The following is a 57,671-nucleotide window of genomic DNA, read 5'->3' as shown; positions in this document are numbered from 1 at the left end:
AACGGTAAATCTCTTGAAATTCTCGCTCAGATCGCGAATATGCCGACAAAAGCCCTGGCACTAACCAAAAAAGCCTTTGCAATGTCCTACGACAACTCGCTCGAAAAACAGCTGGAACACGAAGGCATTCTTCAGCAGGAAGCCGCCGAAACCTCAGATTTCCGCGAAGGCATCGCCGCATTTATTGAAAAAAGGCAACCGGTTTATAAAGGGAAATAATTTGTTAATTTGAAAATGTGCTAATTTGAAAATAACGGTGCAAAAAGTGAGATGAGAAACGACAGAGAAAATATTATCGTTGCAAAAACCTTTGACTTTGCTTTAGAAATTATTGATTTTTCAGAGGTGTTTTTTAATATGAATCGTTTTTCTTTGGCCAATCAGATTTTCAAAGCTGGAACATCAATAGGTGCAAATGTACGGGAAGCACAAAATGCAGAAAGCAAAAGTGATTTTATCCATAAAATGAAAATTGCTGCGAAAGAGGCAGACGAAACCGAATATTGGCTCTTGTTGTGCCAAAAATCTGAAAGGCTAAATTCGCCTCCCGAAAAATTAATTTCTGATTTAAAAGAAATTATTTTGATTCTCTCTAAAATTATTTCAAGTTCTAAAACCCGTCAGGGTTAACATTTTCAAATTCTCAAATTGACAAATTCTCAAATTATGAACAAAGTAGGAATCATCGGCTCCGGGACTATGGGAATCGGCATCGCACAGGTGGCGTCAGCAGCCGGTTGTGAAGTTTTCTTATACGATGCCAGTGCCACGCAAACGGAGAAATCACTTGCCGGTCTTCAGAAAACCCTGAATAAACTCGTTGAAAAACAGAAAATTTCATCTGAAAAATCGGAAGAAATCTACGGGAACATCACCTCCTGCGCATCGATTTCCGAATTTAAGAAATGTGATCTGGTAATCGAAGCCATCATCGAAAATGCCGAAATTAAAAAGAGCGTTTTCGCTGAGGTTGAAAGTACGGTTTCTGATGATTGCATTATCGCATCGAATACGTCGTCCATTTCCATTACTTCGCTTTCCGCAGATTTGGAAAAACCGGAGAGATTTATTGGAATTCATTTTTTCAATCCTGCACCTTTAATGCCTTTGGTGGAAGTGATTCCCGGGCTCTTGACGCGGGAAAATTTACCGCAGCAAATTTATGATTTAATGAAATCCTGGGGCAAAGTTCCTGTGATTGCGAAAGATATACCCGGCTTTATCGTCAACCGGATAGCACGACCTTTCTACGGCGAAGCCTTGAGAATCGTCGAAGAAAATATCGCCACGCCGGAACAGGTGGATGATGCCATGCGCACTTTGGGCAATTTTAAAATGGGACCGTTTGAACTGATGGATTTAATCGGTGTTGACGTAAATTTTGCCGTAACCACCACGGTTTACAAAGATTATTTCTACGATCCGAAATACAAACCTTCACTCCTCCAGCAAAGGATGAGCGAAGCCAAACTTCACGGCAGAAAAACGGGGAAAGGTTTTTACGGGTATGCAGAAAACGCTCAAAATCCTGTTGCTGAAAAGAATGAGGCGCTGTATCAGCAAATTTTTATGAGAATCATTTCCATGCTTATCAACGAAGCTGTAGAAGCCAAACGTTTGAAAATTGCCTCCGATGAAGACCTGGAACTCGCGGTGCAGAAGGGCGTCAATTATCCAAAAGGACTGCTGGCTTGGGGTGAAGAAATTGGTTATTCAAAAATATCCGAAACTTTAAAAAATCTTCACGATGAATATCAGGAAGAACGCTACCGGCAAAGCCCTTTATTGCTAAAATTACAATTTAAAACTTTTAACCTGTGAAAACCAGTATTTTAACCCGTCAAAATATTATCCGTTCTTTTTTGAGAGCGTTGTTTGCGATAGCTTTGATTGTTGTCTTTAAATGGGTTTTTGCCAAATTTTTCAATATCCATTTTTTTACCTCAAATAACATAACATATTATATAATTTTCTTTCTAATATTTTTCGCAGCCAACCTAATCAGCAATGGAAAAGATATCAGCTGGAAAGATCTTTCTAAGAACCAAAAAAATAAATAAATTTTCAAATTAACTCATTTTCAAATTTTCAAACTGAAAATATGACTCCCCTCGAAACAGCCCAGTACATGCTCAATAAGGACGAATTCTCAAAATGGATGGGAATCAAACTCATTGAAGTACGCGAAAAATATTGCTTGATTGAAATGCCGGTTAAGGAAGAAATGATCAACGGGCTGAAAACCGTTCACGGCGGAATTACCTTTTCTCTGGCGGATTCTGCGCTCGCGTTTTCGTCCAACAATACGAACGATGCTTCTGTGGCGCTCAACTGCATGATCAGTTTCACGAAGGCCGTTCGCCTCGGTGATACGCTGACCGCGGAAAGCATTTTGATAGCCGATACCCGCAAAACCGCAGTTTACGATATTACCGTTACCAATCAGCATAAAGTAATGGTGGCGACGTTCCGTGGAACAGTGTATAAAATTGATAAAAAAGTGACGGATTTGTAAACGTGATGTGTAGAAACGCGATTTATCGCGTTTCAATTATACGACCAAATTGCATTTATCGCGTTTCAATTATACGACCAAATTGCATTTATCGCGTTTCAATTATACGACCAAATTGCATTTATCGCGTTTCAAATAAAATATTAAAACGTATATCTAAAAATTCTATAAAAAATATTAAACGCGATAAATCGCGTTTCTACGATGGACAAATTTCAAAATAAATACCGTATCGGATCGGCACGGCTGAAAAATTGGGATTATGGAAATAATGCGCCTTATTTCGTAACGATCTGCATTCGGAATCATGAAAAATTGTTCGGTGAAATTTCAGACGGTAAAATGATATTGAATGAAAACGGTGAAATTGCCGAAAAAATTTGGATGGAAATTCCAGAACATTTCAATTACGCTGAATTAGGTTGTTTTGTTGTGATGCCGAACCATTTTCACGGAATTATTTGCATTAACAAATTGAAAAAAGAAATTACTGTTGAAAAGCAGTCGGTTTCAATAGTAAATGGAGGTTTTGCCGGAATAAAAAATCCCATGCTGAACGAGAATATTTCCCGTATTGTCCGTTGGTATAAAGGAAGAGTTACATTTGAAATCCGGAAAAATTATCCAAATTTTGAGTGGCAGAGCAGGTTTTGGGACCATGTCATCCGCAATGAAGAATCATTTAACAGAATTGAAAATTATATCCAAAACAATCCTAAAAATTGGGTTGAGGATAAATTTCATTTTTAGTTGAATAAAAATACAAATTCAAAATATAATTTAAATATTAAACGCGATAAATCGCGTCTCTACACAATTATGAAACTAAAAAACTATATCGCCGGACAGTGGATAGAAGGCACAGGAGAAGGTATTCCACTATACAACGCGGTTAACGGTGAACTGGTCGCAGTTTCCGATACCGATGGAATCAATTTCGACGAGGCGCTTCAATACGGAAGAACGGTAGGCTACAGAAATCTGTCGAAAATGACGTTCTACGACCGTGGCGAAATGCTGAAGAAAGTAGCACTTTACCTGCTGGAAAGAAAGAAAAAATACTACGAACTTTCTTATAAAACCGGTGCGACCCACTCCGATTCGTGGGTGGATATCGAAGGAGGTTTCGGGACGTTTTTCACCTATTCCGGCTTGGCGAAAAGAATGCTGCCCAACACTCCGTTTTGGGTAGATGGCGATGTTCAGAAGATTTCAGCAAACGGAACGCACCTCGGGACACATATTTTAACGCCAAGTGAAGGTGTTTCGGTGCAAATTAATGCCTACAATTTCCCGGTTTGGGGAATGCTTGAGAAATTGTCGACCTCACTTTTGGCGGGCGTTCCCGGAATTGTGAAACCTGCCACGCCGGGTTCTTATCTTACGAATGCCGTTTTTCAGGATATGATTGAAAGCGGTTTGCTCCCGGAAGGCGCCATTCAGCTGGTCTGCGGCGAGCCTGGCAATATTTTGGATTATGTACAGGACGGCGATTCTGTGCTGTTTACAGGCTCCGCATACACGGGACGAAAACTCAAGTCTTTACCGTCCATTGCCGGAAATGCCGTGCGTTTCAATATGGAGGCCGACTCTTTGAATGCTTCAATTCTTGGCCTGGATGCAAAACCCGGAACGCCCGAATTTGACCTGTTCATCAGGGAAGTCCGCAACGAAATGACCACCAAAGCCGGACAGAAATGTACCGCCATCCGCAGAATTATCGTTCCCGAAAATTGGGTGGGAGATGTGCAGAATGCTTTGTCTAAGGCTTTAGACCAAACCAAAATCGGAAATCCACTGAACCGCGAAACCCGGATGGGTTCCATCGTCGGCAAAAAAGAACTCGAAGTTTTAAGCCAAAAATTAGAAAAACTGAAAGCCGAAACCGAACTCGTTTACGACGGCCAACACGAACTGGTGGATGCCGATTTCGAAAGCGGTGCCTTTATGTCGCCGAAAGTATTCTTCAACGATAAACCTTTTGAAAAAAATATTTCTCACGAACTTGAAGCGTTCGGTCCGGTTTCCACAATGATGCCGTACAGGGATGCGGAAGAAGCGGCGGCTTTGGCAAAGCGCGGAAAGGGAAGTTTGGTCGGCTCCATCATCTCACACGACGAAAAATTTGTTGCCGAAACTTCCTGGAAAATGGCTTCATCACACGGCAGGATTTTCGTTCTGAACCGTGATAATGCCAAAGAATCAACTGGTCACGGTTCACCTTTGCCAACGCTGATGCACGGCGGCCCCGGAAGAGCGGGCGGCGGCGAGGAAATGGGCGGACTTAACGGGCTCCATTTCTTCTTACAGAAAACCGCAATTCAGGGTTCGCCCGATATTCTCACGGCGATTACAAAAGTTTATACGCAGGGCGCTGATAAAAAATATTCTGACAAACATCCGTTCCAGCAATATTTTGAAGAAGTGGAAGTGGGCGACTCCCTCGAAACCGCGGGAAGAACCGTCACAGAAGCCGATATCGTGAATTTTTCCAATGTTTCGTGGGATCATTTCTATGCACATACCGATGCAACCAGTCTTTCAGGTACAATTTTCGACCAGCCTGTGGCGCACGGATATTTTATTTTATCCGCAGCAGCCGGCCTGTTTGTTTCAGGCAAAAAAGGACCGGTGATTGCGAATTACGGCCTCGAAAATGCGAGTTTCTTCAAACCGGTTTATGCAGGAGACACGATTACGGTTTACCTCACAGCAAAAGAAAAAATCAACCGCGGCGTCAAAGGCAGGAATATTCCGTCCGGTGTGGTGAAATGGCTCGTGGAAGTGGTAAACCAGCGCGAGGAAGTGGTTTGCGTGGCTACAATTCTAACTTTAGTAGCGAAAAAATCACCGTTCATCAGTTTAAACAAAAAGGAAATTCAGAAAATTTTAAACGGGCTCACTCCTGAAACCCAACCAAAGTTTGGACTGATGACGGCGCAAAATATGCTTGAACATCTGGAAGATTTCCTGCATTTCTCCGTCGGAAAAACGCAGCCACCACTCCTCGAACAGAACGAAGAACAGCTGGAGAAACTCCGCGACTGGCTCTACAAACATAAACCGATTTCCCAGGGCTTGAAATACGAAGGGCTTCCTGAGAACGAAAACGCACCGCTCCGCTACAGAAACCTGGACGAAGCCAAAGCGAAATTCCTGGAAAGTTTGACCGAATTTTTAATTTATTATAAAGAAAATCCGCTCGCAGAGCACAATCATCCGCTGTTTCACCAACTCAACAAAGAAATGTGGGAGCTGTTCCACCGGAAGCATTTCACGTATCATTTCGAGCAGTTTAATTTAATCTAACAATACATCAATGTAACAGTGTGCCAATCCCGTTTATCAAAAATGATTACATTGTCAAATTGTCAAATTGTTACATTGTTACATTGTTACATTGTTCCATTGTTCCATTGTTCCATTTTTACATTGTTCCATTGCTGAATTGATTCATTGTTTAAAATAAAGATGATGACTGAAAATGAAATTACATATTTAATTCGGAAGGCGATTTTTTTTAGTAATCTTTGAATTTTTAATCCGTACCAATCCGCGCAATCCGTGTCAAAAACATGTGTTGAACACTAAATCTTCAATTTAATAAATCTGTGTAAATCTGTGCCATCCGTGCGAAAAAACACTTTGAAGTAAATTTTTAATTTTGTAATCAGTGCAAATCCGTGCCATCCGTTCGAAAAAACACGTTGAAAATTTGAGTAGTAATTTTTCACTTTATTAAATCTGTGTAAATCTGTGTAATCCGTGGGAAAAAAATGTGTTCAACAGTAATATTTTAATTTTGTAATCAGTGCAAACCCGTGCCATCCGTTCGAAAAAACACGTTGAACATTTGAATAGTAAATTTTCACTTTATTAAATCTGTGTAAATCTGTGTAATCCGTGCGAAAAAACACTTTGAAGTAAATTTTTAATTTTGTAATCAATGCAAATCCGTGCGAAAAAAAAATAACCAAAAACCTGAAAAACACCAGCGCCCTACCGCTGGATTTCCCCTTCTTTTAAAATGGTGATGATGACTGAAAATGAAATTACATATTTGATTCGGAAGGCGATCTTTGAAGTGTACAATATTCTAGGTCCAGGTTTGCTTGAAAATGTTTATGAAAAAGCGTTGGCTATAGAACTTGAAAATCAGGGATTGGAAGTGCAGTGCCAACTTCCGCTGTGTGTTGAATATAAGGACACTGATTTAGGATTAGGTTTTAGAATCGACATTTTGGTGGAGCAAAAAATAATAATCGAAGTGAAATCAGTTGAAGAATTAAGTCCTTTCCACCATAAACAACTATTGAATTATCTTAAACTTACAAACAGCCATCTAGGAATTTTAGTTAATTTTAATACCAATAGAATTGACAAGAATATCGTAAGAATCGTTAACGGTTATCTTTAGCCACATGTGCATAATTACACCAATGATCTTAAATAGTAGTTTATCAATTTATAAACAGCGCCACGCCGTGCCATCCGTGCGAAAAAACTGTCCTGAATAGTAAATTTCCAATTTATTGAATCTGTGTAAATCCGTGAAATCCGTGCAAAAAAACCTGTGTTGAACAGTAAATCTTCAATTTATTAAATCTGTGTAAATCCGTGCAATCCGTGCGAAAAAACACGTTGAACATTTGAATAGTAAATTTTCACTTTATTAAATCTGTGAAAATCTGTGAGATCTGTGCGAAAAAAAAACTGTGATGAACAGTAATTTTTCAATTTTTAATCAGTGCAAATCCATCACATCAGTGCAAAAAAAAATCCTGTGTGAAACAATGAAAACCTTCGGCCAAAAAGTAGTCCATTTCAACAAAAACCTGAAATACACCGGCGCCCTTCCCCCGGATTTCCAGGTAATGAACCCGTTTCTGGACAATCCCGAGACTCTCACCGTGATGCAACAGTTCTACGACAAATTTTACAGCGATACCCGCACTCGGAAATTCCTCATCGGCATCAATCCCAGCCGTCATGGGGCCGGCGTTACCGGCGTGCCGTTCACCGATACCAAGAATCTCGAAAAACACTGCGGCATCACAATGAAATCCGCGCGAACCCACGAAGTTTCTTCGGTCTTTCTTTACAATATGATTGAAGCCTTTGGCGGAGCGGAAAAATTTTATTCACAGTTTTATATCAATTCGCCGTTTCCGCTGGCAATTACAAGAAAAGGAAAAAACGGCGTTTACCTCAATGCCAATTATTACGACGACAAAGCACTGTTCAGTTGCGTAGAAGATTTCATGGGGGAATCTTTGAAGAAGCACATCAGTTTGGGACTTGAGACCTCAGAAGTTTTTGTACTGGGAGTAAAAAATGCGGCTTTCCTGAAGAAAATCAATGACCGTGAAAAACTGTTTGGGACAATGACCGTTTTGGAACATCCGAGGTACATCCAGCAGTACAGGTCGAAGGACAGGGAGATGTTTATTGACAAATATTTATTGGCCTTCAGCCGGGAGCTGTGAGATACAGGGTGCTGCTCTTTTTGGCGGTGGAAGGTCTCACAGGGGATACAATGGGCTTTATGAAAGAAACATGTCAAAAGCATTAGGGCGGTCGGCGTAGCACGGCGCCTTTGTCAGGCTGAAAATTTGTAGAAAAGCAGGGAATTGGTTAAAATCAAATGTTAAATAAATTGTTTTTTTCCGGGAACTGATTATTTTTGCATGAAGAATGGTTCTGAGCACTCACGGCCGTTTTTTTAGTAAATTTGTCGGTAATATGCGGTGCTGCTGTTTTTTTACGTATAATTAATACACAGATGATGAACGTTAGCGACCTTAGGAAAAGGGTGTACGCCGGTGATAATATGATCAGCCTTACGGATATCCGTTATCTGCCCCGGTGGGTCATTCTTATGCTGGATATCCTTATTCTTGTCATTTCATTTGCACTGTCTTATGTTATACTCGATAATCTGGGCGTAGCGCCGTTGCAGACCATTCCCCAGTCCTGGAAGTGTGTCCTCGTCGTAGGGGTCAATGTAGGCTTTATGTTTGCGTTCAGAACGTTTGCCGGCATCATCCGGCACTCCACGTTTGTGGATATCTTCAAGCTTCTGCTTGCGGGGGTGTGCACACTTATGGTGCTTGTGGCCGTTAATGTGGTGTCCTCTTTAACTTACGGCACAAGGCTCATCCGTATGCCGGTTCTCTTTATCTACTTCACGGTATCGTTTCTGTCCCTCTTCCTGTTTCGTTTGGTGGTAAAGGAATTCTTTCAGATTGCGGGCGAGCTGCGCCGGAGCACCAGGCGAAAGAGGATTTTGGTGCTGGGGATCACCCAGCAGTCCATCGCCATTGCACGAGCCGTTCTCGATAATCCGCAGTTGCCGTACCAGGTCGTGGGATTCCTCACCCAGCGGTCAGATTCGCGGAACGCCAAACTACTGGGCAAACCCATCATTTCGCGCCGCCGGCTTGAAAATACTGGCAAAGACAGGTTGGGCATCCAGGGCGTTTTGCTCATCCGGGAAGCACTGGATAAGGAAGAGATGAACAGCTGGGTGAATCTGTTTCTGGAAAAAGACCTTCAGATATTTAAAGCACCTTCAGTTCAGAAATTGAGAAGCGGCGATATGAATGCGCAGATCAAAAACCTGCAGATCGAAGACCTCCTCAACCGTAAACCGATTAAGATAGAAAACGATGAGGTCAAAAGAAGGCATTTTGAAAAGAATATCCTGGTCACCGGAGGGGCCGGCTCTATCGGCAGCGAGATCGTGAGGCAGGTGGCGCAGTTCAGCCCCTCGCTCGTGGTGGTCTTGGATCAGGCGGAAACACCCCTGTATGAGATTGAGTTGGAGGTACGCGAGAAGTTTCCCCATATCAATTTCAGGTTCGCAATGGTCGACGTGGCAAATTACAGCCGCCTGGAGCCGCTTTTTGATAAATACAGGTTCTCCATGGTCTATCATGCTGCGGCTTATAAGCACGTGCCGCTGGTGGAGGACAACCCTCAGGAAGCCATTTTTACAAACATTTTGGGCAGCAAGAACGTGGCCTGTCTGTCCAGCAAATATAACGTCAACCGCTTTGTGATGATCTCTACCGATAAGGCGGTCAATCCTACCAATGTGATGGGGGCTACCAAACGGGCCGCGGAGCTCTTCGTCCAGTCTTTGCAGAACCTGGAAGGCAACACAACAAAATTCATCACCACCCGTTTTGGAAATGTGCTGGGATCCAACGGTTCAGTCATTCCTCTGTTTAAAAGGCAGATCGAAGCCGGTGGGCCGCTCACCATTACGCATCCGGATATCGTCAGATATTTTATGACCATTCCTGAAGCGTGTGAACTTGTCCTTCAGGCTGGTACGATGGGCGCCGGCGGCGAAGTCTTTGTCTTCGATATGGGCCAGCCGGTCAAAATTGTGGACCTGGCGCGCAGGATGATCAAGCTGTCAGGTTTTGAGCCCGGCGTGGATATGAAGATCGTGTACACCGGCCTGCGACCGGGAGAAAAGCTGTATGAGGAACTGCTCAGCGATAACACCAAAACCCTGCCGACACATAACGAGAAAATCATGATTTCTAAGGATCCGACCATGAGCTATGCGGAAATTGATGAGCTGGTCACCAGGATTGTAGAGGCCGCCTCCGGCGCCGCCAAAGTAGAAGTGGTGAAGATTTTGAAAAAGATCGTGCCCGAATTTAAAAGCAACAATTCCGTCTACGAAATGCTGGATTAGGGTATAGTGATTTGGAATAATATTTGCACACTGCGACAGGATTTTTTTCACTGTCAGCGATAATTAATATATTTGCGTTTTGAAGCACATAATGAATTTTAGATTTCTCTCTTTTCTGTTTTTAGCGGTATCATTCAGTTCCTGCTCGGTTTTTCAGAAGAAGCCCGATGCTGAAAGCGAACTCAATTATCTCAAGAATATTGAGCAGATTGCCGAGGAGACCTCGGTCCGCACCGCACACAGCACCATCCAGCAGGGCGATCAGCTCGTGATTACCGTCATGGCTAAGGATCTGGACGTGGTGAAGCCGTTCAACCAGAATTATTCCTCTGGGGAAACCCTGGCCAATGCGCAGCCGGGAGGCAATGTGAATGCGGTGGTTGCACCGGCAGCAGGGCCTACCTACACGGTAGATTCCGAAGGCATGATCGATTTTCCGGTTTTGGGTAAACTCAGCACGACAGGGAAGTCCATAGATGAATTTAAGAATGAACTGAGAGGCAGGCTTACCCGCTACATCATTAACCCTACCGTAAGCATGAAGCTGGCGAATTATAAAGTGACGGTGCTGGGTGAAGTCAACAGGCCGGGGGAATATACCATTGCTGATGGTAAGGCGACTCTGTTAAGTGCTTTGGGGCTTGCCGGCGATCTCACCATGTACGGGAAAAGGGATGACGTTTTGGTCGTACGCAATGTGGACGGTGTCATTTCTAAGGAGCGCATCAATTTGGGGGACGCCTCCTTCATTACTTCTCCTTACTATCATTTAAAACAGGGCGATGTCATTTATGTATCGCCGAACAGAAGCCGCGAAATTGCCGCCCGGCAGAACCCGAATACCGGCCTTTATATCTCGATCGCATCAGTAACACTGGGGCTCTTGGGGCTTCTGGTGACAGTATTTAAAAAATAAGATTTATTTGTTTGATGGACAGTAACCAAGTCGCTGCACCTGCAGAAAATCCGGAAGAATCCGAAATCCACATCAGTGAAATTGTCAGGCCATACATCCGCAAATGGCCGTGGTTTGTACTTAGTGCGCTTACAGCACTCCTTTTGGCTTATTTTTACCTTAAGTTTACGACACCCGTTTATAATGTAAAGACGACGGTGCTCATTAAAGATGCCAAAGCCAACAATTTCGGCGGAAGCGGAATGGAAGCCGGCGTCCTGCGCGACCTTTCGGGAATCGGCGGGATGAGCACCAACAGCATCGACAACGAGATTGAAATCTTCAAATCCAAGAAGCTGATGCGCGAAGTGGTGTCTGCGAAGCATCTCGAAACCGTCATCATGTCTGAATCCGGACTGTCTGAAAAAGAACTGTACGGCGACACCGCACCCGTGACGGTGAACGTCATCAATGAAAAGAAAAACGCAGAGTTTCCAAAAGAACCGCTAAATCTGGAAATCAAAGGCGATAAAATTATCCTGACCTCAGAGGAACTTCCGAAAAAGATAGAAACCACGGTGAACCGTACCGTCAGTCTGCCGTATGCCAATATTATCATTGTGAAGAATCCGGCATTCGATGCCGTTAAAGCCGGCGAAATCGGGGACCTGAAGCTGTACATCAGCGCCCGGGAAGGACGCGTGGATGAACTGCAGAAAGCCACCAATGTCAGTCTGGTGAACAAAGATGCAACGGTCATCGGGCTGGATATGAACTACCCCCAGACCGACAAGGCCAAAACAATACTGAACACACTCGTAGATGCCTATAACCGCGACGCCCTGAATGACAAAAGAGGGGAGTCCGAGCAGACCATGGCCTTCATCGAAGAACGGATCGCAAAAGTGTCGGACGAACTGGGCGATGTGGAAAATCAGAAGGAAAGGTTTAAAGCGGCCAACCGCGTCACCGATATTGAAACCGAAGCTAAGATTAATTTGGAAAGCTCTGCAGCAGCAAGGGCCAAGCAGCTCGAAACCGATGCCCAGCTGGAACTGACGAACGCTCTGATCAGTTATGTGAACCGCTCCGGTTCGTATCAGGTGCTGCCTTCCAATGTAGGGCTGGCCAATCCTGAAGCTACCGCCAACATCAGCGCCTACAATGCCCTGGTTCTGGAAAGGAACCGTTTGCTGGAGTCGGCAACGCCGCAGCATCCCGCGGTGGTGGAAGTAACCAAGCAGATCTCGAACCTGAAGGGTGCCATTTCCCAGAGCCTGCAGAAAAACAGGACCGGACTTGAACTGGCCCGTAACCAGTACCAGTCTGAACAGAACCAGGTATCGGGAAAAATTTCAAAACTTCCGGCGATCGAGAAGATGTTCAGAGGTATTGAAAGACAGCAGCAGATCAAGGAAAACCTCTATCTTCTATTATTGCAGAAACGTGAGGAAACAGCGATTTCCCTGGCGGTCAAAGGAAATAAAGCCAGGATTATTGATCAGGCTTACGCTTCCACTGCTCCTGTGGCTCCTAAGAAAATGATTATACTTTTGGGGGCACTGGCGTTGGGGCTTCTGTTACCGTTTGCGTTCATCTACCTGAAAGAACTCTTCGACAACAAGGTGAAGTCGAAACACGACCTCGAAAAGCTCTCCCATGCCCCGGTAATCGGCGAGCTTCCTCGTGTCGAAAAAGGCGAAGAGGAAATCGTGAGACCGAACGACCTCTCACCGATGGCCGAAGCCTTCAGGATTCTCATTACCAATATGAACTTTATGCTCCCTAAGAAAGATACCGCCAAAGTGGTCTTCGTCACCTCCACGGTGAAAGGGGAAGGGAAAACCTTTACTTCGGTGAACCTGGCTTTAACCCTCGCGACGCCAAGCAAAAAGGTGCTCATCATTGGCTCAGATATCAGGAATCCACAGCTGCAGCGATACAATACCGCCAGGCGTGGTTTGAAAGGCCTGACTGAATATCTTTATGATGAAACCACCAGGGTTTCTGATATTTTGCACCAGACCACTTTTAACCCGCACTGCGATGTTATCTACTCCGGCAGTATTCCGCCGAATCCGACCGAATTGCTCAGCAACGGCAGGTACGAGAAACTTTTGGATGAACTGAGGGATGATTACGATTATATCATTTTGGATACGGCACCGCTCATGTTGGTAACCGATACCTTCCTGTTTGCAGATCTCGCAGATGCAACCATTTACGTAGCCCGTTCTGGCTATACAGAGAAAGCTCTGATCGAGTTTGCCAATAAGAATATCGACCAGAAAAAAATCAGAAATGTGGGCTTCGTGCTCAATGATGTGGAGAAGGATTACTTCGGTTACGGCAACAAGTATGGGTATGGGTATAGTGCTAAAGAGAAGAGTTTTTTTGAGAAAATAAAAGACAGGTTATAATATGAAAAAAATAGCGGTTATAGGGCAGGGTTACGTAGGTTTGCCTTTAGCTTTGGAATTTTCCAAACATCACGCGGTGTTCGGCTTTGATATAAATCCTAAAAGGGTAGAAGAGCTTAATCAGGGGCTTGATCATACGCTGGAAGCGGATTCGGAAGTCATCAACACCATGTTGAATCTTGCAGCAGAAACCAATTTCGAAAAAGGCTATAAAGCAACGTATAACCTCGATGAAATCAAACAGGCAGATATTTTTATCGTTACTGTCCCTACACCAATCGACCGGTTTAATGCGCCGGATCTCGGGCCGCTCGTAAAAGCCAGCAAAATGCTCGGCGGAATTATCAAAAAAGGCGACATCATCATTTACGAATCCACAGTATACCCGGGTTGTACGGAAGAAGACTGCGTTCCGATTCTTGAAAAAGAATCCGGCCTTAAATTCAATACCGATTTCTTCGTTGGGTATTCTCCGGAGAGAATTGTACCTGGCGATAAAGTCAATACCCTTACCACCATTAAAAAGGTTACTTCAGGTTCTACACCCGAAATTGCGGAAGAAGTGGATCAGTTATACAAAAAAATTATTACCGCAGGAACCCACAAAGCACCGAATATCAAAGTTGCTGAAGCTTCCAAAGCCATTGAAAACGCCCAGCGTGACGTCAATATTTCTTTTGTGAATGAGCTGGCTTTGATCTTCGACCGCGTCGGAATTGATACCAACGACGTTCTTGAAGCAGCCGGAACGAAATTTAATTTCTTGAAATATAAACCTGGCTTGGTTGGCGGACACTGTATTTCCGTGGATCCTTATTATCTTGCGCACAAAGCCACACAGCTCGGGTACCATCCGCAGGTGATTTTGAGCGGTAGAAGAGTGAATGATATGATGTCCAGTTTTATCGCCGGTAAGCTCGTGAAACTCATGATTAAAAAAGGCATGGGAATTAAAGAGGCCGATGCCCTGATTCTGGGAGTCACCTTCAAAGAAAACTGTCCTGATGTCCGCAATACAAAGGTCGTGGATATTTATAATGAACTGTCACAGTTTGGGCTGAATGTTGACATCTGGGATCCATGGGCAGACCGCGATGAAGTGAAACACGAGTACGGTGTAGAGACTTTAACCGAAATTCCCGCCGGAAAAAAATATGATGTCATTCTTTTGGCAGTAGCTCACAACGAATTTATCGCGCTCGATTTTGATGATCTCAAAAAAGAAAAATCGGTGATTTTTGATGTTAAAGCGATTCTGGAAAGAAATTTAGTAGATTCAAGATTATGATGTATGATTTCGTCGTTATCGGTGCGGGTTTAGTGGGGCTTTCTACCGCATACCATCTTAAACTGAACAATCCTGCTTCCAAGGTCTTGGTTTTGGAAAAAGAAGGTGGTGTTTCCCAACATCAGTCGGGACACAACAGCGGCGTCATACACAGCGGAATTTACTACAAACCGGGAAGTCTGAAAGCCAAAAACTGTATTTCAGGGTATCGGTCTGTCATCGAATTTGCCGAAAAATACGGCATTAAGTACGATCTCTGCGGCAAAATTATTGTCGCAACCTCGGACGAAGAACTGCCCTTACTCGACAATATCTACAATCGGGGCGTCGCCAATGGACTTCAAAATTTAAAGTACCTGTCACGGGAAGAATTTAGAGAGATAGAACCGCACTGCGAAGGTGTTAAGGCGATTAAAGTTCCGCAAACGGGCATCATTGATTATCCGGCAGTTGCAGAAAAAATCAAGGAGCTGTTTACAGAACTCGGCGGCGAAGTAGGTTTTAATCATCAGGTGATAAATATTAAAAATGGGACCGAAATTACGGTGGAAACCGACAAAGGCGATTTCCAGACGAAAAAAGTGATTTCCTGCGCCGGACTTTATTCCGATAAAGTTGCCAATATGACGACCGCCAACAAAGATTTCATCATCGTTCCTTTTCGCGGCGAATATTATAAAATTAAAGACAAAAAAAAACACCTCGTCAAACATTTGATCTATCCTGTTCCGGATCCGAATTTTCCTTTTCTGGGCGTGCATTTTACACGGATGGTTGACGGAAATATCGAAGCCGGCCCGAATGCGGTTCTGGCTTTTAAAAGAGAGGGTTACAAATTCTCGGATTTTAATTTTGCTGAAACTTTGGACACGTTCGGTTATCCCGGTTTTTGGAAAATTGCAGCGAAGTACGGTAAAACAGGTTTGGGTGAAATATACCGTTCCTTATCGAAAGCCGCATTTACCAAAGCCTTACAAAAATTAATGCCGGAAATTCAGGAAGACGATTTGGTTCCGGGCGGCTCCGGCGTTAGAGCACAGGCGCTGAGGAAAGACGGCAGCCTGATCGATGATTTCGATATCATCAAGAGTGGCAATGTGATACACGTGAGAAATGCACCCTCACCGGCGGCGACATCATGTCTGTCAATTGGGGAAACCATCAGTAACCTTGCATTAGAAATTAATAAAATACGAAAGTTCTAAATATGAAACCCATCCAAATGGTTGACCTCAAAGGTCAGTACGAAAAAATAAAGGACGAAGTAAATCAGGGGATCCAGGACTGCATTGATGCCACGGCGTTCATCAACGGTCCGGCGGTAATGGAATTTCAGAGAGATTTTGAAAACTATCTTCAGGTAAAACACGTGATTCCTTGCGCTAATGGAACTGACGCGCTCCAAATTGCAATGATGGCGTTGGGATTGAAGCTGGGAGACGAAGTTATCGTTCCTGCATTTACTTATGTAGCAACGGCGGAAGTCATTGGATTGCTCGGTTTAAAGCCGGTAATGGTAGATGTAGATGCCGATACATTCAATATAGAAATTGAAAATTTAGAAAAATATGTAACAGCAAATACTAAAGCTATTGTTCCGGTTCACCTGTATGGACAAAGTGCGGATATGGAGAAGGTCATGAAATTTGCTGAAAAACATAACCTTTTTGTAATTGAAGACAACGCGCAGGCAATAGGAGCAGACTACACTTTTGCGGATGGAACCTCAAAAAAAACGGGAACCATCGGACACATCGGCTGCACTTCATTTTTCCCTTCCAAAAATTTAGGATGCTATGGGGATGGCGGTGCATTAATGACGAATGACGATGAACTCGCAGCAAAAATCAGAATGATTGCCAATCATGGCCAAGAAAAAAAGTATTACCATAAAGTTTTGGGATGTAATTCTCGTTTAGACACCATTCAGGCAGCAGTTTTAAAAGTGAAACTAAAGCATTTGGATAAGTATTCTGCTGCAAGAAATAAAATGGCAGACTATTATGATGAACACCTGAAAGATATTGATGCTATTGAAATTCCTGTCAGAGCATCCGACAGTAACCATGTATTTCACCAGTACACTTTGAAAATTAAAAATGGAAAAAGGGATGACTTGCAGGCTTACTTAAAAGAAAAAGGTATTCCGAGTATGATCTATTATCCACTGCCTTTATGTCGGCAGGAGGCCTTCCAACAGTATGTGGAAGATGGTTTTTCACTCCCTGTTACAGAAGATCTGTGTAAAGAGGTCTTATCGTTGCCGGTGCACACCGAGTTCGATCAGGAAGTACAGGATTATATTATTTCTGAAGTAAAGAGTTTTTTTAATAAAAATTAAAATGATGGAAGACTATTTCGCTCACGAAACCGCTGTTATAGATGAAGGCTGCAAGATTGGAAATGGCACCAGGATATGGCATTTTTCGCACATCATGCCCAACTGTGTTATTGGTGAAAACTGTAATATCGGCCAGAATGTGGTGGTGTCACCAAAAGTGGTATTGGGAAAGAATGTTAAGGTACAGAATAATGTTTCTATTTACGAGGGTGTAACCTGTGATGATGATGTTTTCTTGGGGCCTTCCATGGTGTTTACCAATGTGATTAATCCCAGAAGTGCGTTGAACCGTAAAAATGAATACCTCAAAACCCATGTGGGAAAAGGGGCTTCCATTGGCGCCAATGCCACCATTGTTTGCGGGCACAACATCGGTGAATTTGCCTTTATAGGAGCTGGTGCCGTGGTGACCAAAGAGGTACCGGCCTATGCACTGGTAGTGGGAAATCCTGCGCGACAGATGGGCTGGATGAGCGAATACGGCCATAGACTGGACTTTAATGAAGAAGGTACAGCACAGTGCCCCGAAAGCGGCGAACACTACAGAATAAGCAATAATAAAGTTTCTAAAATAACACAATAATGTCTGATAAAATAAAATTTGCCGTAATAGGATGCGGCCATATCGGGAAACGGCATGCCGAAATGATTTCCAGAAATCCAGAGTGTGAACTCGTAGCCCTCGTAGATGTAAAGGATAAATCGGCACTGGGCATCGACAGTTACGCGGTTCCTTTTTTTAGTTCACTGGAAGATCTGTTGGCTTCCAATCTGGAGATTGATGTGATTAATGTGGCCAGTCCCAACGGTTTCCATGCCGAACAGGGGATGAAGATTTTGGATTCCGGAAGACATTTGGTGATTGAAAAACCCATGTCTCTGAATAAAAAAGATTCAGAAGCTTTAATTTTCAAAGGACTTCAAAAACACAAGCAGGTGTTCTGTGTGATGCAGAACCGCTATTCCCCTCCAAGTGTCTGGCTGAAAGAACTTCTGGAGTCTGGCAAACTGGGCAAAATCTTTATGGTGCAGATCAACTGTTATTGGAACAGGGATGACCGTTACTACAAACCGGAATCCTGGCATGGAAAAGGAGATCTCGACGGAGGAACGCTCTTCACACAGTTTAGTCACTTTATTGATTTGATGTATTGGTATTTTGGCGACATCAAGAATATACAGGCCAAATTTGCAGATTTTAATCATGAAAAATTAACGGATTTTGAAGACTCCGGTTTTGTATCGTTCGATTTTGTGAACGGCGGCATGGGATCATTGAATTATTCCACATCTGTTTGGGATAAAAATCTGGAAAGCAGTATTACGGTGATTGCTGAGAACGGCTCTGTAAAAGTAGGCGGGCAGTACATGAATGAGGTAGAATATTGCCACATTAAAGATTACGAAATGCCTGAACTGGCGCCGACCAATCCCGGAAATGACTATGGCGCATACAAAGGTTCTGCGGCAAATCACCATTATATCATTGAAAATGTGGTAGATGTACTAAAGGGCAGAAATACTATTACTACCAATGCCCTTGAGGGATTAAAAGTTGTTGATATTATTGAGAGAGTATATGAATTGAAAAATTCGGCAAAGAAGTAAATCTTGAGACAAAGACTAAGAAATTTAGCGAAGAATGACTTTCTTCGAAATGTAACAACATTAGCAGCCGGAACTATAATAAGTCAGATTGTTGTTGTTGCTGTCTCCCCTCTTTTATCTCGGTTGTTTACAGTAGAAGATTTTGGGGCACTTTCTATCTTTACAAGCTTTACAGTTTTTCTAGCGGTAGTGTCCACAGGGCGCTATGAGTTTGCAATAGGATTGCCGGAAGACGATAATCAGGCTAAAAAAATTGTTAAGCTAATTTTTTGTATTGGAGCTTATGTCTCTGTTTTTTATTTTTTGGCCATTATTGTTTTAAGGGAAGTTCTCAAAATAAATGATCCAACAGGGTTTCTCTCTTATAAAGAGGCTTATATCGCACCTTTTTATATTTTGTGCATCGCTATTTACTCTGCATTATCTTATTGGAACCAACGATATAAAAGATATAAATCTATTACTATTGCAAATAGTTTACAAGTAATTAGCACCGCATTTTCAAGCATTGTTTTTGGCTTGTTAGGGTTACATTCCGGAATGATATGGGCGCTTTTGGTGGGTATAGTAGCTGCTATTTTCTATTTTGTATTAAGGGATACAACTATTTTCTCTCAAGTCTTAAAACAGAAGGAAATAAAACAGGTTGCAATCCATTATAGCTCTTTTCCTCGTTATATGATATTTTCAGATCTATCTCTTTCGGCAAGTCAACAGTTTATTCCTATTGTTTTTAGTGTTTTCTATGGAGCCACGGTTGTAGGCCTTTTTTCAATGGCTAACAGGATGCTTCGTCTACCGAATATTATTATAACTTCTGCCATCGGAAATGTTTTTAGAAATGATGCCATTGATAGTTTTAGAGAAAGAGGGAATTGCACTTCTCTTTACTGGTCTACGTTTAAGAAACTTATCGCAATGTCGTTCCCGATATATTTTTTATTATTTATTTTATCTCCGTGGTTATTTGAATTTGTATTTGGTCCGGAATGGTATGAAGCAGGCGTATATGCCCGGATAATTTGTGTTTTTCTTTTTTTCGAATTCGTTGCCTCTCCTTTAAATTCTCTTTTTTATATCAGAGACAGGCAAAAATTGTTTATGATGCTACAGGTTTTCAATACCTTCTTTGGGGGTGTAGGTATTTATATGGGCTATAGATTTTGTAATAACCCTTATTACTCATTAATGTTTTTTTCTGCTAGCTCAATAATATTTAATATTATATTTTTATGGAAGACTAAGAAATTATCAAATGAAGAATAAGAAGAATTATCATATTTATTTCTCTACAATATTATACATAATAGTATACTATTATGCATATACGGCATTTTTAAACCCGATATTTAAATATGCCGGTTTTGAATTTTATGATAAAAACTTAGCACAGTACATGCTGATTTTTCTACTTTGTTTCATCCCTTCCCTTTTTTATAGAGAAGGGAAGATTTCAAGTTTTATTGCCCTTTTTATTTATATCATACTATATATCCCCATTATTTTTTCTTTCTCTTTTACGCCTCAGGAAATAGACACTAGAAATTATTTGTTGCAGTTTATATTTTTTATGGGAATGATAAGCTTTTTTTATGTGGCGAAGATTCCAACAAAAAATGAATTTACTCTAAGCTCAATATTGTTTCGCCCTGATATTATTTTGTTTTTTAGTGTTTTATTGAGTGTAGTCACCCTGGTTGCTTACAGAAACAATTTAAAATTTGCATCTTTTGAGGATATTTATGATCTGCGCGAACAAAATAGCGCAATTGCGTCAGGGAATGCTTTTCTGGCTTATATTAACGTTTGGTTGACTAATTTCTACATGCCTTACTGTTTGGCGTATGGTATTATAAATAAAAAAAGGCTATTTATCTACTGCGGTTTAGCCATAGCCATGATTTTATATGTATCAAGTGGAGCAAAAATAGCAATCCTCTTCCCGCTGGTATATTTGTTTTTTATTTTCCTGGCAAAGCGAAATATTATAGAAAAATTTTACCCATTTATCGTCTACTCATTAGCCTTTTTTACTGTGCTTTTTTTGATATTATTCTCTGTATATCCGGAGAATACCAATATTTTTTGGGTAAATTCTGTAGTTCTTGCCAGAACGCTGGGAAATGGTGGGCTGCTAACATATTGGTATGATCTTTTTTTTCAAAATAATCCTTACACCTATTATAGCCATATAAATTTTGTAAATCTTTTAACGGGTGCCTATCCGTACGACAGGGAATTGGGTTTAGTAATTGGAGGAGCATTTTGGGATCCTAAATTAAATGCCAATGCTAGCTTCTGGGCTACCGATGGAATTGCGGCTGCCGGAATGCTGGGCTGCATTCTGGCCAATCTGTTCATGTTATTAGTACTGCGTATTTTGGATGTAGTATCATACAAAAAAAATAAATTATTTGTCATCTTGCTATTCCTTCCATTTATAAGTATGTTTCTCAATACTTCTATTTTTACCGCATTATTGTCAGGAGGAGCATTTCTATCAATCCTATCCATAGCTAATTTAAAAAAATGAAAATTTTATTTATAGTCGATTTTTACGATGATGGTCAATTATATCAGGAGCCACTTCTTGCAAAAAAATATATTGATTTGGGGCATGAAGTTTTTGTCTTTACTTCCCACAATACGGATGTGTTTAAATATATTGATGAAGAAAAAATTGAAAATAAACAGCTGAAAATTTACAGGGGTAAAAATGGAGAAAAAATTTATCGGTTTCCTTACAGAATCAATCTACTGAACAGAATAAAAAGTTTCCCAAATCTTACAGAACATTTAAAATCCATATCGCCGGATTTAGTGTTTTTTCATGATATAAGTTTCAATATGCATGAAGTTGTAAATTGGAAGAAAAAATACAAGCCAAATCTTAAAATAATAATGGATTATCACGCGGATTATTCTAACAGTGGGAAGAACTGGCTTTCAATAAACATTCTGCATAAAGTAATCAGAAAGGGATATTTTCACAAATTTTTGAAACATATTGATAAGATATATCCCATAGTTCCCGAAGGAATAAGATTTTTAAAAGAAGTTTATTCCATTCCGGAAAAAAATATGGAGCTTCTTCCACTCGGCGTTGATTTAGCAAAGATTAATGAAATAAAGGATAAAACAGATAGAAAAATGTCAAGACAAAAATTTGGATTGTCGGCGAATAAAATAATAATTGCTACAGGTGGTAAACTAACCGAAATTAAAAGGACTGATATTGCTATTAGAATGATGGAGAAACTGCCTTCTAATTTTCATTTAGTAGTATTCGGCAAAGCCTTTACGGATGAATTTGGCGCCTATCTACAGAAATTGACTGAAGGAAAAAATGTTTCTTTTACAGGGTGGCTTAATTTAGAAGAAACCATCGAACTTCTTCTATGCAGTGATATTGCGGTTTATCCTGCAAGTCAATCTGTTTTGTGGCAGCAATCGATAGGGTGCGGTTTGCCTGTTGTTGCAGGTGATTCTGGCGGTCAGGATATGGAATATCTTAACCGACATAATAATTTGGTAAAAGTAAATGTGGAGAATATCAATCCTGAGTATTTCGCTAAAACAGTTTGGGGTATTATAAATGATCAAGAACGATTTGTTTTAATGAAAGAGGGCGCAAAGAAGACAGTAGAAGAGTTTTTAGATTATAAAATTTTAGCACTTAAAACAATAGCATTATGACAGTAAGTATAGGTATGGCTACATATAATGGAGAGAACTATGTAGCTGAACAAATAAATTCAATTTTGCCGCAATTATCTAATAGTGATGAACTTATCATAGTGGATGATGGTTCTAAAGATAAAACTGTAGAAATTATTAAGTCATTTAGTGACGAAAAGATCAAATCTTTTACAAACGAAAAAAACCTGGGACATGTAAAGACATTTGAAAGGATAATTTCTTTGTGTCGAAATGAATTAATCTTTATGTGTGATCAAGATGATATTTGGTCATCCAATAAAGTTGAAATTTTTAAAAAACATTTTTTTGAAGAGGATGCTTTATTAATTAGTGATAACTCGCATTATATAAATAAATATGGCAATCGAATAGAATTTAAAATGTGCGAAATTTCTACTCTAGATTCAAAAAATTTTAGTAAAAACATCCTCGATATTTATCTAGGAAGGGCTGGCTATTATGGATGCGGAATGGCGTTCCGAAAGGAATTAAAAGATGTCATTATGCCGATTGCAGATTACGTTGAATCCCATGATTTGTGGATTGCGATGGCTGCAAATCTTCTTCACTCAAATTTACATATCGACGAAAGAACGCATTTTAGAAGAATCCATGGAGAGAACGATAGCCTAAAGTCGAGAAAACTTTTAAAAAAAATAAATTCACGTATAATTTTCATTAAGTCTCAAATTGAATTACAAAAAAGAATCAGTAAATATAATAGATTGAATCAAGTTAAACTTGATAAAAAGAAAAAAACAGCATGACAAAATTCTAATTAAAATGCGGATAAAATACAGTTTTATTATTGTCGTTTTTTTAATAAAAAGTCTTTTGACTTTCGCTCAGCCTAAGGATACTTTGGTTATGAATGTAGTGCCTGGTGCAGGAGATCAGACTGCGAAGGTTCAGCGCTTGCTCGGTACGAAAACCGATAGGTTTTTAAAGCTGAAATTTGATAAAGGCGTTTACAAGTTTAGCGGCACTTTGCGAATCAAAAGGGAAAATATAATGATAGAATGCATGCCTGGTGCGGTATTTCGTTTTTCATCGGAAATTAATAGCGGTATTCTCGTCACACACGCTAATTTTACAATTTCCGGTGCAACCATTAAAGGCAATGGCAGAAGCGCAAAAGATTTCTACACAGGCTACGGTGTTTTGCTTAATGGTGCGTCAAACTGCGTTATTAAAAACTGCACCTTTGAAAATATCAGCGGTAATAATATACTTTTTTATCCAAGTGGCAACACAAAAGGCTGTAGCAATAATTTAATTCAAAACAATATCTTCCGTAATCCTGCATTTGACTTGGGAAAAAACGGAGACGAAGCTGCAATAATGCTGGGCTATTCCGGTGAAGGCTATCAGCATAATAATAACGTTATTCAAGACAATGATATTGATGGAGGCTTTAGAATTAAGATAGGAATTGGCATTATAGGTCACGGTCATCACAATATTATTCAGAATAATACGGTTTCTAACTGCCGTAATTACGGAATTCTGGCGTACGAATCCCAATATTTTGATACTACCCTTTCAAATACTTTCATCGAAGGAAATACCGTAAGAAATATCGGAGAACATTTTCCGAACAAAACAGTGAAAGGAATGGGAATTTATCTGATGCAGTCCAATAATTCCACCGTTCGTAAAAACAGGATTTTTAACACGCTCCTAAACTCAGACCAAACTGAAACATTGGGGGCTGGAGCAATTTCAGTAAGCGGAAGCCCGAACAGCATTATAGAAGAAAACTTTATCGACGGTTCTTTTATGTACGGCATTACCAGCGACTACAGTTTTGGTTCTAAGTTCCAAAAAAATACGGTTCAAAACATACGGAAATCCGGAGCTTATTTCATCAATATGAGCGATGCTCTTGTAGAAGGCAATACTTTCAAAAACATTGGGGAAACTGTTGTGAAAGGTTATTTTGAGCATACTTCGCTGCCTTACATACAGGCTCAGCTGGTGACGGACAGATTTAAAAACAGACCTACAGGAAATAATTTCATCATCAGAAACAATACATTTTACACGGATGGCGATGTGCTGTTTTTCAGCGGCACGAAAAAAAATAACGGCAATATCACTGCCGATAATTTTATCGGGAACAATACCTTCTACAATAACGATATAATTTCATTCAGAAAAAAATTCCGGGAAGTAGTACACTTCAGGAATGAAAAGAAAAATTCTAACTTTATCAAATATAATACATTCTGAATTTCTTAAATTTGCGACATTCAATTTAACACAATGAAACCAAAAAACAAACCCATCCAAATTTGCACCAACTGCATAATGGACAGTACAGACGAAACCATCCAATTCGATGAAAATGGAAGATGCGATTATTGTGCTAATTACTATAACAATATACTTCCCAACTGGAACAACAGCGAGGCTGATGAAGTAAAAATTTTACCTGTACTTGAAAAAATAAAAAAAGAAGGGAAAAATAAAGATCACGATTGCATTATAGGCATATCCGGAGGCCTCGACAGTTCTTACCTGGTTCATCTGGCGGTTACCAAGTGGGGCATGCGCCCGCTTCTCTACCACGTTGATGCAGGCTGGAACTCTGATGTATCCACACATAACATCCGCTGCCTGGTAGATAAATTGGGCCTTGATCTTTACACCGATGTCATCAATTGGGAGGAAATGAAAGATTTGCAGCGGGCATTTTTTAAATCCCAGGTGCCTGATATTGACACACCGCAAGACTTGGTGTTTTTCTCTTCACTGTACAATTACTGCGCAAAAAATAAAATTAAATACATTCTTACGGGAGGAAACTTCTCTACCGAATGCGTAAGAGAGCCGCTGCACTGGGGGGCTTATTACCAGACAGATATGAAGTATGTAAATGATATTCACAGCAAATTCGGGACACGTAAACTAAAAACCTTTCCCACCTGCGATATTTTTAAATACAAAATTCAATACAGATTCGTAAACGGTATCCGCGTGGTGAAGCCGCTGGACCATACACGCTTCATCAAAAAAGAAGCCGAAGATCTGCTGGAAAAAGAATACGGGTGGCAGCGCTACAAGCACAAACACCACGAATCCCGATTCACCAGGTGGTTTGAGGCATTTTGGCTCAGGGAAAAATTTGGTTTTGATAAAAGAAAAAACCACCTTTCAAGCTTAGTGCTTACTGGTCAGATGTCGAGAGAAGACGCTCTGAAAAGGGTTTCGGAACCCGAACTTCCCGCGGACGAATTGAAAAGTGAAACCGAATATGTTGCTAAAAAACTGGGCTTCAGGATGGACGAACTGATGGGCTATTTTAACGGGCCCAACAAAACCTTCCACGATTATAAAAACAATTATAAACTGATCCAGGCCGGAACCAAAGTGATGCAGATGCTTGGCTTGGAAAAAAGATCTTTTAAATAGATGATTGTACTGATTGATTATGGCGTGGGCAATATTAACGCATTTCTGAACATCTATAAACAGCTCAACATCCCCGCCCGCACGGCGAAAAAAGCCTCCGAACTCGAAGGTGCTGAAAAACTGATTCTTCCCGGAGTTGGACATTTCGATTATGCGATGCAGCGTTTCAACGGTTCCGGTATGCGCGAAACAGTGGATGAAATGGTGAGAACGGGGAAAAAACCGGTGATCGGGATTTGTGTAGGAATGCAGATGATGGCCAAATCCAGCGACGAAGGGCTGTTGCCCGGTTTAGGCTGGATTGATGCGCATGTAGAAAAATTTTCTGATTCTCAAAGGTCAGCTAAAATGCCTTTGCCACATATGGGCTGGAACGACGTTTACGCCTTAAAAAACAATCCGCTTTTCACAGGATTGGAGCAGGATGCACGATTTTACTTTTTGCACAGTTATTATTTTAAATGTACGTTGCCGCAAGATGCAGTTGCAGAAGCCGAATACGGAATTAGATTTACGGCAGCAGTCAATCATGAAAACGTTTACGGAATCCAGTGTCATCCGGAGAAAAGTCATCATTTCGGTATTCAGTTACTTAAGAATTTTGCAGAATTATGCTAAGGCCAAGAATTATACCCTGTCTTTTGGTGCGGGACAAAGGTTTGGTAAAAACCACAAAATTTAAAGATGCACGTTATTTGGGAGATCCTATGAATGCCGTGCGGATCTTTAATGAAAAAGAGGCGGACGAACTGATGATTCTTGATATCGATGCTACCATGCAAGGCAGGGGTCCAGATTTTGAAATGATCGAACACTGGGCTCAGGAATGCAGAATGCCTCTCTGTTACGGTGGCGGAATTACTACTTCAGAACAGGCGCAGAGAATTTTTGCGCTCGGAGTTGAGAAAATAGCTATTAGCCACGGCGCACTCAAAAATCCGTCTATCGTAACCGAACTTGCCGAAAAAGTAGGCAGCCAGAGTGTCGTGATTGTTTTGGATGTGAAGAAAAAACTTTTTGGCGGATATGAAGTCTACACACACAACGGAACTAAAGGAACAGGAAAAAATCCTTTCGACCTTATTGAAGAATTTCAGAAACTTGGTGCCGGGGAAATCGTAATCAACAATATCGACAACGACGGTGTAATGAAAGGTTATGACCTTACCCTGATGGAAAAGGCCCGTAAAGCAACAACACTTCCGCTTACAGCCTCCGGAGGAGCGGGAACTATGGATGATATCGGGGAACTCATCAAAAAGTTTGGGATTATCGGTGCTGCGGCAGGAAGTCTCTTCGTATTTAAAGGAAAACTGAAGGCTGTACTCATCAATTATCCTGCTTTAAGAGAAAAAGATGAGCTTAATAAAAAATTCTTTCCTAAACAGTAAAACAGATAATGGAAATCAAAAACAAAACCCTCCTCATTACCGGCGGTACCGGTTCTTTTGGTACAGCAGTTTTAAGAAAATTTATTAATTCTGATCACTTCAGGGAAATCCGCATTTTTTCGCGCGATGAGAAAAAGCAGGACGATATGCGGAATCAGTTTAAAAACGACAAACTGAAGTTCTATATCGGCGATGTACGCGAATATTCCAGTATTGAACCCGCAACGCGCGGTGTTGATTATATTTTTCACGCCGCGGCCCTGAAACAGGTTCCTTCATGTGAATTTTTCCCGATGCAGGCGGTGCAGACGAATGTGATCGGTACCCAAAATGTGATTGAGGCCGCGGTGAAAAATAATGTGGCTAAAGTAATCTGCCTCAGTACCGACAAGGCTGCATATCCGATTAATGCCATGGGAATCTCTAAGGCGATGATGGAAAAAGTAGCGGTGGCCGCTTCCAGAAATGCAGGAGAAACCACTGTTTGCCTCACAAGATACGGGAATGTAATGGCCTCGCGTGGTTCGGTTATACCGCTTTTTGTGAAACAGATTAAAAATCAGGAATCGCTCACAATCACAGATCCTAAAATGACACGTTTTTTGATGTCTCTCGAAGAAGCGGTAGACTTGGTTTTGTTTGCTTTCGAGCATGGAAATCCGGGCGACCTTTTCGTGAACAAGGCACCTGCCGGAACGATTGGTGATTTGGCTCAGGCATTAAGGGAACTCTTCAATGCAGATAACGAAATCAAGATCATCGGGACACGGCACGGCGAAAAACTGTATGAAACGCTTTGTACCCGCGAAGAAATGGAAAAGGCTGAAGATATGGGGAATTTTTATAGAATTCCTGCGGACAACCGGGATTTGAACTATGCGCAGTATTTCTCCGAGGGCGACCGCGATATTTCTGCCATTGAGGATTACCACTCTCACAATACTGCACAGCAGGACGTTGAAGGCATGAAAAAACTTTTGCTGAAACTTCCTTTAATACGCAAAGAAGTTCTCGGTGAAGACATCATGCAGTACCCGGACTGAATTATTTACAGGAATCCAGTGAAAAATTAGTGTCAGGCTGAGCGTAGTCCAAGCCCCAATTGGTGCAATTCGAAAAAATTCGTGTAATTAGTAAAAAATCTCTACCAGTTCGTAATGAAAAAGAAAATAGGAATTACCGGGCAGAAAGGTTTTGTGGGTTCCCATCTGTACAATACTTTGGGTTTATATCCCGACCAGTATGAGAGAATCGGTTTTCACAGGGATTATTTTGAGAATCCCGAAAAACTGGATGATTTCGTAAAACAGTGTGATGTGATCGTGCATTTGGCCGCGATGAACCGCCACGAAAGCCAGGAATTCATCTACGAAACCAATGTAAATCTTGCCCAAAAACTGGCTGATTCCGTAGAAAGAACCGGTTCCAAAGCGCATGTGCTTTTCTCATCGTCTTCTCAGGAAGAACGTGACAATTTATACGGAAAATCCAAGAAGGAAGGCCGGGAAATTTTAGGAAGAGCAGCAGCAAAAAATGGCGGAATTTTTACAGGTTTGATTATTTCAAATGTTTTCGGGCCGTTTGGGAAGCCAGGATACAACTCCTTTATCGCCACCTTCTGCCATAAACTTACGCATGGCGAACAACCCGTAATCGATATGGACGGTGAGGTGAAGTTGATTTATGTAGGTGATCTGGTGGAAGAAATCATGACGAAAATTCGGCAGGGCAAAACAGAACAGGAGTTTGTGGTGCCTTTCCGAACTTCGGCAAAGGTTTCCGAAGTTTTGGAAAAGCTTGAAAATTATAAAAATCTTTATTTCGAAAACGGCGAAATTCCGGTTTTGGAAACCGCTTTTGATTATCAGCTGTTCAACACGTTCAGGTCTTATTTCGATATTAAGCAACATTATCCCGTTAAATTCACCCAGCATAAAGATCCGCGCGGTGCTTTTGTAGAAGTCATTCGGCTTGGAATCGGCGGACAGTGCTCATTTTCCACCACAGTTCCCGGCATTACCCGAGGAAACCATTTTCACACCAGAAAAATTGAGCGGTTCGCCGTGATCAAAGGAAAAGCACTTATTCAGCTTAGAAAAATCGGGACGGACGAAGTTCTGGATTTTTATTTGGACGGAAACGAACCGTCCTACGTGGATATGCCGGTGTGGTACACCCACAACATTAAAAATATTGGCGAAGAGGATCTTTATACCATTTTCTGGATCAACGAGCCATATAATCCGCAGGATGCAGATACTTATTTTGAAACGGTGTAAATGGAAGTAGGGAATACGCGTCAGTTTACATTCGAGACATTTTTTTTAATTTTTGTAACTGTCGGATATGTCTTATTCAGCAGCTTCGCCATTCCGCTCGGAATTGAGAACACGAGAATTTTTGCGGTGCCTTATCGTGTAGCGGTTGCATTATTTTCAGTATATTTTATCATTAAAGGATTTCCTCGATTAAAGAGTGCAGCGTTACCGGTAACCAGCATAATTATTTTTTGGGCGCTCTATTTCTTCAAATGTTGGTATTCTTTTAATAATGACAGCTATGAACCGAAGGTTTTAAGTCAGGTTAATGAAACGTATATTCGGATTTTGCTTATTGCATTTCTTCCTTCGGTGGCTTTGGTGATGATGGATTATGCTAAAGTAAATCTTAAAACGGCTGCACTATGGTGTTTCCGGATTTTGTTTTTCATGCTTCTGCTCAATGCCGTGTATGGTCTGGCAAATATGGAAAACGGACGCATGCCCCATATTTTTTCTATTTATTATATTTCATATGGCCACTTGGGAACTTCACTGGTACTGATCTCCTTTTTTTTTCTTCTGTTCAAAAAAGATAATCAGTGGCGTTGGCTTTGGATCTGCGGAATCTTGCTCGGCTGCTATATTATCGTGGAAGGTTTTGCGAGAAGTCCATTTCTAGCCATGGTAGTATGCACATTGGTCCTTCTCGTGATAAAGCGGAAAATAAAATATATTTTGATTTTTGTTTTGCTTTTAGTGTTGGTGATTGCTGCAATTTATATTTCTGTTAAAACCGGAAGCAATACGCTTATCTTTGCAGAACGGGTGTACAGGTGGCTTTTTGAAGGCGACAATTCGCTTCGCACGCCTCTTTTCCAAAGGGCAGTTTCAATATTCACGGAACATCCGTTATTAGGAGGTCGGGTGCTGTATGAAGACGGTATGTATCCTCACAATCTGTTTTTGGAGTTGCTGATGTCGTCCGGCATCATTGGTTTTATTTTTTATTTTGCTAAATTTATCCCGTTGTTTGATACAGGTCAGTATTTTTTCAAAAACGGAGGAAATAATTATCATACTGTATTTTTTTTGCTGTTCTTGCAGTATTTGACGTTGGTGATGACTTCATATTCCCTGATAGGAACCCCTGAATTCATTCATTTAAGTGCTGTGGTCATCGGACTGAGTTTAAATAATAAAAAATGAAAAAATTGAAAGTAATGACGGTGGTAGGAACCCGTCCTGAAATTATCAGATTGTCAAGAGTATTATCCGCGTTAGATGCTTCTGAGGCGGTTGAACATACCATCGTCCATACCGGACAGAATTACGATTATGAACTGAACCAGATATTTTTTGAAGACCTCGGGCTTCGCAAGCCGGACTATTTTCTGGAAGCCGCCGGGAAAACAGCGACTGAAACCGTTGGAAATATTCTGATTAAAATTGATCCGTTGCTGGAGGAACTCAAACCGGATGCGTTTCTCGTTTTGGGAGATACCAATTCGTGTCTGTGTGCAATCCCGGCAAAAAAGCGTCACATCCCTATTTTCCACATGGAAGCAGGGAACCGCTGTTTTGACCAAAGAGTACCGGAAGAAACCAACCGTAAAATTGTGGACCATACGGCAGACATCAACCTGACGTATTCCGACATTGCCCGCGAATATCTCTTAAGAGAAGGTTTACCGGCAGACAGAGTTATCAAAACAGGCTCTCCGATGTTCGAAGTGCTAAACCATTACCTTCCTCAGATTGAAAAATCGGAAGTGCTTGAAAAATTAAATCTGGAAGAAGGCAAATTTTTTGTGGTGTCTTCACATCGTGAAGAAAACATCAACTCTGAAAAGAATTTTAGAAACCTGATGGCTTCGCTCAATGCAATTGCTGAAAAATACAGGTATCCAATTATTGTTTCCACGCACCCGAGAACAAGAAACATGATCGATAAAATGCAAATCGATATGCGCCCGGAAATTCAGTTTCTGAAACCGCTCGGTTTTCACGACTATAACGCCCTTCAGAAAAGAGCCTATGCAGTACTGTCCGATTCGGGAACGATTTCCGAGGAGTCATCCATTCTGAATTTTAGAGCTTTGAATATACGCCAGGCGCACGAAAGGCCCGAGGCTATGGAAGAAGCCAGCGTAATGATGGTGGGCCTTTCCCCGGAAAGGATTATGCAGGGCTTAAGCCAGGTGCTGCGTCAGGAAGTGGGTGAAAAAAGAAACTTCCGTCCTGTAGCAGATTACTCGATGCCCAATGTTTCGGAAAAAGTGGTAAGGATTATTATTTCTTATACAGACTATGTAAAACGGGTGGTGTGGTCCGAAGAAATTTAAGATTGCATGTTAATTGTTTCAGAATTATTTTATCCAAATAAGACGTCTACTGCCTATATAATGACTGAAATTGCAAAAAAAATGGCAATGGAAGAAGACGTGGTAGTCATTACATCGGATGTGAAATATGATTCAAATGTTTATGAAGGCAGTGAAAATTTAAGTGGAATTAATATAGTTAATCAAACTTCTGTTCAGTTTAATAAGAATAATACATTACTGAGAGCTTTGGGATCTTTTGTAAATAGTCTTCTTCTTTCATTATCTATTTTTTCTAATATTAAAAAGAATGAGAAGTTATTGGCTGTAACCAATCCATTTTTGCTAATCTTAATTATTGCGGTTATAAAGAAAGTAAAAAAATTTGATTATACGCTGCTGGTGCATGACGTATTTCCAGAAAACACTGTTCCCGCAGCAATAAGCAATGAAAATAGCTTTACTTACCAAATCTTACTTAAAGCCTATAATTGGGCTTATCGGCAGGCTGACCAATTAATTGTTTTGGGATCTGATATGAAGCAACTCATTGCAGAAAAAGGAGTAAATGAAAATAAGATAAAGGTTATCCCAAATTGGTATGATGATGATTTGGAGACTCGGTCCATAAATAAGAATGAATATTATAAAAATATTGATACGAAAAATAAGATTATTATAGGCTTTGCCGGAAATATCGGCAGAGTGCAGGGCTTGGAGAGATTTATTGCTGTTTTTAATAAAGTTTCTAATCCTGATTTATTATTATTTATTGTTGGAGAAGGAGCAAATCTGGAAATTTGTAAAAAACAGGCTGCATCACCAAATATTTATTTTTTAGGAGCTAAACCAAGACATGAACAGAATCTATTTCTTAATTCTTTCGATATTGGCCTGATTACACTCGCGGAAGGGATGTATGGCATTGGAGTACCATCCAAAACTTATAACTTGCTGGCTTTAGGTAAACCCGTTTTCTATGTAGGGGATAAAAACTCTGAAATCGATGTTCTTAATCATAAGCAAAATATAGGGTGGTCATTTGATTGGAGCGATGAAGAAAAAATGATCAAAACGTTAAACGCCATTAAATCTGTTAAATTCTCTGCCCAGAATATGAATTTAGCACAATCCAATTTTAGAGAAGACATTATATTGGAAAAAATAAAAAAAGTAGTTTTTGATGTTTGATAGATATGTCATTTTAGGTTCCTCAGGTTTCATCGGAAAAAATCTGCTTCAAAAAATCCCCAATTCTGTGGGAGTATCTTTACGGAATAAGGATTGGAAAAATCAAATCTATAATGCGCGGGTTATCATTAATCTCATAGGAAAAGCACACGACCATAATGGAACTGCTAAAGAGCAGGAGTTTCGCGATGCCAATGTAGATTTGGCAAAAAAAATATTTAACGAATTTCTGAAATCAGATGCAAAATTGCTCATCCACATCAGTTCTATTGCGGCTCAAGAAGAATTTGAATCTTCAAAACCTTTAAAAGAAGAAAATCAATGCCATCCATTTTCTCATTACGGAAAAACCAAACGGGAAGCGGAAGAATGGTTAATGCAACAAAAACTGCCTGATAACAAAAAATTGATTATCCTCCGCCCGCCAATGGTGCATGGTGTGGGGGATCAAGGCAATCTTGGGTTATTATATAATCTAATTTCTAAAGGTATTCCATATCCTTTGTCCGCATTCGATAATAAGCGCTCCTTTATTTCGATAGATAATCTTGCATTCTTCATCAGACAGATTATAGAAAAGCATGAGAATTTGCAAAGTGGAATTTACCATATTGCCGACGATGAAGCAGTTTCCACTAAAGAGATTATTGCGGTGATCAGGAAAGTCGAAAACAAAAACACCATCAGCCTCAGCCTTCCAAAGTTTTTAGTGAAAGGTTTAGCAAGAGTAGGAGATTTTGTTCCAATTCCGTTAAACTCCAAAAGATTAAAGAAAATGACCAGCGATTTAACGGTTTCCAACCAAAAAATTAAAACCGCGTTAAAAATAGAAAACTTACCTTTGTCTGCAGAAGAAGGTCTGATAAAAACCGTCAAATCTTTTAAAAGCAAAAGGGATTAAGGGTTCAGTCCTTAAAAATGCTTTGAACTTGAACTTTAAACCATAAAAATAACCTTAGACTATTAAATATTGGGTGACAACAGTGCTTCTTCGGAAGAAATTATGAAAAGAATATACCCCCATCACCCATAACCCCCGTAACCGCATCACCTTATAACTTTATAACCTTTTAACCCATAACCCCATAACCCAAAGATGATCCGATTTTTCGATTTTATATTTTCGTTTTTTGGTCTGCTCTTCCTCTCGCCCGTTATGCTGGTTTTGTACATCATTGGGCTTTTCGATACCGGTTCGCCCGTTTTCGTACAGAAAAGAGTAGGAAAAGGTAAAAAGCCGTTCAAGCTTTATAAATTCCGTACAATGGAGGTGAACACAAAATCGGTAGCCACACATTTGTCGAGCAGCTCTGCCGTAACCAAATTTGGCAGCTTCCTTAGAAAATCGAAACTCGATGAACTGCCCCAATTGATAAATGTACTGAAAGGCGATATGAGTCTGGTGGGACCGAGGCCCAATCTTTTTAATCAGACCGAATTGATTGCAGAGCGCAATAGCAGGGGAGTTTACAGCGCCGTACCGGGCATTACCGGCTTAGCGCAAATCAACGAAGTGGATATGTCCACCCCAAAGAAACTCGCCGAAATGGATGCCGAAATGCTGCGCAACCTGTCAGTCAGCGATTATTTTAAATATATTTTTGCCACAGTGGGCGGAAAAGGCCAGGGCGACCGCATCGTGAAATAAATTTTTAGAAAACTTTTTTGCAAAATCACTGACAGTAAAATTCACATGATTCCCATTTTCTGTCAGGAAAATTTTGGACAGGAAGACCTTAAATAAATTTTATATTTTTATTTTCTTTAAAATCAGGGTTGAAATTGTATCAAAACGGGATAAAAAGAATTTTGGATGTTTTAATCTCATTGGCAGGACTTATGGTATTAAGTCCTGTATTTTTGTTGTTAATCCTGTTGGTGCCCTGTTTTTTTAATGCCCCGCCATTTTTTATCCAGAAAAGACTGGGAAAAGACGGAAGGATTTTCAGCATCATAAAGTTCCGAAGCATGACCGGTGATACGGACGCATCCGGAAATCTTTTGCCCGATGAAAAACGGACCATTCCTTTCGGCAGATTCCTCAGGAAATCTTCTTTGGATGAAATCCCGCAATTCATCAATGTCCTGAAGGGTGATATGTCTTTGGTGGGTCCAAGACCCATGCTGCCTTTTTATAATGGATTATACAGCAGTGTTCAGATGCAGCGGAATAGGGTGAGGCCAGGAATTACCGGTCTGGCGCAGGTCAGTGGCAGAAACCAGATTTCCTGGTACACACGGTTTCGGTTGGATGTCTGGTATGTCAGTCATGTGAGTTTCTGGCTGGATATGCATATTTTGCTGCGCACGTTTCAGCAGTGGTTTAACGGTAAAAATGTTGAACACACACGCCATATTCCGCAGGAGTTTGAAGGAAATCCTTAGCCTTCACCATTTTGCTTAAAATCAGTACTTTTACAAAAAAATTGGTCTTGGAAATTCGCAGTGGGATTCTTCTTTCGCCACCTCATTTGGCCGGTAATGAGTTGCAGTTCGTCAAATTGGCGCTCGGGCAGGGCAGGTGGGCTTCGGGTGGTGAAAATTTGGATGTTTTCGAACACCGTTTAGACTGTTTTCTGGGTTCAGGATATTCTGTGGGATTGAGCTCCGGTACGGCAGCCATCCACCTAGCCCTCATCATTCTGGGCGTAAAACAGGATGACGAAGTCCTGTGTCAGTCCTTCACGTTTTCCGCCTCCGCAAACCCGATTACCTATGTCGGGGCAAAGCCGGTCTTCATCGACAGCGAGCCGGAAACCTGGAACATGTGTCCGGAAGCCCTGGAGAAAGCCATAAAAGACAGAACCGCAAAAGGCAAAAAGCCCAAGGCCATCATCGTCGTACACCTTTATGGCATGCCGGCAAAAATGGAGGAGATTACGGCCATCGCAGCAAAATACGGAATCCCTTTGGTGGAAGATGCGGCAGAAGCCTTGGGCTCCACCTACAAAGGGCAGAAATGCGGGACTTTTGGGGAGATGTCGGTGTTGAGTTTCAACGGCAACAAAATCATCACCACCTCGGGCGGCGGCGCTTTGGTGTGCAGAAATTTGGAACAGAAAAATAAGGCGGTGTTTCTTTCCACCCAGGCCCGCGACAATGCGCCGCACTATCAGCATTCGGAAATCGGCTACAACTACCGCATGAGCAACATTTCTGCCGGAATAGGGCGCGGACAGATGGAAGTGTTGCCGCAGCGTGTCGAAGCCAGACGCAAAAATCATGAATTTTACACAGAACTGTTCAGGAACATAGAGGGCGTTACCGTTTTTACGGAACCCGGTGCGGACTTCTATTCCAATCACTGGCTTTCCGCCGTCATCATCGATCCCGAAATCGCCGGTTTTACGAGGGAAGACCTGAGACTGAAATTTTTGGAAGACGATATTGAATCCCGCCCCCTTTGGAAACCGATGCACCTCCAGCCGGTGTTCGCTGATGCACCTTATTACGGTAAAAAAGTCGCGGAAGAACTCTTCGAAAATGGTCTTTGCCTGCCATCAGGGTCTAATCTGACGGATGTAGAGAGAAAAAGAATTAAGGAAGCTTTAAGCGCGCTTATAAAATAATCAGTTGAACGCAAAAGAAAAACAATGGGCAGTTTTAATACTTCTGCCCATGATGTATGCAATAACGGTGACAGTTTATCCGTTTCCGCCGGATTTTGATATTTCCAGATTCCTTTCATTTTACAGTGAATTCAGTCGGCCGGATTTGACATGGGATAAAACAGTCGGATTATTGAAAATTTCTCCGGATATTATTTCGGGGTTGCTGGAACTGAGTCTGGCGAAAATGGGAATCCCCGTTCAGTTTTTTTTCTTTTCGGTGACGTGGCTCACCATATTCTTATTTTTGCTCGTGTTCCGGCTTCTGCATGTGCACTGCAGAAAAAAGGAACCCGAGATGTGGATGTTTGTTTTTGTTTTGATGTCTGTGTCGGTTTATGCAGTTTTGTCCGGGATTCGTAATATCCATGCCTAATCTGTTGTTTCCCTGGCTTTGTATCTGTTTTTTTGCCGCAACAGAAAAACAGCCGCTTATCTCCTGATCGGCTATGCTTCACGGTTTCATTTTTCCTGGCGTCATGCATTTAGTCCTGTTTTGTCCTGCATTTAGTCCCGTTTGGTCTTCTTCTTAGGCCTGCGGTTGCCGGAAATTTGCGTAAAAGATTTTTAAATATGCGAAAAATAGTAACACCGGTCGACATTGCAGTGCTCTTTGGCAAAAGCCGGAGGCAGGCGTCACGGATCCTGGCATCCGTAAGAAAGGAATTGGGGAAAAAACCGCATCACAAAATTACTGTGACCGAATTTGCAGCCTATTTTGGCATCAGTACTCAGGAGATTGAAGACATCATATTTTTTAACGACAACTGAAACCTCAATGGTTATTGGTAATACCTGCGCCTTTTTAACGAAACCACTATCTGGAGTGGGGCTGAGCTGAGTCTGATATATTATGCTGAGACGAGGATTAGCTTTGTTGCATAACCTTTTAGGGTTTATATTGTTAAAAATCTGTGAATTTATTTTATCCGTGCCTTGAAGGAGTGCTATTGAGGGTGAAATTCGTGGTGATGAATCGTCCTCGCAGATTGGTGATTGAGCGGAGCCGAAATCACCGGTCACCACAAACCCTCAAACCCAAACATAATGTCAGACCCTCTGACATTCTTCCTTCGTTAAAACAGTTCATTTTCCTCTCTAATACTTTCCTAATTGCCTCAGTAATTTTATCTTTGCTGAGACAAAAACATTATGAAAATAAAAGAAACGCCTCTTAAAGACTGTTACATCATCGAACCCACCGTCTTCGAAGACGGACGCGGCTATTTCTATGAAAAATATAATGAAAAGAAATTTGAAGAACTCACCGGGATGAACGGCCATTTCGTGCAGGATAATATCTCAAAATCAGCTTATGGCGTGCTCCGCGGCCTGCATCTGCAGAAAGGGGAGCATGCCCAGGCAAAACTGGTATCATGCCTGGAAGGCAGAGTATGGGATGTCGCCGTCGATCTGCGCCCCGAGTCGCCGACTTTCGGTCAGTGGTACGGCGTGGAACTCACACCCGGAAACAGACTGCAGTTCTATGTGCCGCGCGGCTTTGCACACGGATTTTCGGTGCTTTCAGAAACCGCCGTCTTTGCCTACAAGTGCGACAATTTTTACAGTAAAGAATCCGAAGGCGGCGTCATCTGGAACGATCCCGACCTGAACATCGACTGGAAACTTCCCCTCGGAGACATCATACTCTCTGAAAAGGATAAAGTCCTCGCCACTTTCGCCGAAAGAAATTTTTAATCCATCACCCACTCAACCACTAAACTACTAAACCACTCAACCACTAAACTACTAAACCACTCAACCACTCAACCACTCAACCACTCAACACTCAACCACTCAACCACTAAATAACTCAACTACTCACACAAATGCACTCAATCCTCATCACCGGCGGCGCCGGATTCATCGGTTCACACGTCGTTCGCGAATTTGTAAAGAACCTCCCGGATACCCAAATCATCAACCTGGATGCTTTAACCTATGCCGGAAACCTTGAAAATTTAAAGGATATTGAAAACGAACCCAATTACGTTTTCGAAAAAGCCGACATCACCAAACCGGAAGAACTGAAAGCCGTTTTTGAAAAATATAAGCCGGATGCAGTAGTCCATCTGGCTGCAGAATCGCATGTGGACCGAAGCATCACCGATCCCAATGCCTTCATCAACACCAACGTGATCGGAACAGCAAATCTGCTTAATCTGTGCCGCGAATACTGGACTTTAAATCCCGAGCACACCCACGGGAATTTCCCGGACGGGAAACGAACCAACCTGTTCTACCACGTTTCCACCGATGAGGTCTACGGTGCCCTGGGCGAAACCGGATTCTTTACCGAAGAAACACCCTATGACCCGAAATCGCCTTATTCCGCGTCCAAAGCAGCATCCGATCATTTGGTCCGTGCCTACGGCAACACCTACGGGATGCCCTTCATCGTTTCAAACTGCTCCAACAATTACGGGCCGAACCATTTCCCGGAAAAACTCATTCCCCTTTGCATCCATAATATTTTGAACGGAAAACCCCTGCCAATCTACGGCGACGGAAAATATACCCGCGACTGGCTTTATGTGATTGATCATGCCAAAGCGATCTTCCGCATCTTCCACGAGGCCAAAACCGGCGAAACCTACAATATCGGCGGCTGGAACGAATGGCAGAACATTAATTTGGTTAAAGAACTGATCAGGCAGGTGGACCAAAAAATAGGCAATCCTGCGGGGTATTCCGAAAAACTGATCACCTTTGTAAAAGACAGACCGGGGCACGACAAACGCTACGCCATAGACGCTACAAAACTCAACAAGGACCTCGGCTGGAAACCGTCCGTAACCTTCGAGGAAGGCCTCTCCAAAACCATCGACTGGTTCCTCAACAACAAAGAATGGCTGGATAACGTAACTTCGGGGGACTATCAGAAATATTACGAAGAGCAGTATAAGTAAGTTGTAAAAGTAGTTAAGTGGTTTAGTAGTTTAGTAATTTAGTTTTTGCAAGTTTGTAGGGTATGGCTTATGCGAACTCATTTAATGATTTAATGGTTTATCAGAAGGCATTTGATACTGCCATGGAAATTTACAGGGTAAGCAGGTCATTTCCTCCTGAAGAGCGATATTCACTCACAAGTCAGATCATAAGATCATCGCGTTCAGTTTGTGGAAATATCGCCGAAGGTTGGAGGAAAAGACGGTATCCCAAACTTTTTGAAAACAAACTGACAGATGCAGATGGTGAAGCAACAGAAACACAAAACTGGCTCAACTTTGCCTTGGCCTGTGATTATATTGACAATAAAACTCACAATAGAATTTATGAAGAATACAACGAAATACTCTCAATCATAACCAGTATGATTATCAATTCCGATAAATGGACCTTGCCTCCCAAAAAAAAGTAAAGTCCCCACTAACCCACTCAACCACTCAACCACTAATCCACTCAACCACTAAACTACTAAACCACTCAACCACTAACCCACTAACCCACTCAACCACTAACCCACTAACCCACTCAACCACTAACCCACTAACCCACTCAACCACTAACAATGAAAGGTATCATATTAGCCGGCGGTTCCGGCACAAGACTCTATCCGTTAACAATCGCTGTAAGCAAACAGCTCATGCCGGTGTACGACAAACCGATGATTTACTATCCGCTTTCGACCTTGCTTTTGGCGGGCATTAAAGATATTTTAATCATCACGACGCCTCACGATCAGGAAGGCTTTAAAAAACTTTTGGGCGACGGTTCATCAATTGGATGTAACATTCAGTACAAAGTTCAGCCAAGTCCGGACGGGTTGGCGCAGGCGTTCATTTTGGGAGAGGAGTTCATTTGCGGCGATTCGGTAGCACTCGTTTTAGGCGACAACATCTTCTACGGAACCGGCTTGGCACAGCTTCTGGAAAGTAAAACCAATGTGAGCGGCGGCTGCGTTTTCGCCTATCAGGTCACCGATCCGGAGCGTTATGGCGTGGTGGAATTTGATGAAAACTTGAAGGCTGTTTCCATCGAAGAAAAACCGGCGGAACCAAAATCGAACTACGCAGTTCCTGGCCTGTATTTCTACGATAATTCTGTGGTGGAATATGCTAAAAACCTGAAACCGTCCCCCAGAGGAGAACTCGAAATCACGGATATCAACAAAATTTATCTGGAAAAGGGGCAGCTGGAAGTAGGGGTGATGTCCCGCGGGACCGCCTGGCTGGATACCGGAACCTTTGATTCGCTGCATGAAGCTTCGGAATTTGTGAAAGTTCTGGAAAAAAGACAGGGTTTCAAAATCTCCTGTATCGAAGAAATCGCCTACAAAAAAGGATTCATCAATGAAGAGCAGCTTCTCGAATCCGCCAAAAAATACGGCAAAAGCGGCTACGGCGATTATTTGAAAAATTTGGTTAAATAAGCAATGCTAAAATAAAAAAATGAGTTTTGGTTTAAATTAAATGGGGCCACTTGAAACGCTTGAACCGTTTGAACCATATGGTGCCATTTTTTACTTTTAATAACCATAAAGGGAATCAGTGATTTGGTTCTCTTTTTTATTCCTAAATTTGCACGCCCAAACGCTAACAGACAAAATCAAACGCTTAAACAACATCAACCATCATAATGCGCACAAAATCAACAGGAACAAAAAAAATAAACATCATCACTTTAGGCTGCTCCAAAAACGTAGTGGATTCTGAAGTCTTGATGGGACAGCTACAGGCCGGCGGTAAGGAAGTGGTTCACGAAGACCGCGGCGACATTGTCGTCATCAATACCTGCGGATTTATCGACAATGCCAAGGAAGAAAGCGTGAACACCATTTTGGATGCAGTGGAAGCCAAAGAACGCGGCGAGATTGAAAAAGTCTATGTCATGGGTTGCCTTTCGGAGCGTTATAAACCGGATCTGGAAAGAGAAATCCCCAATGTGGACCAATATTTTGGGACGCGGGATTTGCCGCTGTTGCTGAAGCAGCTCGGCGCAGATTATAAACATGAACTGGTGGGGGAGAGGCTTACCACCACACCCAAACATTTTGCCTACCTGAAGATTTCCGAAGGCTGCGACCGCCCCTGTTCATTCTGTGCGATTCCGTTGATGCGCGGCGGACACGTTTCTAAACCCATTGAAAATTTGGTGATGGAAGCTGAAAATCTGGCTAAGAAAGGAACGAAAGAGCTGATCTTAATCGCACAGGATTTAACCTATTACGGACTGGATATTTATAAGAAAAGAGCCCTGGCGGATTTGCTTCTGAGGCTTGTAAAAGTGGAGGGCATTGAATGGATCCGGCTGCATTACGCTTTTCCTTCCGGTTTCCCTGAAGATGTTCTGGAGGTGATTAAAAATGAGCCGAAAGTCTGCAACTATATCGATATTCCGCTGCAGCACATCAATTCGGATTTGCTGAAATCCATGAAACGCGGAACCACCCATGAAAAAACGGATGCCCTTTTGGCAAAATTCCGTGAGAAAGTGCCGGATATGGCGATCCGTACCACGCTGATCGTGGGTTATCCAGGGGAAACCGAAGAGCGTTTCCAGGAACTGAAAGCCTGGGTGGCGGAACAGCGTTTCGACAGGCTGGGCTGTTTTACTTATTCTCATGAGGAAAATACCTCCGCTTATCAGCTTGTAGATGATGTGCCGCAGGAAGTGAAGGAAGCACGCGTTGAGGAAATCATGGAACTGCAGTCGCAGATATCATGGGAAAAGAATCAGGAGAAGATCGGTAAAGTTTTCAAATGCATCTTCGACCGTAAAGAAGCAAATTATTTCGTAGGCCGCACCGAGTTTGATTCTCCGGATGTGGACAACACCGTGCTGGTGCCGGCAGAAAATACCTATATCTCCATCGGTGATTTTGCAGAGGTGAGAATGACTTCATCAGAAGAATTTGATCTGTATGGCGAACTGGTATAAAAGAAGCAGATTAAAAATTTAAAGCCTTTAATGAAATACTGAAAGGCTTTTTATATGAATTTACATTTTCAATAATTACTGATTATCAGCTGGTTATGTTTAAAATTTTAAAGTTTTATGGGTTAAATAGTTATTTTCGTTAACATCTGAATATGAATTTTAACACTTTTTAACGAATCCTGCCAAATCCCGTATTCAAGCGGCTTACACGGGTATTTAACAAAATTTTAAGAATAAGTTAACGGGTTTTAACAAATTAAATTTTGTTCATATGGGACCGGCGATACCTTTGCCCCGTCAAAACAAATAAAAATATTCAAAATGATGAAAAGAGTCTTTCTCGTAATCATAATGATGATTTCAACGCTTGGTCTGTATTCTTTCAAAATCAGTGCCAATGATAACGATGAGGTGAAAACAAGTTATGCGTCGTATTATCACGACAAATTCAACGGTAAAAGAACGGCAAGCGGTGAAGTGTTTCACAATTCAAAATTCACGGCGGCCCACAGAACCCTGAGATTCGGGACGAGAGTAAAAGTGACAAACCTGAGAAATGGTGAAAGCGTAGTGGTAACGGTCAACGACAGGGGGCCTTTCCATTCATCCAGAGCTTTAGACCTTTCCAAGGCAGCTTACGATGAAATTGGAAACCTTAAGTCCGGAACCATGCCGGTGGAATACCAGGTTATCGATTAAAACATTTTACGTTTTTTATTACAGTACAGGCCAACTTTAACGTTGGCTTTTTTTATTTCCGGGACCTTTTACCTTCATACCGCTTGATGCCACTGCATTTCGCATCCCTGCGCCAAAATGGTTGCGGTTTGCGCCAACTTCTATAGTTCCACCATTACCGGACAGTGATCCGAATGAAAAACCTCTTTCAGGATCACAGCGCGCTGCAGGCGCTCTTTCATCGAACGGGAAACAAAATGGTAATCTAAACGCCAGCCTTTGTTGCGTTCGCGCGAATTTTGCCGGTAGCTCCACCAGGTATAATGATCAGGCTGTTCATTGAAGAAACGGAAGCTGTCAATCAGCTCACATTCCTCAATAAATTTGGTCATCCATGCTCTTTCCATGGGCAGAAACCCGGAAACATTTTTTAGTCCCACCGGATTATGGATGTCAATCGGTTTGTGGCAGATATTGAAGTCACCCGATATCACCAGATTCGGAATCGTTTGCTTTAATGCTTTAATATAATCCAGAAAATCGTAGCAGAACTGCATTTTAAAGTCTAAACGCTCAATATTGGATGCGGACGGCACATAGACCGAAATCACCGAAAAATCATCAAAATCTGCCCGCATAATCCGGCCCTCGGAATCGTAATGCTCAATGCCGCAGCCGTAAACGACATGATTTGGCTTTATTTTGGAAGCAATCCCAACGCCTGAATAACCTTTTCGGATGGCGGAATGCCAGTAACTGTGATAACCGATTTTTTCCAGAGCTTCAATATCGATCTGGTCGTTCCCGGCTTTGCTTTCCTGGATGCAGATGATGTCGGGGTCTGCGGTTTTCAGCCAGCCGGTAAAATCTTTGGTAAACGCTGCACGGATGCCGTTGACGTTGTAGCTGATGATTTTCATAATTTTTAAAGACAGATGGCCACAAAGATAAACAGAAAGTTCCCCGGTCCCGCGCATTCGGGATGAGATTTAGACAAAACAAAAGCGGAAGAAATCACAGTGACTTCCTCCGCCTGAAACCCAAAATCAAATAAACTATGAAAAAAAACTATTTGGGTTCTAAGATGCTGATCGGGATAATGCATTCTTCCAGCGATATCCCGCCGTGTTGGTACGTGTCCTTATAGTAATTCACGAAGTGGTTGTAGTTCTTCGGATAGGCCAGGAAGATGTTGTTCTTGGCGAAGATATATTTGGAGCTTAAATTCCCTTTCGGCAAAAACATTTTCTCAGGATTGGAAACCGCCCACACATCAGAGTCTTCATAAGTCAGACTCCGTCCTGTTTTGTAGCGGATGTTGGTTGAGGTTTCCCGGTCGCCAACCACTTTGCTTGGTTTCTTCACATAGATCATGCCGTGGTCGGTAGTGATCACCAGTTTGAAGCCGTTTTCAGCCGCCGTTTTAATGATTTTAATTAAAGATGAATTCTCAAACCAGTTGTAGGTGAGCGATCGGAACGTTTTATCATCCCTGATCAGCTGGTCCACAATGGAGTTGTCGGTTTTGGCGTGCGAAAGAATATCGATGAAATTGTACACAATCACCAGCAGATCATTGTTTTTATGCTGGTTGAAATCATCCAGAATTTTTCTCTCAAAATCGGCATTCAGGATTTTCAGATACTTCATGGTTTTGGATGAAAGCCCAAGGCGTTTCATCTGGTCTTCCAGAAAATCCCTTTCAAATTCGTTTTTATTGCCTTCCTCGTTATCATTGAACCACTTGTCGGGAAAGCGCTTTTCAATTTCCGACGGCATCAGACCTGCAAAAAAGGAGTTTCTCGCATACTGTGTTGCCGTCGGCAGGATGCTGTAATAATAATCTTCCGAAGTTTTGTTGTAAAACCTGGTGAACAGCGGCTCAATCACTTTCCACTGGTCATACCGCAGGTTGTCGATCACCAGCAGCAGGACTTTGTCCTGCTCCACTTCTGCCTTTACCTTATCTTTAAATAAAGTGTGGGTCATCATCGGCTTTTCGTTGCTGTTGAGCCAGTCCTCGTAATGGTTTTCTACAAATTTGGCAAACTGGATGTTCGCTTCTTCTTTCTGCGACTGCAGTAAATCGGCAAACTCATTGTCAAAAACACGGTCAAACTTGATTTCCCAGTTCAGGATTTTCAGGTAGTATTCTGCCCAGTCCTGGTAAGTCCGCAGGTAGGAAAGTTCCATGCTCAGATTGCGGAATTCCTGCTGGTATTCCAGAATGGTTTTTTGTTCCACCAAAGTGTCCTCCTGAAGATTTTTCTTTAAGGAGAGCAAAACCTGGTTCGGATTCACCGGCTTCAGGATATAATCCGAAATCTGCGAGCCGATCGCCTGTTCCATAATATGCTCCTCTTCATTTTTGGTCACCATTACGATCTTCAGGGCGCTGTTTTTGCCTTTGATCATTGGGATGGCTTCAATTCCGGAAATTCCCGGCATATTTTCATCCAGAAGCGTGAGTTCAAAATTTTCATTTTCGATCAGGTCCAGCGCTTCATTCACGTTGTTTACGGGCGTTACGGCATAACCTTTCTTTTCAAGAAAAACAATGTGTGGTTTCAGCAGGTCCACCTCATCATCAATCCATAATATTTTTCCTGACATATTTCCTTTCTTTTTTATACGTGGCGTAAAGTCCAAAAATACGACCAAAAGCTGTTAAGTTTAACGTAAAAAATAACCCTGAATAGTTAAAAATAAGTTAAACGCCGGTTCACGGATTTTAATGAATTATAGTATATTTGGCTGAGATTTATCTTGATGGTGCAGGCTCTGGTTGCCGTTTTCCATCCCGGCTGCAGAACTGACAAAACACGTGGGGGTCAAAAACTGACCCAACGTGATTCGGAAGGTTTCGGAAGGGTCAGCGTGTCTTTTGGCTGATTTGATGACCGCGAAGAAAGAAACTCACACATTAAAACCTTTGATGCCCAGATGCAGAACAAACTGAAAATCATCAACGATCCCGTACACGGATTCATAAAAATACCTTACGAAATCCTCTTTGATGTCATCGAACATCCTTATTTTCAGCGGCTGAGAAGAATCGGACAGACCGGATTGCTCAACCTCATTTTTCCGGGAGCGGTGCATACCAGGTTTCACCACGCATTGGGAGCCATGCACCTGATGTTCACCGCTTTGGAAACTTTAAAGCTTAAAGGAGTTACGATATCGAAAGAAGAAGAAAAAGCGGCAATGCTGGCGATTCTGATGCACGACATCGGTCACGGGCCTTTTTCCCATGCTTTGGAAAATATGCTGATGGAAGACTGGCATCACGAGAAACTGTCGCTGTTGCTGATGGATAATCTCAACCGCGAATTTGGTGGCGAACTGTCAATGGCGGTTGAGATGTTTAAAGGCAGGTACCACCGCAGATTTTTCAACCAGCTGATTTCTTCGCAGCTCGATGTGGACCGGTTGGATTACCTCAAGCGCGACAGTTTTTTCACCGGAGTGTCCGAAGGGAATGTGAACACCGAACGCATCATATCGATGATGAATGTTTCAGGCGACGAACTGGTGATCGATGCGAAGGGAATTTACTCGGTTGAAAATTACCTCACGGCACGGATGTTTATGTACTGGCAGGTGTATTACCACAAAACGGCCGCACTTTCTGAACATATCCTTGTGAAAATCCTGGAGCGGGCAAAACAGTTGACTTTGTCCGGGAAAAATCTGCCGGCTTCTGAAAACCTGACGTATTTCCTGAATAAAAATACATTTTCAGAAGGATCGGAAGAAGACATACGGAGATTCACCGAACTGGATGATAATGATGTCATTCAGGCAATGAAATTCTGGCAGAACGATGATGATCTGATCCTGTCCTACTTCTGTAAATCGGTGATTAAGAGACGCTTGCCCAAAACCATCATTTCGTCCCAGCCGTTTGATGAAGAATTCATCCGGGAAAAAATTTCAAAGACCAATTCATTTTTCAGTACCACCCATGGGGATAAAGTAGTGGAACAGATTTCCAGAAGTTTACTGCCTTATAACAAAGCAAAACAGCCGGTTTACCTTCTTCGAAAAAACGGTGAAACAATAAAACTGGATGAGTTTGAAAGCCAGATTCTGTCATCTTCCATCACGGAGCTGAACACAAAATACATTCTTTATTTTCCAAGGGAAATCAGTTAACAGGCTTCATTTTTCAGAAAATAACTGGATGGCACTGAAATTGAAATGTTTAAGCTAAAAAAAATGAAAATCCTTTCGGTTCTTACAGCATTGACGGTTCTTGCGTGTCAGCCTGGGAAAACGGAAACAGCGCAAAAGCAAACCATTTCAGAAAATAAGGTGGAAAATTCTGTGATCCCGGCGGAAATAAAGCCAAAAGACTCATCATTCAAAAATGGTGAAGGCCTAAAAGCCCGGATTCCGGAAAAAGACACCCTCAAAAAAGCCTTTACAGCTGAAAAACCCTTTGCAGAAGCTGACGCATCATTCCAGTGGGACGCCAATCAGAAACTGGAAAAACTTCTGAAACGTTATGGGAAAAATATTCCGAACTATTACAGTGGTGCTTTCATTAATGATAAAGGAAATCTGGTCATCAATATCAGGGGAAACCTGCAAAAAGGGAAATCAGAAGTCATAAAGATTATTGGTGCCAGGAATGTTTTGTTTCAGAATAAAACTTACTCATACAAAGAGCTGAATGACATTATGAATTTTCTGAATGAGTTTGCTCAGAACCCTCAAAATCGGGACAAAATGAAGAATGTTCCGTGCTGGGGCTTAATGGAGCTTGAAAATTATGTGGAAGTTTGCATGTTAGAAAATACTCCCGAAAAACAGGCAGAATTTAGGAAGAATGTTCTGGATTCTGATGCGATCAGGTTTAGGAAAAGTGGGCCGATGGTTTTTCATTAAGCGATCCAGTGAATAATACTTGCTGAAAGGTAAAAAAACATCCCAATATTTCATAATTTCGTATCTTTGCACGATATGGAATTTACAGCATCGCAGATTGCAGGCTTCATCAACGGAAAAATCATTGGCGACGAAAATGCAGTGATTACAGGCGTTTCACCAATCGAAAGAGGTGAAAAAGGGCATATGTCCTTCATTGCGCAGGATAAGTTTGCGGAATATCTCAATACTTCAGAATGCTCGGTCCTTATCGTTTCAGAAAAACTTTTAACCAAAGATTCCTATAATCCTACGATTATTGCGGTAGATGATGCTTACCTGTCTTTTCAGGTTTTAATGAATCTTTATGCGGAAATGCAGGGCCGGAAATCCGGAATTGAAAGCAACACCCACATTCATGAAACTGCCGCACTGGGCGAAGAGATTTACGTCGGTGCCTTCACTTATATTTCAGAAAAAGTAAAGATAGGAGCCGGCTCACAGATTTACCCTCAGGTTTTCATCGGTAAAAATGTGAAAATCGGCAAAAACTGCAAGATTTTCAGCGGTGTACGCATTTATGATTACTGCGTCATTGGCGACAACTGTATCGTTCATTCCAACACGGTGGTCGGTTCGGACGGCTTTGGATTCCAGCCTTCCCAGGACGGCTACAGCAAAATTCCGCAGTTGGGAAATGTGGTCATCGAAGATGATGTGGAAATTGGCGCAAACTGTACCATAGACCGCGGTACCATCGGCTCTACCGTCATCGGAAAAGGAACCAAAATCGATAACCTGATCCAGATTGCGCACAACGTGATGATCGGGCAGCATAACGTCATCGCCGCACAGGCGGGTATTGCAGGCTCTGCAACCATCGGCGACTGGAACCAGATTGGCGGTCAGGTGGGTATTGTAGGCCACATAAAAATCGGAAATCAGGTGAAAATCCAGGCGCAGAGCGGGGTGAACAGCTCCGTAAAAGACGGTGAAATTCTTTACGGCTCACCGGCGATCAGTGCCGGCGATTTCCGCAGGAATTATGTGCATTTCCGCAATTTCAGCGAGATCGTAAAACGTATTGATAATATTGAAACCAACTCAAAAGATCAGACGAATGAGTGATAAGCAAAAAACACTGAAAGAAGAAGTGACGCTTTCCGGCATCGGACTTCATACCGGTAAAGAGGTCACCCTTACCATAAAACCTGCAAAGGAAAATACAGGTTTTGTTTTTGTGAGAACCGATTTGGAAGGGCAGCCGCATGTGGAAGCGGACGTGAACTACGTGACCACCACCGAGCGCGGCACCACCCTGGAGAAGTTAGGGGTAAGGATCCACACCTGCGAGCACCTGCTGGCGGCGTTGGTGGGTTGCGATGTGGATAATGCCATTTTGGAAATGAACAGCGCTGAACCGCCGATTATGGACGGTTCTTCAAAATATTTTGTCGAAGCGGTAGAGAAGGCCGGTATTGTGGAACAGTCTCAGAACCGCGAGTATATGGTGATTAAAGAAGTGCTGAGTTATGTGGACCCTAACACCGGCTCTGAAATTACCATCATTCCTTCCGATAATTACGAGATCACCACCATGGTCGACTTCGGAACCAAAGTGCTCGGAACACAGAACGCGACTTTAAAGGATATTTCTGAATTTAAGGATGAAATAGCCTCCGCAAGAACTTTCAGCTTTCTGCACGAACTGGAGACACTCCTGGATTCCGGGTTGATAAAAGGCGGCGACATATCCAACGCCATCGTTTATGTGGATAAGGAGCTCACGCCCGAAACCGCTGAAAAACTTAAGAAGGCGTTTGATAAAGACGATGTTTCCATCCGTCCGAACGGGATTCTGGATAACCTCACTTTAAATTATCCAAACGAGGCAGCCCGCCACAAGTTACTCGATGTCATCGGTGATTTGGCATTAACAGGCGTAAGGCTGAAAGGAAAAGTGATTGCAAACAAACCGGGACATTTTGTCAATACCCAGTTTGCAAAAAAACTCAACCGCCAGTGGAAGCTTCAGAAAAAGAAAAATGTACCGGATTTTGATTTGACCAAAGAACCGGTTTACGACATCAACGGGATCATGAAACTGATGCCGCACCGGTATCCGTTCCTTCTCATTGATAAGGTTCTTGAGCTTTCGGATACCCATGTGGTAGGATTGAAAAACGTGACGTTCAACGAACCGTTTTTTGTAGGCCACTTTCCGAAAGAGCCGGTGATGCCGGGCGTTCTGCAGGTAGAGGCTCTGGCCCAGACCGGTGGAATTCTGGTTTTGGCAAGCGTTCCGGATCCGGAGAATTATTCAACGTATTTCATTAAGATTGATAAGGTTAAATTCAAGAGAAAAGTAATCCCTGGGGATACTTTGATCTTTAAAATTGAACTGATTGAACCGATCAGGAGAGGGATTGTTCACATGCAGGGTTATGGATATGTCGGCGACAGCGTGGCTGTGGAGGCAGAACTGATGGCTCAGGTTGCAAAAACTAAATTGGATTGATTCGCAGATGATACATCAGTTAGCCGCAGTTGATAAACGTGCAAAAATTAAGAAAAACGTCATTGTAGAACCGTTTACAACGATTGCCGGTGATGTGGAAATAGGAGAGGGTACCTGGATCGGCCCAAACGTAACCATTATGGACGGGGCCAGGATTGGTAAAAACTGTAAAATTTTCCCCGGGACGGTGATCGCAGGCATTCCGCAGGACCTTAAATTCGAAGGTGAAGATTCCCAGGTGATTATTGACGACAACACCACCATCCGCGAAAGCGTGACCGTGAACCGCGGCACCAAAGCGTTAGGTTATACCAGGATCGGGAAAAACTGCCTCATCATGGCCACTTCACACATCGCCCACGACTGTGTGATTGGCGATAATGTAGTGATTGTCAATGGCTGCGGAATTGCCGGACACGTGGAAATCGGGGATTTTACCGTCATGGGCGGGCTTTCAGCGGTGCACCAGTTTGGGAAAATCGGGAAGCACGTCATGATATCCGGCGGAACTTTGGTGCGGAAAGATATTCCCCCGTATGTGAAAGTGGCGCGTGAACCGATGTCTTATGCCGGAATTAATTCTGTAGGCCTGAGAAGAAGAGGCTTTACCAACGATAAGATTTTTGAAATTCAGAAAATCTACAGATACCTCTTCCAGTCTAAGATGAACATCACCCAGGCCTCAGCATTGATTGAGAAAGAAATGCTCCCCACTGCAGAACGCGACGAAATCCTTGAATTTATCAGAAACTCCCCCCGGGGAATCGTTAAAGGTTACGGTACAGGTAGGGAATAGATAAAGCATACATAAAGCATGGATAAAGCATGGATAAAGCATGGAATGACCCCAAAGTCATGCGCCCTCAGATTTTTAATATTAACAACCCCTTTAAATAATATTTCTTAAATGGCAACAAGCAACGATATCAGAAAAGGTCTGTGCATCGAGTACAGCAATGATATTTTTAAAGTAATTGAATTCCTGCACGTAAAACCGGGCAAAGGACCGGCTTTCGTAAGAACAAAACTGAAGTCTGTAACCAACGGTAAAGTGATTGACAATACGTTTTCTGCAGGCCACAAAATTGATGAGGTAAAGGTAATTACCAGAAAATTCCAGTACCTGTACGATGATGAGAACGGTTTTCACTTCATGAGCAATGATGATTTCTCTCAAATCTATATCAACAAGGAAATGATTGAGAATGCGCAGTTCATGAAACCGGGCGAGGAAGTAACCATCATTTTGAAAGAAGCTGATGAATCACCACTTTCTGCTGAGATCCCGCCAACGGTATATCTTGAGGTTGTGGAAGCCGATCCGGGCGTAAAAGGAAATACCGCAACCAATGCCCTGAAAAATGCCATCGTGGAAACAGGCGCAAGGGTGATGGTGCCTTTGTTCATCGAACCGGGTGATAAAATCAAGGTGAATACCGAAGACGGTTCTTACCTGGAAAGAGTAAAATAAGCCGGGAGCCGGAAGCACGAGGTCAGAAGACTTAATGTTTCCGGTTTCTTTTTTTAACTTTCATCTTCCAACCTCCATCTTATGACCTTTAACCAACCACAGAATTTAAAGACCATCGCCGCACTCATCGGGGCAAAATTTGTTGGTGACGAAAATTTTCAGGTTTTCGGGACCAATGAAATCCATATGGTAAAACCCGGCGAAATCGTGTTTGTGAATCACCCTAAATATTATGATAAAGCACTCAATTCTCCTGCAACGATTATTTTGATTGATAAAGAAGTCGATTGTCCCGAAGGTAAAGCTTTGCTGATTTCAGATGATCCATTCAGGGATTTTAATAAAATTAATACCCATTTTACCAGAATTTTCAATTTCAGGGAAGAACTTCATAATGTTGAAGTGGGCGAAGGCACATTCATTCATCCTACCGCTGTAATCGGAAATGATGTCACCATTGGCAAAAACTGCCATATCTTTCCAAATGTGGTGATTGGCGACCGTACCGTAATCGGTGATAATGTGGTGATTCAGGCCAACACGGTTTTAGGCGGTGACGCTTTTTACTACCGGAAGCTCAACGGCAGTTTCGACAGGCTGATCTCAGTAGGAAATGTGGTGATAGAAAATAATGTCGAAATCGGTAACGGCTGCACAGTCGACCGCGGGGTAACGGATTCTACAGTCATTGGTGAAGGTTCAGTTTTAGACAATCAGATTCAAATCGGTCACGACACCGTTATCGGAAAAAAATGTCTGATTGCTTCACAAACCGGTATTGCCGGCTGTTGCGTGATAGAAGATGAGGTTACAATCTGGGGACAGGTGGGTATGGCTTCCGGCGTAAGAGTCGAGTCAGGAACCGTGCTTTTAGCGAAATGCGGTGTGAACAGGGACTTGAAAAAGGGAACCTATTTTGGCCCGATTGCAGAAGAGTTCAGGGAATATTTAAGAAAGGAAGTGAAGCTTAAGAATTTGTAAAAACAGGTCCGCTTTTCACAAAATTTCAATTTTATTGAGTAAATTTGTGGAAATCTTAACTCAGAAAAAATAAATTAAAAAAATAAAAAATGTCAGTATTAGTAAACAAAGATTCTAAAGTAATCGTACAGGGATTTACAGGTAACGAAGGAACATTCCACGCAACACAGATGATTGAATACGGCACCAACGTCGTAGGTGGTGTAACTCCGGGAAAAGGAGGTTCTGAGCACCTGGGGAAACCGGTTTTCAACACTGTGGCTGAAGCTGTGGAAAAAGCAGGAGCCAATGTTTCCATCATCTTCGTACCGCCGGCATTTGCTGCAGATGCGATCATGGAGGCCGCAGATGCGGGAATCAAAGTGATCGTTTGTATTACAGAAGGAATTCCGGTTGCTGATATGGTAAAAGTAAAATCTTATATCGCTGACAGAGACTGCAGACTGATCGGTCCGAACTGTCCGGGAATCATCACTTCAGATGAAGCTAAAATCGGAATTATGCCCGGCTTCGTTTTCAAAAAAGGAAAAGTGGGAATCGTGTCAAAATCAGGAACCTTAACTTATGAAGCTGCGGATCAGGTGGTGAGAGCCGGGTACGGTGTTTCTACCGCAATCGGTATCGGTGGTGACCCAATTATCGGTACTACCACTAAAGAAGCCTTGGAACTGTTCATCAACGATCCGGAAACTGATGCCGTTGTAATGATCGGTGAAATCGGCGGATCACTTGAAGCTGAGGCTGCCAGATGGTATAAAGCAAGCGGTTCTGCAAAACCGGTTGTAGGTTTCATCGCTGGGCAGACGGCACCAAAGGGAAGAACCATGGGCCACGCAGGAGCAATCGTGGGCGGCGCAGAAGATACAGCGCAGGCTAAGATGGAAATCATGCGCGAGAATGGTATCAACGTTGTAGATTCTCCGGCTGATATCGGTGCTACTGTCGCTAAGGTATTAGGTTAAAATATTGCTCACAGACACAAATGGCTATGAAAAGATTACTAATTGGCACTGCACTGCTGGCATTTATAAACCTCAGTGCGCAGGTCGACTTCAGTTCCACAAGATTTGGTATTACGGGAGGTTATAATTACTCCCGTGTTCAGAATGCCCACAATCCGTCCGGCCCAAGACATACTTTGCAGGGCGGCTTTTTGGCACTGATACCTGTAGACCGTAATGATCAGTTCTACATACAGCCGGAGGTGGTGTATTATGGTGCCGGCGAGACCGGGAAAGATAAGAATAATAAAGGATCAGCAGGTTATGATGCTGTGTATGCCAACAGTTACATCAGCGTTCCTCTTTATTTTAAAGGCTATTTCTCTGAAGCAGAATCCGAGTTTTTTGGAATGGCGGGGCCAAGATTTGATTTTCTGATTAATCAAAAAGTTGAAAACCCGGCCAGACAGGTATACACCGTCGAAGGCGATGCTAAATATCCAGGGATTAATGGCAAGGCTGCCGGTTTTGGCTGGGGTGTTGGCTTGGGTATAGGTTTCAGTTATAAAAGAAAACTTGAACTGGCAGGCAGGTACGATTTGGGAATCTCAAACACTTATCCGGACCTTGTAGAATCCTATACAGGAGATCCAAATACTGAAAAGAAAAAATCTCAGCAGGTGGCAAGTGTTACTTTAAGCTATATTTTTGATTAAATTTTATCGGAATATTTAATTAAAACCCGGCGCAGCTTTGCTGCGCCGGGTTTTTTACCAAGAATGAATCAGAAGTTAATTTTTCTCACAAATCAGTGTAATTTCTGTCCCTCATATAATAAGTTCCTGCAAAAAACACATTTTCTATCATGTTCATTTTTCACAATTAATCAGAAAATCTGCGTAATCTGTGCAATCTGCGGGATAAAAAGATATTTCTACAGTTAAATTTTCTCACCAATCAGCGTAATTTCTGCCCGTCATAAAATAAGTGCCTACAAAAAACACATTTTTAGCATGATCATTTATCACAATTAATCTGAAATCTGCGTAATCTGTGCAATCAGCGGGAAAAAAGATATTTCTACACTTAATTTTTTCTCACAAATCAGTTTAATTTCTGCCCGTCATATAATAAGTTCCTGCAAAAAACACATTTTTAGCATAATCATTTTTCACAATTAATCAGAAAATCTGCGTGATCTGTGCAATCTGCGGGATAAAAAGATATTTCTACAGTTGATTTTTCTCACAAATCAGTATAATTTCTGTACGTCATAAAATAAAAACCTGCAAAAAACCCATTTTTTATCATGATCATTTTTCACAATTAATATGAAAATCTGCGTAATCTGTGCAATCAGCGGGATAAAAAGTTCTATAGTTAATTTTTCTCACAAATCAGTGTGATTTCTGCCCGTCATATAATAAGTACCTGCAAAAAACACATTTCTATCATGATCATTTTTCACAATTAATCAGTGAAAATCTGTGAAATCTGTGCGTTAAATTCCCTGCACAATCAGCGGGATAAAAAGATATTTCTACAGTTAATTTTTCTCACCAATCAGCGCAATTTCTGCCCGTCATAAAATAAAACACATTTTTTATCATGATCATTTTTAAAATTAATCTGTGAAAATCTGTGAAATCTGTGCTGTAAATTCCCTGCACTATCAGCACAATCAGCGGGATAAAAAGATATTTCTACAGTTAATTTTTTTCACTGATCAGTGTAATTTCTGCCCGTCATAAAATAAAACACATTTTTTATCATGATCATTTTTAAAATTAATCTGTGAAAATCTGTGAAATCTGTGCTGTAAATTCCCTGCACTATCAGCACAATCAGCGGGATAAAAAGATATTTCTACAGTTAATTTTTTTCACAGATCAGTGTAATTTCTGCCCGTCATAAAATAAAACACATTTTTTCATGATCATTTTTAAAATTAATCTGTGAAAATCTGTGAAATCTGTGTGGTAAATTCCCTGCGCTATCAGCACAATCTGCGGGATAAAACAGCAAGATCAGTTTTTAATCCACTTCCATAGTTCCTTCAGCGTCGCTTTGTTCCCGTACATCAAAATCCCCACTTTATAAACTTTGGATGCAATGAAAACCATTAGAAATGTCGCTCCGATTAAAAGGGCAGTCGAAAGCACAATTTGCCACGCCGGAACTCCAAACGGAATCCTCGCGATCATCGCCACCGGAGAGGTAAACGGAATTATCGACAGCCAAAATGCCATTGGGCCTTCGGGATTATTTGTCACGGTAATGCTGCCGTACATACCGATCATCAAAGGTAAAATCGCAAAAAGGGTAAACTGCTGGGTCTCCGTTTCATTATCTACCGCAGAACCGATCGCTGCATACATCGCACTGTAGAAAATATATCCCAAAAGGAAGAAGACGATAAATACAAAAATGATCAGCGGGAAATTCATTTCCAGAAGGGTGTGGGAAACTTCAGCAGCCAGGTTTTGTGGATCAAATGCCTTGGTCACCACTGCGGCTTCTTCACCCCCCACCGGGAGATTTTCATTCATGGCTGCGAAACCGGTATTCAGGAACAGTGCTGCAACGACCGACATGGTGATCCAGATGATAAATTGGGTTAAAGCCACCATCGTCACCCCAATGATTTTCCCCATCATCAGTTCAAAAGGCTTTACCGAGGAGATGATGATTTCAACCACGCGGTTGTTTTTTTCTTCCAGAACGCTGCGCATCACACGAACGCCGTAAATGATAATAAACATAAAGACCACATACATCAGAACCATGGAAAGCCCATATTTTACGCTGAAAACCATATCATTGTCCTCAGTTTTTTCATCAACCACATTCTCGGCTTTTAGCGTAAAGCCTTTGTCGATGTCTTTTATTTGAGTTTCATTTAAGCCTAAAGCCTTAATTTTCTCGCTTCTGATGATTTTCTCCAGGTCGATGCTGATATTGTTTTTGGTCCCGAAACCAATTTTTTTGTTGACTAAAAGTTTGGTTTCTTCCTCCAGTTTACTGAAATCATTATTTTCCAGTTTTGGAATGATCAAAAGCCCGTCAATACCCTGCATGTCCCGCAAAGCCGCTTTCAGGGAGGCTTCATTCGCTTCTGGCAGATAAATGTATTTCAGATTTTCGTCGGATTTTAATTTATTTTGAAACAGCCCGCTTTTATCAATAACGTTGAAAGAATGCGTGGATTCATTAGCCTTAAACATTAATGCGATTAAAGCGCCAAAACCTACGATTAACAGCGGTGCCAAAAGCGTGAGTATGATAAACGACTTCTTCCTGACCTGTGTCAGGAATTCACGTTTGGCAATCAGTATTATGTTTTTCATATTTAGATTTTTGAAGAAACGGCATTGATAAACACTTCATTCATGCTCGGGATTTTCTCATCAAATGAGCGGATTTTTCCAACCTGCATCAATTCATTCAGTACAAAATTCTGATCCTGGGAATCTTTAAGCTCAAATGAAATCAAACCGTTTTCATTCTTAAAGTCTTCCACCTGATGCGTTTTTCTGAAAAGCTCAAAATGGTCGTTGTTAACGTCTGAAAGCGTCACCGAAAAGATGTTTTTCTTGAAATTCTCCCTCACGCTGAAAACTCTTCCATCCAGAACTTTCTTAGAATTATTGATCAGTGCAACATAATC

At 41.8% G+C, this 57,671-nt stretch carries 54 protein-coding genes (2 of these 54 only partly in view); 50 read left to right on the top strand and 4 right to left on the bottom strand.

All coding sequences use genetic code 11. From position 1 onward, the window contains the following. The 41 genes from CKV81_RS05450 to CKV81_RS05240 all read left to right on the top strand — a co-directional run. Nucleotides 1–219: the end of an enoyl-CoA hydratase/isomerase family protein gene (locus tag CKV81_RS05450; RefSeq protein ID WP_095071200.1), read on the top strand. The gene continues 579 nt to the left of window position 1, outside the view; 219 of the gene's 798 nt are visible here — the last part of the coding sequence; its start codon lies beyond the left edge, outside the window; it ends in the stop codon at nt 217–219. Between the two features lie 51 nt (nt 220–270). Beyond that, on the top strand, nt 271–630 hold the full coding sequence (locus tag CKV81_RS05445) for a four helix bundle protein (RefSeq protein ID WP_095071198.1): 360 nt from the start codon (nt 271–273) through the stop codon (nt 628–630). A gap of 36 nt (nt 631–666) precedes the next feature. Beyond that, nucleotides 667–1,821, top strand: coding sequence for a 3-hydroxyacyl-CoA dehydrogenase NAD-binding domain-containing protein (locus tag CKV81_RS05440; RefSeq protein WP_095071196.1), 1,155 nt, complete (start codon nt 667–669; stop codon nt 1,819–1,821). Nucleotides 1,822–2,101: 280 nt separating this feature from the next. Then, nucleotides 2,102–2,515: a PaaI family thioesterase gene (locus CKV81_RS05430; RefSeq protein WP_095071192.1), complete on the top strand. Its 414-nt coding sequence runs from the start codon at nt 2,102–2,104 to the stop codon at nt 2,513–2,515. Between the two features lie 204 nt (nt 2,516–2,719). Then, entirely contained in the window at nt 2,720–3,265 is a 546-nt protein-coding gene (locus CKV81_RS05425) for a transposase (RefSeq protein ID WP_095071190.1), read from the top strand. A 66-nt stretch (nt 3,266–3,331) separates the two neighbouring features. Then, nucleotides 3,332–5,824 (top strand): phenylacetic acid degradation bifunctional protein PaaZ, encoded by a 2,493-nt coding sequence (gene paaZ, locus CKV81_RS05420; RefSeq protein WP_095074281.1) that lies wholly within the window; start codon nt 3,332–3,334, stop codon nt 5,822–5,824. A gap of 724 nt (nt 5,825–6,548) precedes the next feature. Beyond that, on the top strand, nt 6,549–6,932 hold the full coding sequence (locus CKV81_RS05410) for a GxxExxY protein (RefSeq protein WP_407641679.1): 384 nt from the start codon (nt 6,549–6,551) through the stop codon (nt 6,930–6,932). A gap of 376 nt (nt 6,933–7,308) precedes the next feature. Next, on the top strand, nt 7,309–8,001 hold the full coding sequence (locus tag CKV81_RS05405; protein ID WP_095074276.1) for an SMUG2 DNA glycosylase family protein: 693 nt from the start codon (nt 7,309–7,311) through the stop codon (nt 7,999–8,001). 296 nt (nt 8,002–8,297) lie between these two features. Continuing rightward, nucleotides 8,298–10,226: a polysaccharide biosynthesis protein gene (locus CKV81_RS05400; RefSeq protein WP_407641678.1), complete on the top strand. Its 1,929-nt coding sequence runs from the start codon at nt 8,298–8,300 to the stop codon at nt 10,224–10,226. A gap of 91 nt (nt 10,227–10,317) precedes the next feature. After that, nucleotides 10,318–11,142: a polysaccharide biosynthesis/export family protein gene (locus tag CKV81_RS05395; protein ID WP_095071186.1), complete on the top strand. Its 825-nt coding sequence runs from the start codon at nt 10,318–10,320 to the stop codon at nt 11,140–11,142. A 14-nt stretch (nt 11,143–11,156) separates the two neighbouring features. After that, a complete protein-coding gene (locus CKV81_RS05390) occupies nt 11,157–13,541 on the top strand; it encodes a GumC family protein (RefSeq protein WP_095071184.1) in 2,385 nt (794 codons plus the stop codon). A 1-nt stretch (nt 13,542) separates the two neighbouring features. Next, nucleotides 13,543–14,829 (top strand): nucleotide sugar dehydrogenase, encoded by a 1,287-nt coding sequence (locus CKV81_RS05385; RefSeq protein ID WP_095071182.1) that lies wholly within the window; start codon nt 13,543–13,545, stop codon nt 14,827–14,829. Further along, entirely contained in the window at nt 14,826–16,034 is a 1,209-nt protein-coding gene (gene lhgO / locus CKV81_RS05380; RefSeq protein ID WP_198409831.1) for an L-2-hydroxyglutarate oxidase, read from the top strand. Before CKV81_RS05385 ends, lhgO begins: the two co-directional genes overlap by 4 nt. A gap of 2 nt (nt 16,035–16,036) precedes the next feature. Then, on the top strand, nt 16,037–17,170 hold the full coding sequence (locus tag CKV81_RS05375) for a DegT/DnrJ/EryC1/StrS family aminotransferase (protein WP_095071178.1): 1,134 nt from the start codon (nt 16,037–16,039) through the stop codon (nt 17,168–17,170). 4 nt (nt 17,171–17,174) lie between these two features. Then, on the top strand, nt 17,175–17,753 hold the full coding sequence (locus CKV81_RS05370) for an acyltransferase (protein WP_095074269.1): 579 nt from the start codon (nt 17,175–17,177) through the stop codon (nt 17,751–17,753). Then, nucleotides 17,753–18,778, top strand: a complete 1,026-nt coding sequence (locus CKV81_RS05365) for a Gfo/Idh/MocA family protein (RefSeq protein WP_095071176.1) — start codon at nt 17,753–17,755, stop codon at nt 18,776–18,778. Before CKV81_RS05370 ends, CKV81_RS05365 begins: the two co-directional genes overlap by 1 nt. Before the next feature lie 3 nt (nt 18,779–18,781). Then, the gene (locus CKV81_RS05360) at nt 18,782–20,044 is read left to right on the top strand and encodes a lipopolysaccharide biosynthesis protein (RefSeq protein WP_157727373.1); all 1,263 of its coding nucleotides are present in this window, start codon (nt 18,782–18,784) and stop codon (nt 20,042–20,044) included. Next, nucleotides 20,034–21,311: a hypothetical protein gene (locus CKV81_RS05355; protein WP_095071172.1), complete on the top strand. Its 1,278-nt coding sequence runs from the start codon at nt 20,034–20,036 to the stop codon at nt 21,309–21,311. Before CKV81_RS05360 ends, CKV81_RS05355 begins: the two co-directional genes overlap by 11 nt. Continuing rightward, nucleotides 21,308–22,474, top strand: a complete 1,167-nt coding sequence (locus CKV81_RS05350) for a glycosyltransferase family 4 protein (protein WP_095071169.1) — start codon at nt 21,308–21,310, stop codon at nt 22,472–22,474. The genes CKV81_RS05355 and CKV81_RS05350 overlap by 4 nt, the downstream gene beginning before the upstream one ends. Next, entirely contained in the window at nt 22,471–23,244 is a 774-nt protein-coding gene (locus tag CKV81_RS05345) for a glycosyltransferase (protein ID WP_095071166.1), read from the top strand. The genes CKV81_RS05350 and CKV81_RS05345 overlap by 4 nt, the downstream gene beginning before the upstream one ends. Before the next feature lie 100 nt (nt 23,245–23,344). After that, nucleotides 23,345–24,709: a right-handed parallel beta-helix repeat-containing protein gene (locus tag CKV81_RS05340; protein ID WP_169842768.1), complete on the top strand. Its 1,365-nt coding sequence runs from the start codon at nt 23,345–23,347 to the stop codon at nt 24,707–24,709. Between the two features lie 33 nt (nt 24,710–24,742). Beyond that, nucleotides 24,743–25,891: an N-acetyl sugar amidotransferase gene (locus CKV81_RS05335; RefSeq protein WP_095071162.1), complete on the top strand. Its 1,149-nt coding sequence runs from the start codon at nt 24,743–24,745 to the stop codon at nt 25,889–25,891. Then, complete coding sequence (hisH, locus tag CKV81_RS05330; RefSeq protein ID WP_095071160.1) at nt 25,892–26,509, top strand: imidazole glycerol phosphate synthase subunit HisH; 618 nt, start codon at nt 25,892–25,894, stop codon at nt 26,507–26,509. Next, a complete protein-coding gene (locus CKV81_RS05325) occupies nt 26,503–27,282 on the top strand; it encodes an AglZ/HisF2 family acetamidino modification protein (RefSeq protein ID WP_095071157.1) in 780 nt (259 codons plus the stop codon). The genes hisH and CKV81_RS05325 overlap by 7 nt, the downstream gene beginning before the upstream one ends. An 8-nt stretch (nt 27,283–27,290) precedes the next feature. Next, nucleotides 27,291–28,325, top strand: coding sequence for a polysaccharide biosynthesis protein (locus CKV81_RS05320; RefSeq protein ID WP_095071152.1), 1,035 nt, complete (start codon nt 27,291–27,293; stop codon nt 28,323–28,325). 114 nt (nt 28,326–28,439) lie between these two features. Beyond that, on the top strand, nt 28,440–29,561 hold the full coding sequence (locus CKV81_RS05315) for a polysaccharide biosynthesis C-terminal domain-containing protein (RefSeq protein WP_095071150.1): 1,122 nt from the start codon (nt 28,440–28,442) through the stop codon (nt 29,559–29,561). Further along, nucleotides 29,562–30,749: an O-antigen ligase family protein gene (locus CKV81_RS05310; protein WP_095071148.1), complete on the top strand. Its 1,188-nt coding sequence runs from the start codon at nt 29,562–29,564 to the stop codon at nt 30,747–30,749. Then, nucleotides 30,746–31,885: a non-hydrolyzing UDP-N-acetylglucosamine 2-epimerase gene (wecB, locus tag CKV81_RS05305; RefSeq protein ID WP_095071146.1), complete on the top strand. Its 1,140-nt coding sequence runs from the start codon at nt 30,746–30,748 to the stop codon at nt 31,883–31,885. The genes CKV81_RS05310 and wecB overlap by 4 nt, the downstream gene beginning before the upstream one ends. 87 nt (nt 31,886–31,972) lie before the next feature. After that, nucleotides 31,973–33,055: a glycosyltransferase family 4 protein gene (locus tag CKV81_RS05300; RefSeq protein ID WP_220096592.1), complete on the top strand. Its 1,083-nt coding sequence runs from the start codon at nt 31,973–31,975 to the stop codon at nt 33,053–33,055. Further along, nucleotides 33,048–33,956, top strand: a complete 909-nt coding sequence (locus tag CKV81_RS05295; protein WP_095071139.1) for an NAD-dependent epimerase/dehydratase family protein — start codon at nt 33,048–33,050, stop codon at nt 33,954–33,956. Before CKV81_RS05300 ends, CKV81_RS05295 begins: the two co-directional genes overlap by 8 nt. 195 nt (nt 33,957–34,151) lie before the next feature. Continuing rightward, nucleotides 34,152–34,703 carry a sugar transferase gene (locus CKV81_RS05290; RefSeq protein WP_095071138.1) on the top strand — a complete coding sequence of 184 codons (552 nt, stop codon included), beginning with the start codon at nt 34,152–34,154 and terminating at the stop codon, nt 34,701–34,703. 191 nt (nt 34,704–34,894) lie between these two features. Beyond that, the gene (locus CKV81_RS05285; RefSeq protein ID WP_258454594.1) at nt 34,895–35,440 is read left to right on the top strand and encodes a sugar transferase; all 546 of its coding nucleotides are present in this window, start codon (nt 34,895–34,897) and stop codon (nt 35,438–35,440) included. 53 nt (nt 35,441–35,493) lie between these two features. Next, nucleotides 35,494–36,624 carry an aminotransferase class I/II-fold pyridoxal phosphate-dependent enzyme gene (locus tag CKV81_RS05280; protein WP_095074264.1) on the top strand — a complete coding sequence of 377 codons (1,131 nt, stop codon included), beginning with the start codon at nt 35,494–35,496 and terminating at the stop codon, nt 36,622–36,624. 4 nt (nt 36,625–36,628) lie between these two features. Then, complete coding sequence (locus CKV81_RS05275; protein WP_157727371.1) at nt 36,629–37,039, top strand: hypothetical protein; 411 nt, start codon at nt 36,629–36,631, stop codon at nt 37,037–37,039. Between the two features lie 197 nt (nt 37,040–37,236). After that, entirely contained in the window at nt 37,237–37,434 is a 198-nt protein-coding gene (locus CKV81_RS05270) for a hypothetical protein (RefSeq protein ID WP_095071134.1), read from the top strand. A gap of 381 nt (nt 37,435–37,815) precedes the next feature. Then, the gene (gene rfbC, locus CKV81_RS05265; RefSeq protein ID WP_095071132.1) at nt 37,816–38,361 is read left to right on the top strand and encodes a dTDP-4-dehydrorhamnose 3,5-epimerase; all 546 of its coding nucleotides are present in this window, start codon (nt 37,816–37,818) and stop codon (nt 38,359–38,361) included. A gap of 131 nt (nt 38,362–38,492) precedes the next feature. After that, a complete protein-coding gene (gene rfbB / locus CKV81_RS05260) occupies nt 38,493–39,572 on the top strand; it encodes a dTDP-glucose 4,6-dehydratase (RefSeq protein WP_095071130.1) in 1,080 nt (359 codons plus the stop codon). A gap of 62 nt (nt 39,573–39,634) precedes the next feature. After that, entirely contained in the window at nt 39,635–40,024 is a 390-nt protein-coding gene (locus CKV81_RS05255; protein ID WP_095071128.1) for a four helix bundle protein, read from the top strand. A 150-nt stretch (nt 40,025–40,174) separates the two neighbouring features. After that, complete coding sequence (gene rfbA / locus CKV81_RS05250; RefSeq protein ID WP_095071126.1) at nt 40,175–41,035, top strand: glucose-1-phosphate thymidylyltransferase RfbA; 861 nt, start codon at nt 40,175–40,177, stop codon at nt 41,033–41,035. Between the two features lie 206 nt (nt 41,036–41,241). Beyond that, nucleotides 41,242–42,543 carry a 30S ribosomal protein S12 methylthiotransferase RimO gene (gene rimO / locus CKV81_RS05245; RefSeq protein ID WP_095071124.1) on the top strand — a complete coding sequence of 434 codons (1,302 nt, stop codon included), beginning with the start codon at nt 41,242–41,244 and terminating at the stop codon, nt 42,541–42,543. 321 nt (nt 42,544–42,864) lie between these two features. Then, nucleotides 42,865–43,242 (top strand): septal ring lytic transglycosylase RlpA family protein, encoded by a 378-nt coding sequence (locus tag CKV81_RS05240; protein WP_095071122.1) that lies wholly within the window; start codon nt 42,865–42,867, stop codon nt 43,240–43,242. Nucleotides 43,243–43,382: 140 nt separating this feature from the next. Here the strand turns inward: CKV81_RS05240 and CKV81_RS05235 are convergent, their stop codons facing one another. Further along, nucleotides 43,383–44,141, bottom strand: a complete 759-nt coding sequence (locus CKV81_RS05235; protein WP_095074262.1) for an exodeoxyribonuclease III — start codon at nt 44,139–44,141, stop codon at nt 43,383–43,385. 148 nt (nt 44,142–44,289) lie between these two features. After that, nucleotides 44,290–45,834, bottom strand: coding sequence for a T9SS response regulator signal transducer PorX (gene porX, locus CKV81_RS05230; protein WP_095071120.1), 1,545 nt, complete (start codon nt 45,832–45,834; stop codon nt 44,290–44,292). Between the two features lie 330 nt (nt 45,835–46,164). Between porX and CKV81_RS05225 the strand changes: the two genes are divergently transcribed. From CKV81_RS05225 to CKV81_RS05185, 9 genes are all read left to right on the top strand, one after another. Beyond that, complete coding sequence (locus CKV81_RS05225; protein ID WP_095071118.1) at nt 46,165–47,379, top strand: HD domain-containing protein; 1,215 nt, start codon at nt 46,165–46,167, stop codon at nt 47,377–47,379. 63 nt (nt 47,380–47,442) lie between these two features. Next, nucleotides 47,443–48,114 (top strand): hypothetical protein, encoded by a 672-nt coding sequence (locus CKV81_RS05220; protein WP_157727370.1) that lies wholly within the window; start codon nt 47,443–47,445, stop codon nt 48,112–48,114. Nucleotides 48,115–48,189: 75 nt separating this feature from the next. After that, the gene (gene lpxD / locus CKV81_RS05215) at nt 48,190–49,221 is read left to right on the top strand and encodes a UDP-3-O-(3-hydroxymyristoyl)glucosamine N-acyltransferase (protein WP_095071114.1); all 1,032 of its coding nucleotides are present in this window, start codon (nt 48,190–48,192) and stop codon (nt 49,219–49,221) included. Then, nucleotides 49,214–50,611, top strand: coding sequence for a bifunctional UDP-3-O-[3-hydroxymyristoyl] N-acetylglucosamine deacetylase/3-hydroxyacyl-ACP dehydratase (locus CKV81_RS05210; RefSeq protein ID WP_095071112.1), 1,398 nt, complete (start codon nt 49,214–49,216; stop codon nt 50,609–50,611). The genes lpxD and CKV81_RS05210 overlap by 8 nt, the downstream gene beginning before the upstream one ends. 7 nt (nt 50,612–50,618) lie before the next feature. Continuing rightward, complete coding sequence (gene lpxA / locus CKV81_RS05205) at nt 50,619–51,407, top strand: acyl-ACP--UDP-N-acetylglucosamine O-acyltransferase (protein WP_095071110.1); 789 nt, start codon at nt 50,619–50,621, stop codon at nt 51,405–51,407. A gap of 111 nt (nt 51,408–51,518) precedes the next feature. Further along, nucleotides 51,519–52,082 carry an elongation factor P gene (gene efp / locus CKV81_RS05200; protein WP_095071108.1) on the top strand — a complete coding sequence of 188 codons (564 nt, stop codon included), beginning with the start codon at nt 51,519–51,521 and terminating at the stop codon, nt 52,080–52,082. 81 nt (nt 52,083–52,163) lie between these two features. Then, nucleotides 52,164–53,063 carry a UDP-3-O-(3-hydroxymyristoyl)glucosamine N-acyltransferase gene (locus CKV81_RS05195; protein WP_095071106.1) on the top strand — a complete coding sequence of 300 codons (900 nt, stop codon included), beginning with the start codon at nt 52,164–52,166 and terminating at the stop codon, nt 53,061–53,063. Between the two features lie 89 nt (nt 53,064–53,152). After that, nucleotides 53,153–54,025: a succinate--CoA ligase subunit alpha gene (gene sucD, locus CKV81_RS05190; RefSeq protein ID WP_095071104.1), complete on the top strand. Its 873-nt coding sequence runs from the start codon at nt 53,153–53,155 to the stop codon at nt 54,023–54,025. 26 nt (nt 54,026–54,051) lie between these two features. Continuing rightward, nucleotides 54,052–54,720: a porin family protein gene (locus CKV81_RS05185; protein ID WP_095071102.1), complete on the top strand. Its 669-nt coding sequence runs from the start codon at nt 54,052–54,054 to the stop codon at nt 54,718–54,720. A gap of 1,311 nt (nt 54,721–56,031) precedes the next feature. On the opposite strand, the gene CKV81_RS05180 is transcribed toward CKV81_RS05185, so the two are convergent. After that, nucleotides 56,032–57,351, bottom strand: coding sequence for an ABC transporter permease (locus CKV81_RS05180; RefSeq protein WP_095071100.1), 1,320 nt, complete (start codon nt 57,349–57,351; stop codon nt 56,032–56,034). Between the two features lie 2 nt (nt 57,352–57,353). Continuing rightward, nucleotides 57,354–57,671: the 3' portion of an ABC transporter ATP-binding protein gene (locus CKV81_RS05175; protein WP_095071098.1), read on the bottom strand. 594 nt of this gene lie beyond the right edge of the window; the window shows 318 of its 912 coding nt (coding positions 595–912); its start codon lies beyond the right edge, outside the window; its stop codon occupies nt 57,354–57,356.

This window comes from Chryseobacterium taklimakanense, assembly GCF_900187185.1.
In the GTDB taxonomy this organism is placed as follows: domain Bacteria; phylum Bacteroidota; class Bacteroidia; order Flavobacteriales; family Weeksellaceae; genus Planobacterium; species Planobacterium taklimakanense.
This window is presented reverse-complemented; position numbering and strand designations above follow the sequence as displayed.

Coding starts and splice junctions, on each gene's coding strand:
- CKV81_RS05445 (WP_095071198.1), top strand. CDS start 271: ATGAGAAACGACAGAGAAAATATTATCGTTGCAAAAACCTTTGACTTT.
- CKV81_RS05440 (WP_095071196.1), top strand. CDS start 667: ATGAACAAAGTAGGAATCATCGGCTCCGGGACTATGGGAATCGGCATC.
- CKV81_RS05430 (WP_095071192.1), top strand. CDS start 2,102: ATGACTCCCCTCGAAACAGCCCAGTACATGCTCAATAAGGACGAATTC.
- CKV81_RS05425 (WP_095071190.1), top strand. CDS start 2,720: ATGGACAAATTTCAAAATAAATACCGTATCGGATCGGCACGGCTGAAA.
- CKV81_RS05410 (WP_407641679.1), top strand. CDS start 6,549: ATGATGACTGAAAATGAAATTACATATTTGATTCGGAAGGCGATCTTT.
- CKV81_RS05405 (WP_095074276.1), top strand. CDS start 7,309: ATGAAAACCTTCGGCCAAAAAGTAGTCCATTTCAACAAAAACCTGAAA.
- CKV81_RS05400 (WP_407641678.1), top strand. CDS start 8,298: ATGATGAACGTTAGCGACCTTAGGAAAAGGGTGTACGCCGGTGATAAT.
- CKV81_RS05395 (WP_095071186.1), top strand. CDS start 10,318: ATGAATTTTAGATTTCTCTCTTTTCTGTTTTTAGCGGTATCATTCAGT.
- CKV81_RS05390 (WP_095071184.1), top strand. CDS start 11,157: ATGGACAGTAACCAAGTCGCTGCACCTGCAGAAAATCCGGAAGAATCC.
- CKV81_RS05385 (WP_095071182.1), top strand. CDS start 13,543: ATGAAAAAAATAGCGGTTATAGGGCAGGGTTACGTAGGTTTGCCTTTA.
- lhgO (WP_198409831.1), top strand. CDS start 14,826: ATGATGTATGATTTCGTCGTTATCGGTGCGGGTTTAGTGGGGCTTTCT.
- CKV81_RS05375 (WP_095071178.1), top strand. CDS start 16,037: ATGAAACCCATCCAAATGGTTGACCTCAAAGGTCAGTACGAAAAAATA.
- CKV81_RS05370 (WP_095074269.1), top strand. CDS start 17,175: ATGGAAGACTATTTCGCTCACGAAACCGCTGTTATAGATGAAGGCTGC.
- CKV81_RS05365 (WP_095071176.1), top strand. CDS start 17,753: ATGTCTGATAAAATAAAATTTGCCGTAATAGGATGCGGCCATATCGGG.
- CKV81_RS05355 (WP_095071172.1), top strand. CDS start 20,034: ATGAAGAATAAGAAGAATTATCATATTTATTTCTCTACAATATTATAC.
- CKV81_RS05350 (WP_095071169.1), top strand. CDS start 21,308: ATGAAAATTTTATTTATAGTCGATTTTTACGATGATGGTCAATTATAT.
- CKV81_RS05345 (WP_095071166.1), top strand. CDS start 22,471: ATGACAGTAAGTATAGGTATGGCTACATATAATGGAGAGAACTATGTA.
- CKV81_RS05340 (WP_169842768.1), top strand. CDS start 23,345: ATGAATGTAGTGCCTGGTGCAGGAGATCAGACTGCGAAGGTTCAGCGC.
- CKV81_RS05335 (WP_095071162.1), top strand. CDS start 24,743: ATGAAACCAAAAAACAAACCCATCCAAATTTGCACCAACTGCATAATG.
- hisH (WP_095071160.1), top strand. CDS start 25,892: ATGATTGTACTGATTGATTATGGCGTGGGCAATATTAACGCATTTCTG.
- CKV81_RS05325 (WP_095071157.1), top strand. CDS start 26,503: ATGCTAAGGCCAAGAATTATACCCTGTCTTTTGGTGCGGGACAAAGGT.
- CKV81_RS05320 (WP_095071152.1), top strand. CDS start 27,291: ATGGAAATCAAAAACAAAACCCTCCTCATTACCGGCGGTACCGGTTCT.
- CKV81_RS05315 (WP_095071150.1), top strand. CDS start 28,440: ATGAAAAAGAAAATAGGAATTACCGGGCAGAAAGGTTTTGTGGGTTCC.
- CKV81_RS05310 (WP_095071148.1), top strand. CDS start 29,562: ATGGAAGTAGGGAATACGCGTCAGTTTACATTCGAGACATTTTTTTTA.
- wecB (WP_095071146.1), top strand. CDS start 30,746: ATGAAAAAATTGAAAGTAATGACGGTGGTAGGAACCCGTCCTGAAATT.
- CKV81_RS05300 (WP_220096592.1), top strand. CDS start 31,973: ATGGAAGAAGACGTGGTAGTCATTACATCGGATGTGAAATATGATTCA.
- CKV81_RS05295 (WP_095071139.1), top strand. CDS start 33,048: ATGTTTGATAGATATGTCATTTTAGGTTCCTCAGGTTTCATCGGAAAA.
- CKV81_RS05290 (WP_095071138.1), top strand. CDS start 34,152: ATGATCCGATTTTTCGATTTTATATTTTCGTTTTTTGGTCTGCTCTTC.
- CKV81_RS05285 (WP_258454594.1), top strand. CDS start 34,895: ATGGTATTAAGTCCTGTATTTTTGTTGTTAATCCTGTTGGTGCCCTGT.
- CKV81_RS05270 (WP_095071134.1), top strand. CDS start 37,237: ATGCGAAAAATAGTAACACCGGTCGACATTGCAGTGCTCTTTGGCAAA.
- rfbC (WP_095071132.1), top strand. CDS start 37,816: ATGAAAATAAAAGAAACGCCTCTTAAAGACTGTTACATCATCGAACCC.
- rfbB (WP_095071130.1), top strand. CDS start 38,493: ATGCACTCAATCCTCATCACCGGCGGCGCCGGATTCATCGGTTCACAC.
- CKV81_RS05255 (WP_095071128.1), top strand. CDS start 39,635: ATGGCTTATGCGAACTCATTTAATGATTTAATGGTTTATCAGAAGGCA.
- rfbA (WP_095071126.1), top strand. CDS start 40,175: ATGAAAGGTATCATATTAGCCGGCGGTTCCGGCACAAGACTCTATCCG.
- rimO (WP_095071124.1), top strand. CDS start 41,242: ATGCGCACAAAATCAACAGGAACAAAAAAAATAAACATCATCACTTTA.
- CKV81_RS05240 (WP_095071122.1), top strand. CDS start 42,865: ATGATGAAAAGAGTCTTTCTCGTAATCATAATGATGATTTCAACGCTT.
- CKV81_RS05235 (WP_095074262.1), bottom strand. CDS start 44,141: ATGAAAATCATCAGCTACAACGTCAACGGCATCCGTGCAGCGTTTACC.
- porX (WP_095071120.1), bottom strand. CDS start 45,834: ATGTCAGGAAAAATATTATGGATTGATGATGAGGTGGACCTGCTGAAA.
- CKV81_RS05225 (WP_095071118.1), top strand. CDS start 46,165: ATGCAGAACAAACTGAAAATCATCAACGATCCCGTACACGGATTCATA.
- CKV81_RS05220 (WP_157727370.1), top strand. CDS start 47,443: ATGAAAATCCTTTCGGTTCTTACAGCATTGACGGTTCTTGCGTGTCAG.
- lpxD (WP_095071114.1), top strand. CDS start 48,190: ATGGAATTTACAGCATCGCAGATTGCAGGCTTCATCAACGGAAAAATC.
- CKV81_RS05210 (WP_095071112.1), top strand. CDS start 49,214: ATGAGTGATAAGCAAAAAACACTGAAAGAAGAAGTGACGCTTTCCGGC.
- lpxA (WP_095071110.1), top strand. CDS start 50,619: ATGATACATCAGTTAGCCGCAGTTGATAAACGTGCAAAAATTAAGAAA.
- efp (WP_095071108.1), top strand. CDS start 51,519: ATGGCAACAAGCAACGATATCAGAAAAGGTCTGTGCATCGAGTACAGC.
- CKV81_RS05195 (WP_095071106.1), top strand. CDS start 52,164: ATGACCTTTAACCAACCACAGAATTTAAAGACCATCGCCGCACTCATC.
- sucD (WP_095071104.1), top strand. CDS start 53,153: ATGTCAGTATTAGTAAACAAAGATTCTAAAGTAATCGTACAGGGATTT.
- CKV81_RS05185 (WP_095071102.1), top strand. CDS start 54,052: ATGAAAAGATTACTAATTGGCACTGCACTGCTGGCATTTATAAACCTC.
- CKV81_RS05180 (WP_095071100.1), bottom strand. CDS start 57,351: ATGAAAAACATAATACTGATTGCCAAACGTGAATTCCTGACACAGGTC.